We start from the raw sequence: 56,032 nt of genomic DNA, 5'->3' as shown, positions 1-56,032 counted from the left end.
ACAACGGCTCAGAAAAAGTTCGGGCGGTCATGGCGTCGGCATGCCATGCTCGAGACCATGGCGACACCGATACTTCTGGTCCCGGGTTTCTGGCTGGGCGCATGGGCATGGGACGAGGTCGCCACGGAGTTGCGGCGGCGCGGCGACGAACCGCGAGCGCTGACCCTGCCCGGACTCGACCCGGCCGATCCCGGACGCCTGGACGCCACGCTGAAAATGCAGGCCGAGGCGATCGTCGAGGCGGCGGCGGACGATCCGATGGTGCTGGTGTCGCATTCCGGTGGTGCGGCGCCAGCGTATCTGGCCACCGACCTTGCGCCGGAACGCTTCTCGCATGCGGTGTATGTCGACTCAGCACCGCTGCCCAGCGGCTTCGTCCTCATTCCGCAGCTGCCCGCCACCGCGCGGGAACTGCCGCTGGCGGATTGGCCGGAGCTCGAGGCGGCGGGTAACAGCCTGGCCGGTTTGGACGAGGCCGCGCTGAAGCGGTTTCGCCAACGCGCGGTCTCCGAACCCGCGAGCATCGCGACCGCCCCGCTCGAGCTCAGCGATTCCCCGGCCCGCCTGCGCATTCCGACCACGATCATCTGCACCAGCTTCAGCGCCGACCTGGTGCGACAGCTGCGCGACAAGGGATCCGAACCGCTGTTCGCCGAGCTGACCCGCATCGAGGCGGACTACATCGATCTGCCGACCGGACACTGGCCCATGTGGTCGCGGCCGGTGGAGCTCGCGGAACTGATTCACGCCGTCGCCGAGCGCTGATCACAACCCGAGCCGGGTCAGCCGCTCGGTGATGCGCGGGTCGGTGGTCACGATCGGGGCCTCGCGACCCACCCAGGGATCACCGCCGAAATATCTCCGGAAGATCTTCTCCGCCGTCCGGGTGGCCAGCGCCTGGGCGCTCAGGGTCGGATTGGGCCCGCCGAGGGAATTGGGCAGCGCCGAATTGTCGGCGATGAAAAGCCGTCCGACCCAGCGGGCCTCGCCGTCGGTGTCGAGCACCGAATTCGCCGCCGAGGCGCCCATCCGCATCGAGGAATGCACATGCAGCAGCAGCGGGGCCCAGTCCATCCGATACACCCGCCGCGCCCCGGCCGCCCGCATGATCTGCGCGGCCCGCGCCGCCACGAACTCCCGATTCGCCACCGTCTTCGCCGTGCGCCGCCGCCCCGAGACGTCGATCTTGGCGGGCGCGCCGTTCTCGTCGGCGGGAAACAGCGAGGGGGTGATCCGATTGCCGGCCTCGACGTGGTCGTCGGTGAGCACCAGGAAATTCAGCAGCCGGTCGATCCCATTGCCCAGCAGCTCCATCAGCTCGTCGCCGACCAATCGTCCCGCGCGCCCGTCCCAGGGTCCGACCGGTCCCCGCCCGTTGTCGTAGACGCCACGAATGCCGCTGTCGGACAGGCACATCGAGAACGCCTGGATCGCCGGGGTCAGGCCGACGTTCTCGATTCCGCCGTAGCCGGGGAACTCCACGCGCGCCGCGGAGTTCGCACCCTTGGAATTGCCGGTGTACTCGTCGAACACCCCGACCACCCAGTCCAGGAAGTGATCGGTGTGACCGCGTCCCACCCAGTCGTTGGGATTGGGCAGGCCGCTGGCGAACCACAACCGCGGGCTGCCGGACGCGCCCCCGGCCAGCACCACCACGCGGGCGTCCTCGGTGTGGCGCTCGCCGCTGCCGTTGTCGCGCCAGGTGACGCCGGTGGCCACCACCTCCCCGCCCCGCTGTTCGGAATTGATCGCGGTGACAAAGGAATCGGCGCGCAGTTCGACCGGCCGCCCACCCGGGCGCACGGCGTCGGCCGCCAGGCCCAGGGGAACATAGCTGTTATCCGTCGAGCGTTTGGCGAACAGATTGCGCGGCGCGCGCACCGGCTGATAGCAGCCCTGGAAGCAGTGGCCGCAGAAGGTGCACCCGGTCGCGGCCGGATGCGTCAGCAGGTCGGTCCGGTCGGTGCGCCCGGCATTGCCGCCCGGCTGCAGGATCGCGTTCTGCTGCGGCCGGAACGAGTCGCCGGTGGTCGTGCGCGTGGTCTGCACCGGCAGGCCCATCCGTTCGCAGCCGCGGAAGGTGAGGGCCTCCTTGGTGCCCATCGCGGCGGTCTGCACCGGCAGCGTCGCCTCGACCCACTCCAGGTAGGGCACGAATTCGTGGTAGCCGAACGGGAATTCGTGGGCGCGATCGTAGGCGGCCGCGTCCGGACCGGAATAGCCCTGGAACACACCCGGATACGGCCGGGGCGAATTGCCGAAGTAGTGGGCCGTCGTCCCGCCCACCCCCGACAGCTCCCAGACGAACATATTCGACGCCCACTCCCGGAACCAGGCGGGTTTGCGGCGATCCTGCGGACCGAAGCGCAGATAACCGTCGTTGGGATTGTTGGCGTCGTTCTCCGCATGCGACCACTGCGCGCGCGGGTCGTCGTGGCGCGGCCCGGCCTCCAGCAGCAGCACGTCCAGGCCCCGCCCGGCCAGTTCCGCCGCGACGACCGGACCCCCGCCGCCCGCTCCGATCACGATGACATCACGCATCGACCGGCACCTCCCTGCGCCCCTGGTAGTACCCGATCAGCTCCGGCTGGCCGTCGACCAGCCCGTCCGGGCGGTAGCCGGTGAGTCCCCACGACGGCGGCCGCACCGCCACGTCGCGGGTGCGCGGATCGAACAGTTCCAGCTCCGAATGCACCCCGAAGGCCGTGGCCTCCAACAGAATTCCACCCCCGAACCGCAGGAACCCGGTCCCCGAACCGCGCAGCGGCTGCGGCAGGCCGCGATCGACGATCGAGACCAGTTGCGGGAGCGGGCGTTCGATCAGCTCGAGCACCCGGCACTTGTCCCGCAGGCTCAGCCGCGCGAACGGCGAGCCCAGCGGCCCGGCCACCGCACCCGGCGCGATCAGCAGCGTGCAGAAGTTCAGCAGCAGTGCCATCAGCAGCGACAGCGGCAGCACCCGATCGGAGTACAGATAGCCCAGTGCCTCGTCGATCCGGCGACCCTGTTCGGGCGTCACCCCGAGCAGCGGTGCGACCGGCAGCCCCAGCTCGCCCAGGGCCTGCGCGACCGCCAGGGCCAGCGGCCGGGTCAGCTGATCGCCCATGGCCAGATAGTTGTCGAACAGGCCGACCATGAATTCCCCGCCGCCGAATTCGATCGGTCCCGGGCCCGCCCCTGATACGCCCTGCACCCGCGACCATTCGTCGGGGCCGGGAAAGACCATGACACAGACCGCGCGCATGGTGTCCAGCGCGAAACCGTCCGCCGCCGCGAGCGGCCCTGTCGCGCGCGCCACCGCGAGCGCGATCGCACCCGGCGCCAGCGCACCCGCCCCCGCACAGGCCGCGAGTCGGACCGCTCGGATCAGTAGATCGCGTCGAGCGACGCTGTCGAAACCCTCGTCCCACATCATGGCCCCTGCCGCCCGCGTCGGGAATCGTCATGTGCCCCAGGTATCGACGCGGCGGCGACGGCGCGGGCCGGTCCACAGCGGATCCGGGCGGCACACAGCGGGAGTACCCACCAGACACGAACCACACCAACGATTTTCGGTCGTTCGGACGGCGGGCGCGGCTGCGCGGATGCGCACGCCGGTGACGTGATATCGATCAAAACCCGCTCGATTCGCCACGCGCCGACCGGGCCCACTCCTACCATGCGAGGCACGGACGGTCAGGAGCGGCATGAACGCGAGAGCGGATCTGGAACGGGAGCTGGGCGGGTCACCGGGGGCCCTGGACGACCTCACCGAGCCCGAAATCGCCGATCTACTGGGGCTTTTCCGCGCGGCGCACCGGCACGAGGCGGCCACGCTGAATGCGGCGATCGACGCCATGGTGGGCGCGCTGCCCCGGCCGCTGCGCGGGATCACGAAGCGAATCATGTTCGGCGACCGGCTCGATCGATGAGCGATCCGATCACGCGCGCGCAGATCGTGCTGTTGGCCCGCACCCTGCACGTGCCGCCGGAACGGCTGGCCCACCTGAAACGACTCGGCGCGGAGCAGGTGCACGAGATCCAGCAGCGGATGGCCGCGGTCCTGTTCGATCGGCATGCCGAAACCTTCGGGCGGATCAGCAGATTGGTGCCGATCATTCCGCTCACGATCTCGATCCCGCTGGTACAGCGACTGGTGCCGCCGATGCTGACCGGGCGCGCGGCGGGCGCGGTTGGCGTCGAACATCCGAAGAAGGCGGCGGAAACCCTTGCGCTGCTCGATCCCTCGTATGCCGCCGACTGTGCGCCCTATCTGGATCCGCGCTCGGTGGGCGAGCTCGCCGATGTGGCGCCACCGGAGCCGGTGGTCGGCATCGTCAACGAGATCCTGCGCCGCGGCGACTATGTCACGGCGGGTCCGTTTCTCGCCTACGCCACCCCGCCGCTGATCGAGGCCGTCGAGCGGGGTGTGCACGACGATGCCGGACTGATCTTCTCGGCGGCCTACGCCTACTCCGCCGATGCGGTCAGCGCCATCGTGCGCCAGCTGCTCGTCGGTACGCAACACCGGGTTCCGGGGATGATCCGAACGGTGTTGATTGGTCCGCCGGAGTTGCAGACCGCGGCGCTGACGGTCTTCGCGCGCTGCGAGCCCGATGCGGTGGCCGCCGTCGGGGACATCCTGTTCACCGTCGGCTCGGCCGCGGAGCTGGGTGGACTCATCGAGACCGCCATCCGAGTGGGCGCGGTGCCGCAGCTGCTCGCGGTGGCCGGTCGCCTCGGTCCCGATGCGCTGGCCCGGTTGGCCGCGCTGCCGATCCTCGCCCACGAACCCGCGCTGCGCGCGCTGATCACCGCGTTGGACGGCGATGCCCGCCCCGACAGCTGGCGCGGCCTGTTCGCGGCGCTCGGCGCGGCCGATACCGAGCTGCGGCTGCGGGCGGCTCGGCTGCTGGCGGGGTTGTCCCCGGCCACGCTCGCCGACCTGCCCGCCCACGCCACCGAGGCCGACATCTGGGCGTCGATGCTGGACCTTCTCGCGACCGCCGATGCCGAGGTCCGCGCGCATATCGGCGCGGTATGGGCGACGCTGCCGCCGGAGCGGCGGGCCGGATTGCATTGGCATCTGGCCGATCACCGCGACGACCCGCGGTTGAACGTGCTCGTGCGGGCGATTCCCGCGGAATCGGTCGAGGAGGTGTTCTTCAAGCGGCGACGGCAGGGGCGGCGGCGCGGGTAGCGACCAGCGCGCTTGGGGGGCAGGCCAATTGGGGGCATGCCGGGCCGGTGGACCGATCGATAGCGTGAGCGCGTCGGGGAAATGACCTTGATTTCGAAGGAGTGCGAATGCGCATCACCAAGCTGGTTCACCGCGGTACCGTTGCCGCTCTGTTCGTTTCGGCGACCGTTCTCGGAGCCGCCGGGGCGTCCGCCGAACCGCTTCCCCTTTCCCCGGAGCCCACCGAGGCAACGCCGATCGACTGCTCGCCCATGAATTTCAGCCTGTCGGCCTGCATGTTCCCCGGCCTGGCGACGATGTCCTCCGCGATCTCCTAGTCGATGACCCCGCCCGCGTCCTTCCCGGCGGAGTCGCGGGCGCACCGGCCTAGCGAAGCGAGTCGATGCGATCCAAGAATTCGCGCGGACCGGTGGTCCTCGCCCTCAGCGCCGCGACCCGGTCGCGCAGCCCACGGTCGGCCGTGACCACGACGACCGATGCGACGCCCGCATCGACCGCGGCGGCCACCACGCCGACGATCGCATCGTCGCCCGATCCCTCGGCGGCGACCACCCGTATCCGCCCCGGTGCCGAATCATGCTCGTCGACAGCCTTTTTCGCCGCGCCCTCGAGTACGACGACGATATCGGCGGACAGGTGACCGCTCAGCACTCCCAACCGGTCCAGCAGTCGTCGCGCCGCACCCGCCCGATCGCGCCACCACCCGTCGGGACGCGAGCCGACTACATTCGCCGCGTCGACCACCAACAATTGCGTCTCGTCGTCGATCATCCGCCCAGTCTCCCCTATCGGTGGAATCGCCCGTCGATTGCATCGCCCGCCAATTCTGTCGGGCCCCCTCGACAAACTCTTGCCTTTACGCCGCGTGGTGATAAATTTTCTTCATGGCTGCCGGAAAGTTCGTCGCCGCAACGGTTTGCGGGGGAATTCTTGGTGCCGCCGCGTGCCTGTCCGGGGCGAGCACCGCACACGCCGCCGACACGGTCTATTTCGCCATGGGCGGGTGGAACTGCTCGATCCGCGGCGACGGCACGGTGGGCTGCGATCTGAATCCACCGGCCCCGGCCATGAATGTGTTGTATGCCGGCGCGCAGGTGTCGTTGCCGAATGTCCCCGCCATCATCATCGATTCGCCCGCGATGCCCGCTCATCCGCAGTGGAACTCCAACGGCAGCCATACCCTGCCCGGCGGAAATCCGGCGCTGGCGCGGATCGAGTCCGCCGACGCCCACGCGCCGCGGTACTCGATCAGCTATGCCGGGGCGACATGCGAAATCACCTATCGAGGCGTGGCGATGTGCACATCGATGGGGCACGGTTTCAGCCAATGGGGACCAGTGCCGCAGGGCTACTGATCCCCGAAATCGGCGGTTACCGATACCAGACGCCGTCGTCCCAGTCGCCGTAGTGCCAGACGTTGAAGTCGTAGCGGCTGTGCGCGCCCGCGAACAGGTAGCCGTACCACCCGGCCGAGGTGTCGCAGATCTGGTCGTCGTGGTTGCAGACCGTCAGCGTCGGGAAGGGGCCGAACCAGTCGTCCACCCCGGCCAGCGGATAGCCGATGAGGTGATTGCCCGGGGCCGACGACAGGCCGCCCCAACCGGGTCCGGGGGCACGCTTGGGATCGGCCAGCAGAATGGCATTGGCATTCCCGACGTACTGGTTCGCGGTGACCCAGGCGTGCAGAATGCCAGCGCCCTCGCTGTGCCCGATCATCCTGATGTGGTCGCCCGGGCATTCGCCGCGGTGCAGCCAGAACAGGCGATTGAGTTCGTTCAATCCCGACATCGGATCGAGCGAGTTGTAGCCGACGGGTTGATCGACGAAGGGGATGAACACCGAGGAGGTGTTGTCCCCGAGACCGCCGATACCGATTGCCCAGTTGCCGGTGCAGTTGGCGGCGTGGGCCTGCGGCGCGGTCGAGTGCGCGAAGGAAAACAGGATGGCCAACAGTAATGCGGCGAAGAGCGCCGTTGCTCTACGCATGATCGTACTTCTTCGTTTTCGTGCCTCCGGGTCCGGCCCGGCTTGCAGGTGTGTGTACCCAGAAATTGCCGACATGAATGTTTTTCGGTGAAACAGTTACACCAGATGCCGATATAGTGGCCGTACTGAAATATCATCCGGCCCGGATCCGTCGGCAGAGTGGGCGTGCCGGATGCCGATCCGGAGCCATATGACGCCGGATGTCGTTGCGGCCTAACAATATTCAGGAATGGTTTCACCGGCGGCCACGCAATGGACGGCCACCGGCCACCCGGCCGAGGCTGGAGACGCCGGATGGGTTGCTGCGGCGTGCCACGGCCCGGATCGCGGCAGGGAAAATTGGGGCATCAAGCGTCCGGGCCGGGCGGATACACTTCGGATGCTCGAATCGACCACCGGCGCAACGGGTTCCGGGGCAATACTGGAGGGATTGCACATCATGGCTCGAATCATCAACTCGCCCACCTCGATTCGATTCGCCACCGGAGCCGCCGCACTCGGTGTCGCCGCCACCGTCACCGCGTTGGCCGCACCGCAGGCCGCGGCGACGGTCACCGCGCTCGAGGTCGCGCCCGGGTTGAGCCTCGGCTCGCACAAGTACGGGACGGGTTGCTCCTACACCGTGACCGCCCGGGTCGACGACAACACCAAGACGGTCTACTTCTTCGAGCAGGGCCAGGGCCCCAGCGGTTTCGCCGACGCCAAGCCGTCCAACGGCGTGGCGACCGCGACGTGGACTCCGTCGTCGACGAAGATCACCTACATCTACGCCCTCCAGCCGGGCGCGACGACCGTGGTGTCGGCGGCCGTCGACGTCGGCACCGGCATCAATCTCGGGTCCGCCTGCGTCGCCAACTGATTCGCGGCACGCCCGCTCACCCGCGCAGCAACGCCCGGGCGTGCCGGACCTCCGGTATGCCGATGATCTTGGCCGCGAGCAGGAAGGTCGCCGCACCGATCGCCGCACCGACCGACACGGTGAGCACGCGTCCGAGCGTCGGGTCGGCGACGGCGTGCCGGGCCAGCGCCATGGCGACCAGGCAGCCCCAGCCCGCGATCGCGGCCGCCCAGATCACCCGCGCGAATGTGGTTGCGACGGTGGCGAAGCCGAGCAGGCCGTAACGGCGGCGCAGCAGCAGGTGTCCCGTCAGCGCGCCGACGACGTAGGCGGCCGAACCCGCGACGCCGAGCATCACCACGACGCCGGGATCGGGCAGGACCGTGACCGACAGCGCCAGAACGCCGATCTTGGTGAGCACCATGGCGATATTGATCAACGTCGGGGTGCGGGTGTCGTTGTCGGCGTAGAACACTCGCAGCTGCAGCATCACCAGCGCGAACGGGGCCAGGCCGAAGGCCGCGGACGCCACGGCCGCACCGATCAGCCGGGCCGCGGCCGCGTCGACGCGACCGGTGAACACCACCGTGGCCAGGACCGGTCCGAGCAAAGCCATCGCCACCGTCACCGGCACCATGGCGACGACCAAATACCGCGCGCCGCGGCCGAGATCGGCGATCACGGCGGGCCGGTCACCGCGGGCCGCGGCGCGAGAGATGCGCGGCATCAGCACCGTGAGCAGCGATGCGGCGAGAATGCCGTAGGGGACCTGGAACAGCGGGTCGGCATAGGTGTAGACGGACATGCCGCCGTGGTCGGAGGCGACGCGCAGCGTCACCACCACACCGACCTGGCTGATACCCGCGTACGCCAGCACCCAGCCCAGCAGCGGGACCGCGGCGCGCACCGGCCGCCAGGTGTGCGGGATCGGACGCACCCGCCAGCTCCATCGGAAACCGTTGCGCCGCAGCGCCACCGCCACCCAGGCGGCCTGTCCGGCGATGCCCGCGGTGGTTCCGAGGCCGAGGGTGAGCACCTGCGCGGCCGTCATCGACGCGGGCGTCAGGGTGACCGGGCCGGGCAGCAGCACGAATATCCCCAGTGTCGCCAGCACGATCACGTTGTTGACCACCGGAGCCCAGGCCGCCGCGGCGAAGCTGTCGCGGACGTTGAGCACGGCGGTCAGCAGCATCGTCAGGGCGTAACAAAAGATCTGCGGTAGCAGCAGGTAGGCGAATATCGTGGTGAGCCGCCGCTGTTCGGGATGGGCGACGAGGATGCGCACCAGCAGCGGCGCGCACAGCACGGTAACCACCGTGACCGCCGCGGCGACGATCACCGCCGCGACCAGCAGGCGCTGGGTGAATTCCCGGGAGCCACGGCGACCCAGCCGACGGGCCCGGATCAGCAGCGGCACGATCGCACTGGCGAATACGCTGCCGAGCATCAGTTCGTACACCATATTCGGCATGTTGTTGGCCAGATTGTAGGAGTCGGCGACCGCGGCGGCCCCGATCGCGGCGGCCAGCGCGAGGGTTCTCGCGAAACCGGTCACCTTGCTCGCCACATTGGCCAGGGCGACGTGACCGCCCGCGCGGGCCAGGGTCCGGGTGCGCCTCGGCCGCACCGACTCCGGATGCGGACCCGGTAACACCGGCAGCGGCTGGGTGGGCAGATTGCCGTAGTCCAAGAATCCCTCCCCGATCGGATATCGCCGTTCCGAGGGTACTTTCCGGTTCGAATCGCGCGGACGATGAGTTTCCGGCCGCCGTCCGGTCAGCACTTGTAGCCGACGCTGGAGGACGCCATGCAGATCGAGACAACCAATCTGGACATCTACGGTAACGACCCCCTGCCGTGGTCGCGGGCGCACGCGGCCCTGCACGATTTCATCGCCGATCCGGACGGGCGGGCCTATCTGAGCACCTGCGGCCCCGACGGCCGCCCGCACACCACCGGCATCGGAGCCCTGTGGCTGGACGACGGGGTCTATCTGGTCAGCGGCCCCGGCACCCGCAAATCCCGCAATCTCGCCGCCAACCCGGCCTGCGCCCTCGCCTTCCCCTTCGACGATCTCGATCTCGTGGTGGAGGGCACCGCGGCGATCGTCACCGATCCGAACACCTTGGAGCGCATCGCCGCTCGCTATCGCGCGGCGGGCTGGCCGGTCGAGGTGCGGGGGCACGCCTTCACCGCCCAGTACAGTGCCCCCAGCGCCGGTCGCCCGCCGTGGCATCTCTACTACGTCACCCCGCATACCGTCGTGGGCGTGGCGACCGCCGAACCCCATGGGGCCACCCGCTGGCGGCTGTCCTGACGTACGCTCCGACAGACGCCGGAGGATGGCCGCGGAATAACCTGAGGTATGGCTCTGGCTCGTCGGCAGTTGTTGAGGTTGGGCGCGGCGGGGGCAGGGGCGGTGCTGGTAGGGATTTCCGGGGCGGGGAGCGGGCGGTTTCGGGCCCCGCGGTGGCTGGGGGATCCGTTCTCGCTCGGGGTGGGTTCGGGAGATCCGCGGCCGGACGGGGTAGTGCTGTGGACCCGGCTGGCTCCCGATCCGTTGGCTCCCGACGGGCTCGGCGGGATGGGGCGGGCGCCGGTCGGCGTCGAGTACGAGGTGGCGCACGACGAGGGCTTCCGGCGGGTGGTGCGGCGCGGGACGGCCGTGGCCACCCGGGAGCTCGGGCACAGCGTGCATCCGGAGGTGGACGGGCTGGAGCCGGATCGGTGGTATTTCTACCGGTTTCGGGCGGGTGCGGCGATCTCGCCGGTCGGGCGCACGCGCACCGCGCCGCTGCCGGGGGCGCCGACGGCGCGGCTGCGGTTCGCCTTCGCCTCCTGTCAGTCCTGGAGCTCGGGCTACTTCACCGCCTACGACCATATGAGCGCCGAGGACCTCGATCTCGTCGTCCATCTGGGCGACTACATCTACGAGCGCGGCTGGCGACGGGGCCGCGTCGGGATGTCGGTGGAGCCGTATCTGACCGCCGAGGCCGTGGATCTGGCCGGATATCGGCTGCGCTACGCCCAGGCCAAGGCCGAACCTCCGCTGCGGGCGGCGCATGCGGCCTTCCCGTGGTTGGTCACCATGGACGATCACGAGGTCGACAACAACTGGGCGAGCGACTCCCCCGGGCTCGGCATCGATATCTCGTTGCTACCCGCGCTGTTTCGCCGCCGCCGCGCGGCCGCCTTCCAGGCCATGTACGAACATCAGCCGCTGCGCGTCGAGAGCCTGCCCGCCGGGCCATCGATGCTGCTGCACAGGCGGTTCGGCTTCGGCGACCTCGCGGAGATCACCATGATCGACACGCGCCAGTACCGCACCCGGCAGGCCTGCGGCGGCAACGTCTCCGCGGACTGCCCGGTCCGGTTCGATCCCGAGCGGACGATTCTCGGAGCCCGACAACGGGATTGGCTGCTCGACGGCCTCACCCGCTCCGCGGCGCGCTGGCAGGTGATCGGCAACCAGGTGGGCCTGGGGCAGCTCGACAGCGATCCGGGCCCGGGGGTGGCGGTGTCCACCGACGCCTGGGATGGATATGTCGCCGACCGCGGCGCGGTGCTCGGCGCGGCCGCCGACCGGAAGGTCCGCAACCTGGTCGTGATCACCGGCGACCGTCATCAGAACCAGGTCAGCGACCTGCGCCGCGACTACACCGACCCCGAATCCCCGATCGTGGCGGCGGAATTCACCGGCACCTCGATCTCGAGCGCGGGCGACGGCGCCGACCTCGACCCCACCGGCCGCCGCCTGCTCGCCGCCAATCCGGACCTGAAGTTCTTCAACGCCCAGCGCGGTTACGTCCGGGTCGAGGTCGATCACCGCCTGTGGCGCGGCGATTTCCGGGTGGTTCCCTATGTCCGCAGGCCGGGTGCGCCGGTGCGGACGCGGGCGAGTTACGGAGTGCGGGACGGCGCGCCCGGCGTCGTCGAGTTGTAGGCCTGCGGGTGGGCGGGATGGTTCGGCGTCGAGCCGATTCCTCGAAAGGTCTGGCAGGCAACATCATCGCGACCGCTGCCGCGGTGGGGCGGCGGCTGCCATTGCGTCATGGCTCCCGGCTCCGGGAGTCCCGGCCGGGTCCGCCCCATCGGCACCGCGACGCGTGCGGGTCGTATGCGGACAGGGCGCGAGCGACGCGTTCGATCAGTTCGACCGGCGGCAGTTCGAACGGCTCGGCCGATATCGGCAGCGTGGCGCCGGGAACGCGTTGCGGCAGGGCACTACTCACGTCATTCCTCTCGAAATCCCGTTGTAGCCATGCGATCGGCGCTCGCCGTCGGAGACGTCCATTACCGTTGTCGGCGCGACGAATTCGGGGCTGAAACTGCGTCATCGACCGAGCGGCGAGGCTTCGTCAACCATCCCGCAACTTTGCTGTCGCGCCGAGTACCGCAGATGTACTGGATGTATACACTTCGCAAACTCGATCGGCGGTCGGACGACGACCCGGCCCACGTGCACGACCCGATGAGCGCCGAGTTGTGCATCCGCACGGGGTCGCGCCGCGGCACGCGGCGGGCCGTCACGGTCGTGTCCGGCAATCGGCTCGTCGCTCAGCGGACAGTCTGCGGCACAGACTGTTTCGGCTGAATGAACACCGGCACCGTCATTCGCCGGTGCTCGTTGCGACACTCACGGCGACGATCGTCGCCACCGCGGCGCCCTGGACCTCCTGAACGGCCTTGCGCACCGCCGGTCCGCCCCATTCACCCGCGCTGATCTCCTTGCCGCGGCGACGGACCGTTCGTTTGTCGATATCGGATACGACCTTGGGCAGCAGGCCCACCGCGTACAGGATCGAGATCAATGCGGCGGTGCGGTCATCGGGCGAACGACCCTCGACGGCCGCTCGCACGCGCGCCACGATCTCCACCGCAGGCGCGGGATCGACCGGTTGCCACACCGTGGTCGGGAACAGGCCGAGGGCTCGGCCCCGAGCCACGCGGAGGTAGCCGCGGTCGACCAGATCGCCCAGCAGCGCCTCGCGCAGATCCTTGGCTCGACGGTGCCAGCCGCCGAATCCGGCGACCTTGCCGATCGCATCCTTGGGCTTGCGGCCCTGCGCGACTCCCACCAGATCGGCCAGCCGCGCGTCGCTGGGCGGTCGCTCGGTCGCGGCCAGTCGCCCGGGTTTGTGCGCCGGATCGCCGCGCTCGGTGACGCGCAGCGCGCCGTCCAGGGTCAGCTCGACCAGCGCGGCACCGGCCAGCGCGGCTCCCAGCACGGCGTCGGCCACCCGCTGCTTGCCGCTGTCGTCGAGCGCGAGCAGCAGGAATTCCTCCGCCACGGTCAGCATGCCCCCGCCTCCTGGTAGGTCGTCGCCACAGTGGTGCGGCGAATCGACCCTAGCCTGAATACCGTTGCGGGAGAAGGCGGCCCATCCCTCGCGCGTTCACCCGATCCGGTCACGGCGTGTTCCCGATCGGCTGGGACGATCGGGAACATTCGCCGCGCCCTCAGCTCACCGCGACCTTGCTCCTGGTCGCGGACTTCTTGGCCCTGGTCGTCTTCTTGGCCGGTTTCGGATCGGTGGCGGGCTTGGCCGCCAGGACCTCGCGCAGGAACTGTCCGGTGTAGCTCTCGGCAACGGCCGCAACATCTTCCGGAGTGCCCTGGGCAACGACCGTGCCGCCGCCGGAACCACCCTCCGGGCCCATATCGATCACCCAGTCGGAGGTCTTGATGACGTCCAGGTTGTGTTCGATGACGATGACCGTATTGCCCTTGTCGACCAGACCGTTGATGACGCCGAGGAGTTTGCGGATGTCCTCGAAGTGCAGGCCGGTGGTCGGCTCGTCGAGAATGTAGACCGTGCGGCCGGTGGAGCGCTTCTGCAGTTCGGCCGCCAGCTTCACGCGCTGCGCCTCACCGCCGGACAGTGTCGGCGCGCTCTGGCCCAGCCGGACATAGCCCAGCCCGACGTCCACCAGCGTCTTGAGGTAGCGGTGGATCGAGGTGACCGGCTCGAAGAATTCGGCCGCCTCCTCGATGGGCATGTCCAGCACCTCGGCGATGGTCTTGCCCTTGTAGTGCACCTCCAGCGTCTCCCGGTTGTAGCGGGCGCCGTGGCAGACCTCGCACGGCACGTACACATCGGGCAGGAAGTTCATCTCGATCTTCAGCGTGCCGTCACCCGAACACGCCTCGCAGCGGCCGCCCTTTACATTGAAGGAGAATCGGCCGGGCTGATAGCCGCGCACCTTCGCCTCGGTGGTCGCCGCGAACAGGGTGCGGATCTTGTCGAAGACGCCGGTGTAGGTCGCCGGATTCGAGCGCGGGGTGCGACCGATCGGTGACTGGTCCACCTGCACCAGCTTGTCCAGATGGTCCAGGCCGTTGACGCGGGTGTGGCGGCCGGGCACCTGACGGGCGCCGTTGAGCTTGTTCGCCAGCACCGTGGCGAGAATGTCGTTCACCAGCGTCGACTTGCCCGAACCGGACACCCCCGTCACCGAGGTGAGCACGCCCAGCGGAAAGCTCACGTCGATGCCGCGCAGGTTGTGCTCGTTCGCGCCGACCACGGTCAGCTGCTTCTTCTTGTTCACCGGCCGCCGCACCAGCGGGACCTCGATGCGCTCGCGGCCCGAGAGGTACGCGCCGGTCAGCGAATTGCGGTCTTCCAGCAGGCCCTTGTAAGGGCCGCTGTAGACCACCTGGCCACCGTGCTCGCCCGCGAGCGGGCCGATGTCGACCACCCAGTCCGAGGAGTGGATGGTGTCCTCGTCGTGCTCGACCACGATCAGCGTATTGCCCAGATCCCGCAGCCGCGTGAGAGTTTCGATGAGGCGGCGGTTGTCGCGCTGGTGCAGGCCGATGGACGGCTCGTCCAGCACGTACAGCACGCCGACCAGGCCCGATCCGATCTGCGTGGCCAGCCGGATACGCTGCGCCTCACCGCCGGACAGCGTCGCCGCGGCGCGCGAGAGCGTCAGATATTCCAGACCCACGTCGAGCAGGAAGCCCAGCCGCGCCTGAATCTCCTTGAGCACCTGGCCCGCGATGGCCGCCTCCCGCTCCCCCAGCTCGAGGGAGTTGAGGAACTTCGAGCAGTCGCGGATGGAGAAGTCACAGACCTCGGCGATGGATTTGCGGCCGGCCTCGGAGTTCAGCGTGACGGCCAGGATCTCCGGGCGCAGCCGGGCGCCGTTGCAGACCGGGCACGGGATGTCGCGCATGTACCCGTCGTAGTACTCCTTGGCCGAATCGGATTCGGTGTTCTCCATGCGCCGCTGCAGGAAGGGCATGACGCCCTCGAAATCGGCGTAGTAGGAACGCTTGCGGCCGTAGCGGTTGGTGTAGGAGACGTGCACCTGCTCGGAACTGCCCTCGAGCACCGCCTTGCGGGCCTTGAGCGGCAACTTGTTCCACGGGGTGTCCATCGAGAAGCCCAGCGCGTCGGCCAGGCCCTGCAGTAACCGGTTGAAGTATTCGGCCGTCTGCCCGCGCGACCAGGGCGCGATCGCACCCTCGTTCAGGCTCAGCTCCGGATCGGGCACCACCAGATCCGGGTCGACCTCCTTGCGGTTGCCCAGGCCGGTGCAGTCGGGGCAGGCGCCGTAGGGCGAGTTGAACGAGAACGAGCGGGGCTCGAGATCCTCGATGTCGAGCGGATGGCCATTGGGGCAGGCCAGCTTCTCGGAGAAGCGGCGCTCGCGGTCGTGCGCGTGCTCGTCGCGGTCGACGAAGTCCAGCACCACGATGCCGTCGGCCAGCCGCAGCGCGGTCTCGATCGAATCGGTCAGGCGCTGCTTGGAACTCGGCTTCACCGCGAGGCGGTCGACCACCACCTCGATATCGTGCTTCTCCTGCTTCTTCAGCTTCGGCGGATCGGTGAGCGGATACACCACGCCGTCGACCCGGACACGCGAATAGCCCTGGGTGTTCAGTTGGTCGAACAGGTCCACGAATTCGCCCTTGCGCGTGCGCACCACGGGCGCGAGGACCTGGAACCGGATGCCCTCCGCCATCGCCAGCACCTGGTCGACGATCTGCTGCGGGCTCTGCTTGGCGATGAGCTCACCGCAGACCGGGCAGTGCGGCGTGCCCGCGCGGGCGTACAGCAGGCGCAGATAGTCGTAGACCTCGGTGATGGTGCCCACCGTCGAGCGCGGATTGCGGTTGGTGGACTTCTGATCGATCGACACCGCCGGGGACAGGCCCTCGATGAAATCCACATCGGGCTTGTCCATTTGACCGAGGAACTGGCGCGCGTACGCCGACAGCGACTCGACGTAGCGGCGCTGTCCCTCGGCGAAAATGGTGTCGAACGCGAGGCTCGACTTACCGGAACCGGACAGCCCGGTGAACACGATGAGGCTGTCGCGGGGCAGGTCGAGATCCACCCCCTTGAGGTTGTGCTCCCGCGCTCCGCGCACCGTCAGGCGATCCGCCACAGGCCGTCCCTTCTTCCTCGTGTTCGGCATCCAGATTCATCCCCGCCGCCATGCTAGGACCACCCACCGACAAGTTTCGGCGGACGGCTGCCGACCAGGCACGGAACAGGATTTCGGCTGTCGCCGACGGATTGCGGGCCGCCCGACGGCGACCGCCCATCCAGCGTACGTTCTTCCGGGGCGCGGCGGACCGATGTGGCCGACTACCCGGCCGGTGCGCACCCCGCTTGTAATGATCACCGCACGAGCGCCGATCAAACGCGCGCGGTGTGACCGATCCGACAATGTCGGCGCTGTGGTCTTGTAACGCCGACCCCGGCATGATCCTGTGGCCATTGACGAAAGTCACCGACGATCAGGGGGTACACGAGGTGGAGTGGGGTGACGAAGCCGACGGCGCGGTCGATGCCGAGCAGCTTGCCCAGCGGTACCGAACCCTGGTCGAGCACAGCCCCGACGGGGTGGTGGTGCACGAGCGCGGCGTGGTCGTCTATGCCAATCCCGCGATGATGCGGTTGCTGGCCGCGGACAGCGTCGATCGGATCATCGGCCGCCCCGTGACGTGGTTCGTGCATCCCAGTTCGGTACCGGACATGCTGGAGCGACTCGACCACCTCCAGGCCACCGGTGACGCGTCGGATCCCACCGAGATGATCCTGCGCCGCTGCGACGGCGCGCTGGTCGAGGTGGAGACCGTCTCGGCGCTGACCGTCTGGCGCGGCCGAATGGCGTATCAGGTGGTCGTGCACGATCTCACCGCGCAACGCCGCGCCGAGGCGGCGCAGCGGCGTGCCGAGCAGCATTTCGCCACGGTCGTCGCCCAGCTCGAGGAGGGTGTGGTGGTGACCGATCGGTACGGACGCATCGAATCGATCAATCCGGCGGCCAAGCGGATCTTCGGCCGCGACGACGAGGATCTGGTCGGACTGTCGATCGAGACGCTCGCGGTGGCGCTGCTGGACGCCAACGCCCAACCGCTGCCGCCCGCGCGGCATCCGATCACGCGCACGCTGGCCACCGGCGAGACGATCACGCGTTTCGTCTTCGGCATCGATCGGCCCGACGGGCAGCGCCGCTGGCTGTCGGCGTCGAGCCGGTTGCTCAATCCGGACGATCCGACCTCCTCGGCGGTGTCGTCGTTCAACGACATCACCGAATCTCGCGCCAGCCGAAGGCAATTGGAGTACCAGGCCACCCACGATCCGCTGACCGGACTGGCCAACCGCTCGCTCGTGCTGTCACGGCTGGCGGCCGCGCTGGGCAGTGAGGAACAACCGGTCTCGACCGTGCTGTTCATCGATCTGGACGGCTTCAAGAGCATCAACGACACGCTCGGGCATGCGGTCGGCGATACGGTGCTGCAGATCGTGGCGCAGCGGCTGCAGCGCGGCCTGCGCCCCGACGACGTGGTGGGCCGCATCGGCGGCGACGAATTCCTGATGCTGCTGTCCGGGCGCGTCCTGCCGGTCGATCTGGACGGCCTCGTGAACGGGCTGCGCGCCGCGATGGCCGAACCGATCATCGCGCGCGGCCACCGCATCCAGGTCGAGGCCTCGATCGGCGTCACCCGGCTGCGCCCCGGCGACACCCGCAGTCCGGAGGCCGTCCTGCACGACGCGGATCTGGCGATGTACCGTGCGAAACCGGCCCCCCACCGCGAGGGTGGCGCCCTGGGGCGGCGGCCGAACAGCACCCACGCATCCTGAAAGACAGGCCGATGATCCTGGAGCACGCGCTGCTTCCCGCCCTGCCCGAACGCACCGCCGAATTCGAGGTCGCCTTCGCGCGGGCGCGCGAGATCATCGCGAGCGCGCCCGGCTTCCGCTCGCTCACGCTGTCGCGATCGATGGGGACGCCGAACACCTACCTGCTGGTCGAGTGGGATCGCCTGGCGGATCACACCGAGCGCTTCCCCGGCTCGGCGGGGTATCAGCGCTGGAAGCAACTGCCGCACCACTGCTACGAGCCGTTCCCGGTCGTCGAACACCTCACCGCCGTGAAGGCGGCGACACCGCCGGATTCACCTGCGGTTACGGCGAGCGCGCCGAACCCGAACTAGACTCGACAACTCTGTTTTCTGCTCGCGCGCGGCCCTTGCCCGGCCGGCTGTGGTGACAAGGAGTTCCGCTTTGCCCGACCGCCTCACCGAGGACAGCCAGGCGACCGACCGCGCGGCCGAATTCGAGCGCGAGCAGGCCTACCTCACGCAGCTGTACCAGCGGCTCGACGAGATGCGCGCCTATGCCCAGCGGCGGCTGCGGGAGGTGCTGCTGGAGACCGGGGGCACCCCGCAGGCGCGCAGCGAGCGCGAGTCGTTCACCCAGCTCTACTCCGAGGACCTGAGCAAATACGATGCCGCCGAGCACGGTCTGTGCTTCGGCCGCATCGACCTGTCCGACAGCGAGGCCGAGGAGCACCGCTACATCGGCCGTCTCGGCATCCTCGACGAGGACAACGACTACGCCACCCTGCTGCTGGACTGGCGGGCCCCGCTGGCGCGGCCGTTCTATCTGGCCACCACCGCCCAGCCCGACGGCGTGCTCCGGCGTCGCCACATTCGCTCGCGCAACCGCACGCTCACCGCGATCAACGACGAATACCTGGATCTGGAGGCCGCGCGCCGGGCCGGGGCGATCGAGGCCGACGAGGGCGGGGTGGGCAGCGAGAGCGCGCTGCTGGCCGCGCTGAACGCCGCTCGCACCGGGCATATGAGCGACATCGTCGAGACGATTCAGAGCGAGCAGGACGCGATCATCCGCTCCGAGCACAAGAGCGTGCTGGTGGTCCAGGGCGGGCCGGGCACGGGCAAGACGGCCGTGGCGCTGCACCGGGCGGCGTATCTGCTCTACACCTATCGCCAGCAGCTGGACAAGGCCGGGGTGCTCATCGTCGGGCCCAACTCCACCTTCCTGGATTACATCGGCCAGGTGCTGCCCTCACTCGGTGAGACCGGGGTGCTGCTGTCGACGATCGGCAATCTGTATCCGGGAGTGCGGGCGACGCTGGAGGATTCGCTGCGCGCGGGCGAGCTGAAGGGCTCGCTGGACATGATCGAGGTCCTGAAGAAGGGCGTGCGCGACTGGCAGCAGGTGCCCAGCGAGCCGATCCGGCTGCGCTTCGACGGCTACGACCTCACCCTGGACCGCAAGATCGCCACCAAGGCCCGCGGCCGGGCCCGCTCCTCGCGCCGGGCGCACAATCTGGCGCGGCCCATCTTCGCCGCCTCGGTGGTCGACGCGCTGACCGATCAGCTGGCCGCGACCATGGGTAAGGACCTCACCGGCGGCAGGAACCTGTTGAGCCAGGCCGATCTCACCGAGATCCGCGACGAGATGCGCGCCGACGCCGACATCCAGCGCGCGATCGCCGGGCTGTGGCCGATCCTCACCCCGCAGGAGGTGCTGGCCGGGCTGTGGGCCGATCCGCAGCGGCTGGCCCGCGCGGCCGATCAGCTTCCCGAGGAGGATCGCAAGGAGCTGTACCGGCCCGACAACGGGCATTTCAGCGCCGCGGACACGCCGCTGCTGGACGAGCTGGCCGAACTGCTGGGCGTCGACGACACCAAGGAGCGCGAGCGATCCCGGCGGCGCTGGCGCGCCCAATTGGCCGAGGCGCAGGACGCGCTCGACATCCTCACCGGCTCGGCGCCTCAGGACCTCGAGGACGAGCTGGACCCGGAGATCCTCATGGCCTACGACCTGATCGACGCCAGCCAGCTGGCCGAGCGCCAGCAGGTGCGCGCCCGCCAGACCACGGCCGAACGCGCCGCCGGGGATCGCACCTGGACCTACGGCCACGTGATCGTCGACGAGGCGCAGGAACTCTCGGAGATGGCGTGGCGAATGGTCATGCGCCGCATCCCGAACCGCTGGGTGACGGTGGTCGGCGACGTGGCGCAGACCGGCGATCCGGCCGGGGCCTCGTCCTGGCAGCGCATGCTGGAACCGTATGTGGCCAAGCGCTGGAAGCTCACCGAGCTCACCGTCAACTACCGCACCCCCGCGGAGATCATGACCGTGGCCGCGGACGTCCTCGCGGCCATCGATCCCGACGCCACCGCCCCCCGCTCGGTCCGCGAATCGGGCCATCCCCCACAGGCACTGCGCGTCGACCCCGCCGACCGCCCCGAACAGGTAGCCAAGCTGGTGGCCGAGGAGGCCGACCGCCCCGGCATCAGCGCCATCCTGGCCCCCCACGCCCTGGTGAACGAATTCGCCGAGGTAGCAAGCGATTCCGTGCGCGTACTCACGGTTTCCGAAGCCAAGGGCCTCGAATTCGACGCGGTGATCCTGGTCGAACCACAAACCATCCTGAACGAGTCCCCGCGAGGCCTGAACGACCTGTACGTCGCCCTCACCCGCGCCACCCAGCGGCTGTCGGTGGTGCACAGCGAGGAGCTGCCCGAGGTACTGGGAGCGCTGCGGCGGGAGTGAGAGGCCGGGCGTCGGCAGGACTGGAGGCAGGCAGGATCGCCGCACCCTTTCCCGCGCTCCGCACCCGTTGTGGCGGGCCATAAGGGGTGCGAGAGGCGAGAAAGGGTGCGAAGGGCCGGGACGGCGGGGGTGGGCCGCCGTTGGGGGTCAGCGGACGGTGTGGACGATCAGGACGTCGGTGCGGGATTTGCGGGCCACGTCGGAGGGGACCGAGCCGAGGAGGCGGCCGGTGAGGGTGTTGAGGCCGCGGTTGCCTACCACCAGGAGGTCGGCGCCTACCTCCTTGACGAGGGCGAGCAGGGATTCGACCGGCTCGCCTACCACGGCGCGCTCGACGATATTGACGGCGCCGGCGGCGGTCGCGCGGTCGCGGCCGGTACGCAGGATTTCGTGCGTGGGGGCCGAGCCGCGGACCTGATATGCCTCGTCCTTGAGTACATCGGCCGCGGCGGCGACATCCCGGTCATCGGTCGGGTAGTACGCGCAGGCGATGTACAGGGTGGCGCCCGAAGCGCCGGCCAGTGCCGCGGCCTTCTCGACGGCGACGTACGACGAGTCCGAGCCATCGGTACCGACGACAATGGTCCGATAGGCGGTCATCTGTCCTCCAAACGTCCAAGGGGTCGGATGCGGCGCGATTTGCCCGTGACGACGGGTACCGCGCGGCAACTGCGCTAGACGATAACCTTTACCGGGCCGGAAATATCCCGAATCGCAACACATCACACCTGGCGGTCGAGTAACGCCCGGCACACGTTCGCGGACCATATGCCATAACTGGCCCGCGCTACCTGCGCCGATTCTCCAGGCCGGGTGAAGAGCGAGATTCCCGACACGAACCGAACGGTCTTGTGGCACTGGGATTTCCATCACATACCGGCCGCCCGCACGGGCCTACGGGCCGCGCCGGACACCCGCGGCGACGGGGTGACGTGGGTAAACAGCCCGACGGTGACACTTCACAATTGCACGGCCCACGTCCTGCTGGTAGTTCGCGAGGCGGATTTCAATGGGCGGCGCGAAATGCCTCAGTCGAGGTGGAAAAGCGGTCCCGTGAGGGTCAGCCCGAGGTCGCGGTTGTGGGCGAAGAACGCGAACAGCATCAGGGCCGCGCCGCCCAGGGCCACATTCTTGTTGAAATTCACCATCTCGCCCTGCCTGACCTGCGGATCGCTCTCCTTCCAGAACGCGTGCATGAGGAATGCGGCGGGCAGGACGAAGACCAGCAGGATGAGGCAGCCCAGATCGGCCCAGACCCCGAGCAGCACGCTCAGGCCGCCGAGGAGCAGCATCACGCCGGAGAAGAGCACATTGACCTTGGCGGCGGGCACACCCTTGCTCGCCGTGTAGGCGGCCATGGCATCGGTCTGGGTGAAATGACCGAACGCCGAACCGAGGAACAACAGGGCGAACAAAATCCGCCCGATCAGCACCAGAACATCCATCGCCCACTCCTGTCAGTAGTCCGCAGGCCCGCCGTCGGGCCGGTAGTACCGGATTCAACCGGACAGCAGCGCGCTACGGGCGTATTCCAGCGGCGACATTCCGACTTCCCGGGCGAACTCACGGGAGAAATGGGCCTGATCGAAGTAGCCGAGTTCCAGTGCGAGCGCGGCCAGGTCGCCGGTACGGCCCTCGGCCAGCAGATGTGCGCCGTCCTGCAGCCGATAGCGCCGCAGCACCCATTTCGGTCCCGCGCCCACATAGCGGCGGAACAGCCGCTGCAGCGTGCGGATCGGGATGTCGAACCGCTCGGTGACCTGCTCGACCTTGGTCAGATCGCGATCGGACTCCATCGCCGCGATGATGCGCAGCACCAGCCGGTAGGACTCGTCGGGCGGGATGCGGCGCGCGGCGTCGGTGAAGAACTCCTCGACGATGTCGCGGCGCTCCTCGTCGGTGGCGGCCGACAGCACCTTCTCCGACAGGCCCACGGCCTCGGGCAGCACCGCGGTGAGCTCGGCCGCCGAATCGCGGAGCGCGCCGACGTCCAGCCCGGTGAACGCGCCGAAGCCGCCGGGACGGAACTTCACGCCGAAGGTCTCCCCCTGACCGGACAGCTCGCGAATGTATTTGACCGTGCTCACCCCGTTGACCCAGCCGCCGCCGCGGGTGTGCGTCCGCTCGAAGGTGAGGTTGACGCACGGGTAGGGCAGGACCTCGGCCCGATAGTCCGGGCGGCCGCGCAGATCCCAGCTCACCGACCAGTACCACTCGATGAATCGGGCAGTCTCGCCGCGGGCGGGCAACCGGCCCAGGGTGCGGTGCCGCTCCTGCTCACGCGGATACAGGATACCCTTGGCGACCTCCGGGGGTGGCACCGGAATCAGCTCGGGCGCAGGACTTTTCGCGTGCTCAGGCACGACCCGTTGCTCCTCCGCGACGGAGCTGTCGCGTTCTTACAAGATTCGCGAGTGGCCGGCGGCGAGAGTGATAGCCATGACGAACACAGTGCATCCGATCCCCGAGGGCTACCACTCCATCACCTGTTTCCTGGCGGTCGCCGACGCCGACAAGGCCATCGAGTTCTATGCCGCGGTCTTCGGCGCGGAGGTGTTGAGCCGCAACGACCTTCCCGACGGCCAAGCCGCCCACGCGGAACTGAAGATCGGCGATTCCACCCTCCAGGTGGGCATGCCGGTCGCCGAACACGGCCTGCGCGCCCCCGCCGACGACTGGGTCCACACCAGCGTCATGCACTACGCCCCCGACGTCGACGCGGTGATCGAGCGCGCCCGCGCACACGGCGCCCGCCGGGTCGAGGATCCGTCGACCTTCGTCACCGGCGACCGCTTCGGCGCGGTGATGGACCCCTTCGGCCACCGCTGGGTCGTGATGACCCGCGTCGAGGACGTTCCGCGCGCGGAGGCCGAGCGTCGGGTGAACGAATGGCTGGCCCAGCAGGGGTGAGCCGACGCGGCCGCGGCGGGGCCGTGCCGACCGATCAGGCATCGCGGCGGCGGTCCGGCGAGGTGGTATCGCGGCGGTGGGCCCGGATATCCACGGGACGCCCGTCGGGATCACGTACCGTCACCGTCCATTGCGTCGGCAGGGTTTCCAGTGGCCCGGCGGGCCAACCGGCCGCCAGGATTCGTTCGCGGACCTCGCACAGCTGCTCGTAGGTTCTCAGGCGTAGTCCCCATCCGGCCCGGCCCAAGGGATCGAGATCCGTGGCCGGGTCGGTCGTCATCTCGACGATCATCAGGTGATCGGCGTTGCCGACATCGACGACCGCGATGCGCGGATCCGCGGACGTTGCCGCACGCTCGAACGCCAGCCGTGCTCCGAGCAAATCGGTGTAGTACCTCACGAGCCGGTCGAGGTCGGGCGTGGACAGCGTCAGATGGTTGATTCCGAGCAGATCGGGCATGGGATGTCCGCGCCGACGGGTCATTTCAGGCCCGCGGCGTCCATGCCGCGCAGTTCCTTCTTCAGGTCGGCGATCTCGTCGCGCAGGCGGCCCGCCAGCTCGAACTGGAGTTCGCGGGCGGCGTTCATCATCTGGGCGGTGAGCTCCTTGACGAGGTCGGCCAGTTCGGCGCGCGGCATGGACTTGATGTCGCGCCCCTCGTAAACGCCCGCGCTGACGGCCCGGCCGGGCTCGCCCTGGGCGCGGCGGCCGCGGCTGGCATTGCGGCCGGAGCCGCCGACCTCCACCACCTCGGTCTCGTCGGCCTCGCGGTAGACCTGGTCGAGGATGTCGGCGATCTTCTTGCGCAACGGTTTCGGGTCGATGCCGTGGGCCTCGTTGTAGGCGATCTGCTTGGCGCGGCGGCGCTCGGTCTCATCGATGGCCTGGCGCATCGAGTCGGTGATCTTGTCGGCGTACATGTGCACCTCGCCGGACACGTTGCGCGCCGCGCGGCCGATGGTCTGGATCAGACTCGTGGTGCTGCGCAGGAATCCCTCCTTGTCGGCGTCGAGGATCGCGACCAGCGACACCTCGGGCAGGTCCAGACCCTCGCGCAGCAGGTTGATGCCGACCAGCACGTCGTAGTCGCCCAGGCGCAACTGCCGCAGCAGTTCCACCCGGCGCAGCGTGTCGATCTCCGAATGCAGATACCGCACCCGCACGCCCAGGCCGAGTAGATAGTCGGTGAGATCCTCGGCCATCTTCTTGGTCAGGGTGGTGACCAGCACGCGCTCGTCGCGCTCGGTGCGCAGCCGGATCTCGTGCAGCAGATCGTCGATCTGGCCCTTGGTCGGCTTCACCACGACATGCGGGTCGACCAGGCCGGTCGGGCGGATGACCTGCTCGACGAATTCGCCACCGGTCTGGCCCAATTCATACGGGCCCGGCGTGGCCGACATGTACACCGTCTGCCCGATCCGGTCGGCGAACTCCTCCCAGGTGAGCGGGCGGTTGTCCACCGCGGACGGCAGCCGGAAGCCGTATTCGACCAGATTGCGCTTGCGCGACATATCGCCCTCGTACATGCCGCCGATCTGCGGGACGGTCACATGCGACTCGTCGATGATCAGCAGGAAGTCGTCGGGGAAATAGTCGAGCAGCGTCGCCGGCGCCGATCCGGCCGGGCGGCCGTCGATGTGACGCGAGTAGTTTTCGATGCCGGAACAGAAGCCGACCTGGCGGATCATCTCCAGGTCGTATTGGGTGCGCATGCGCAGCCGCTGCGCCTCGAGCAGTTTGCCCTGCCGCTCCAGCTCGGCCAGCCGCTGCTCCAGCTCGGCCTCGATGTCGCGCACCGCGCGCTCCATCCGATCCGGCCCGGCGACGTAGTGGGTCGCGGGGAAGATCCGCAGCTTGTCGACCTGCCGGACGATATCGCCGGTGAGCGGGTGCAGGTAGTACAGCGCCTCGATCTCGTCGCCGAAGAATTCGATGCGGACCGCGAGCTCCTCGTAGGACGGAATGATCTCCACGGTGTCGCCGCGCACCCGGAAGGTGCCGCGGGTGAAGGACATGTCGTTGCGGGTGTACTGCACGTCGACCAGCAGCCGCAGGAAGCGGTCGCGATCGACCTCGGCGCCCACCTCCAGCGGAACCGATCGATCCAGATACGACTGCGGCGTACCCAGGCCGTAGATGCACGACACCGACGCGACCACCACGACGTCGCGGCGCGACAGCAGGTTCTGCGTCGCCGAATGCCGCAGCCGCTCGACGTCGTCGTTGATCGAGCTGTCCTTCTCGATATAGGTGTCGGTCTGGGCGATGTACGCCTCGGGTTGGTAGTAGTCGTAGTAGGAGACGAAGTATTCGACCGCGTTGTGGGGCAGCATCTCCCGCAGTTCGTTGGCCAGCTGGGCGGCCAGTGTCTTGTTCGGCGCCATGACCAACGTGGGCCGCTGCACGCGCTCGATCAGCCAGGCCGCGGTGGCCGACTTGCCGGTACCGGTGGCGCCCAGCAGCACCACATCGCGCTCCCCCGCACGCAGGCGGCGCTCCAGCTCGTCGATGGCGGTCGGCTGATCACCGGCCGGTCGGTGCTCACTGACCACCTGGAAGCGGCCGTCGGCCCGCTCGATCTCGCCGATGGGCCGGAACTCCGAATGCGCCAGCGGCGTATTTCCCTCGGCGGGAACCTCGGTTGCGAAAGCCATGTGACCAGCCTAGGACGACCCACCGACAACAAACAGGCGCTCGCGTCCACGCGGGTGACGCACGCCATATCCCTCACCCGACCACGCTGTCGCCGGCCGCGGTCGGGCGCCGATCCTCCTCGGTCTCGACCGCGGCCGATCGCAGCGAGGTCGACGCCACGACGGCGAGCACGGCCGTGATCGCCGCGCAGGCGAGAGCGGTGGCGTTGAGGCCGTTCGTGAACGCCTCGCGAGCGGCGCCGAGCAGCGCTCGCCGAGAGGTGCGGGCAGATCCGCGGCGGCGGCATCGGCGGTGCCGAGCGAATCCTTCGCTGCCTGTCGCGCCTGCGCGGGCACCCCCGGCAGCGAGGCGTCCACGACATCCGCCCGATAGGCCGCGGCGCCGAGCACGCCGAGCACGGCGATGCCGATAGCTATCCCGAACTCCATGCTGGTTTCCGACATCGCCGCCGCCGAACCCGCCTGCGCGGGCGGCGTCACCCCGATCACCAGATCGGTACCGAGCACCATGAGCGGACTGATCCCGACATGGACCAGCACGAATCCGGACACCAGCACCGGAACCCCGCTGACGGCCTCGACGAAGGCCAGCGTCAGATAGCCGACGGTCGCGACGGCCAGCGCGGCGGCGACGATGAACCTCGGCTCGCGCTTGCGCGCGAGGATCGGCGTCAGCATCGAGGCGAGGATCAGCGCCCCCGCCGGAGGGAGCAGCCACAGCCCGGCCGCCAGCGGCGTCAGGCCGCGTACCAGTTGCAGGTATTGCGTGACGAACAGATAGATGCCACCGACCGTGCCCAGGCCGAACAGCAGAATCAGCAGCGCCGCGCGGAAACTCGGCGTGCCGAACAGCCGCAGATCCAGCAGCGGATCGGCGAGTGCCCCCTGCCTGCGGACGAACAGCAGACCGTGCTGAACATCCGCAGCCTGCTCGCCGCGGGCCTGTCCACCACCACCATCGCCGATCTACTGCCCTGCCTGTCCACCGGCGACGGACGACTCATCGCCGACTGCCCCGAACTCCTGGTCGACCTGTACCGCGAACGCGAGCGCATCGACGCGGGCATCCGCGACCTCGAGGCCGCCCGCCGCGCCCTGGACACCGTCATCGCGACCGCCCCGCCCGAGGTGGTGCACGCTGTTGCCGATCTGGTGCACAGCGACTGAGGCACGGGATTCCGGGCTCGGCCCGCACTCTTCTGGCCGGTCGAGCCGGACGGCGTGATCGCGGGGGCGACGCGCCGATGCGGGATCGTGACTCATATCACTTCAGGTGGCCCGAGACCGGCGTGCGGCATCCGTCCACCGGGTGGGCACAGCACGCGCCGAGCGAGCCGTCCAACGCCCCAACACCCACTTCAGCTATCTTTTGGCAACAGGCCGGGTGGATACCGATACACCCCGTCGGCACACTCCGAGCCCACCGCCGCCGACGCGTCCCACGCACCCGTCTCGCACCGAAACCCGCTGCGTCGGCGGCATTTTCACGACGGCCGAAGATCGCCGCATACCCGGGTGCCACGCCGCCCGCATTCGAATCCCTCGGCAACGCCACTGGCGCACAGGCGAAATCGTGAGTTCGATCATTCGCCGAAATTGTTTCGAAGTCATATTTCACATCCGGCGACACGCGGACCGACCGCCCGAATTCGGACAACAACCGCTCCCAGGCGGCAGCATTCGAGCAATACCGAGTCGGGCGTCCGAATCAGGGTTGCCGAGGCCGCCGAGCACAGCGGCGGCTACGCCGAACAGCACCGTGTAGATCAAGCGTCCAATGTCCGAATTGTCCGGTGCCGCAAACGACCTCGGTCACGATAGCGATTCTGCGACAGGAGAATTCCGGTCTGTTCACGTTCACACGACTCGGGTTGCTGAGGTGTACTCTGACACGGTCCGAGATTCGGCAGAATCAAGAAGGGCAGTGTCATGGCCGGTTTTCACATATCGCTTCTGGCGGTACCCGCGCTCGCCGGACTCGTGGAACGCGCCCGAGCCTCGCGGAGCACCGCGTCCGATGGAGTACTTCCCATGTTTGCCAAGCGTCCCAGCACTACCGGTGCCAACTCCGCCGCCACCCAGCCAGCGCGAATTCCGCACCGGCCGCATGTCGAATACTTCGACATCTCGGAACTGAGCAAGACCGACGCCCGCGGCTTCGTCCACCCGGTGGACAGCTGCCACGTCGAACCGTTCGGTCTGTATTTGGTGTGCTGCGCGGACGCACCGCCGAACCGCTACAGCGAGACCTGGGTGCTGCCCGAACTGTCCATCCAGGTCACGATGCATCACGCCAATGCGGGCCACGATCGCGATCCGGTCTATCACATCTACGTCGGGGAGTTCGCCCGGATCGAGCCGAAGCGGTGGCGGGGCACCTACCACTACATCGACATCGTGGCCCGCAACGGACGCGTGCCCGAACTGCGCGGGGTCGACGAGCTCTTCGCCGCCCACGCCGCCGGACACATCGATGCGGCAACCGCACAGCAAGCCTTCGAGCGCGCGACGGCCGTGGTCGACGGGATCGCCTCGCACGACCACAACTTCGAGCGCTGGCTGGCCTCGCGGGGCATCCGGCTCACCTGGCTCTAGTCCGGCCGACGGGGTCCCGCCCCGCGCGCACGGGTAGCCGCCGCATGGCGATGGCGCATAATCTCCCCAGGCGACGACCGATCTCGTTCGCCCCAGGAAGAAACCTGTGACCAGGCCATGCGGCGGAACCCGGGTGGCCTGCACACACGAGAGGCGGCGCGGATGACGCGGGCACAGACGGACCGGGCTCAGACGGTGCATCTGCATCGACCCAAGGTCGAGTACTTCGATGTCGCCGATCTGACGAATATCGATCCCAAGGGCTTCGTGCGCGCGGTCGAGCGCTACCACGTCGAACCCTGGGGGCTGTACATGGCCAGGCCCGCCGACCACGTCGAATTCCACTATCTGGAGTCCTGGCTGCTGCCCGCGCTGGGCCTGCGCGCGACGGTCTTCCACTACAACCCCGGCTACACCCGCAGGCAGGACTACTACCTCGACATCGGGGAGTTCGGCGAGGTGGAGCCGGGCCGGTGGCGCTCGATCGACCACTACCTCGACATCGTGGTGCGCAACGACCACGACGCGCGGCTGCTCGACATCGACGAGCTGCTCGCCGCGCACGCCGCCGGATACCTCGACCTCGCCGCGGCCCAGCAGGCGGTCACCGTCGCGACCGCCACCATCGACGGCCTCGCCCGGCACGGCCACAATTTCGACCGCTGGCTGACATCGCTGGATATCGAGCTGACCTGGGTCAGGAGCTGAGCCCGGCCCACGCCGCGACACGCGGATAGATCTGTTCGAACCAGGGCGTCTTGACATCGAGATACGCCTGGATCGCCGCCTCGCCCGACAGTTCGGCCGCCGCGGCCGCACCCGTGCGCTTCACCGCCAGATATTCCTCGCGCGCATCCGGTTCGGCGCGCAGCCAGTCCCGGAACGCGAGCGCGAAGCGCTGATTGGGCCAGCCGTCCACGCGCACATGAATATTGGCCGAGCGACCCGGGTCGGCGCTGACGTGCACCCGTTTACCCCATTGCGCGGGATCGGCGCCCGGCTTCGGATCGTCGTGGTCGTATTCGACGATGCGGGGGAATCCCGCCTGCTCCAAGGGTTCCCGCAGTTGGTCGGCGACCTCGAGATCGGCGACGGTGATCTGGATGTCGATGACGTCCTTGGCGGGCAGGCCCGGTACCGCGGTGGAGCCGATATGGTCGATGCGCCGCGCCGACGCGCCGCACACGACGGCCAGGCGGCCGATCAAGCGCTGCGCCGCGGCCGACCATTCCGGATCCGGCCCGACCAGCCGAACCTCGCCGCGCGCGGGCCGGGTGCGGGTGCGCGCATTGCGCTCGAAGGGCACCAGCCGCTCCTCCCACAGCGCCCGCACTCGAGGTTCGAGATCCTCGGCCGAACCGTTGTTGTCCAGCAGCACATCCGCGGCCGCGCGGCGCTGCTCATCGGTCGCCTGCGCCTTGATCCGGGCCAGGGCGTCTTCGCGGGAAACCCCGCGGAATTCCTCGAGTCGCCGCACCCGGGTCTCGACGTCGGCGGTCACCACGACCACCAGATTCATCAGCGCTCCGAGCCCGTTTTCCACGAGCAATGGAATATCCTGCACCACAATCGAATCCGCCGGGGCGGCGGCGATCAGCTCGGCGGTGCGCTTACCCACCAGCGGATGCGTGATGGAATTCAGCTGCGCGCGGGATTCGTCGTCGGCAAATGCCCTGGCCGCCAATGCGGGCCGGTCCAGACTGCCGTCGGCGGCCAGGATCTCGGGGCCGAACGCCTCGACCAGCGCGGCCAGCCCCGCGGTGCCGGGCGCCACCACCTCGCGGGCGATCACGTCGCTGTCCACCAGCACCGCGCCCCGCTCGACCAGCAGCCGCGCCACGGTCGACTTGCCCGCTCCCATGCCTCCGGTGAGACCGATTCGCAACATTCGATCAGTCTCGCATCCCCGGCCAGGAGCCGCGCGCCGCACCCCACTCCGGCCAATCGGGCTGATTACCCACCCACGCAACGACTCTCACCCCATTTTCAGCAAATTGCCCGTTCCGTGACTGGTGCGATATCAATTCGAAACCTTGCTTCCCTATCCGGACCGTAGGTCCGCAACTTTCCGACACGCCGGGGCCGAAGTTTCGCAAAATACGGCACTTCACACTTTTGTTCCGCTAATGTTTCGCCGCAGGCGATCCAGGCCGTCTCGAGCTAGCAAAGGAACACCATTGGGCACCAAAAACATCCAGACGGGTCGCCACCGACTGGGTATGCCGGGCACGGTGCACTGCATCCATCTCCCCGCCGTCGCGGCGGCCTTGGCCGAATACCGCCGCCCCTGGCTCACCGCACTGCTCAGCCCCGCCCGGCACAGCTTCGCCGCCATGCGCAGGCGCACCCTCTCCTCCGCCCGCTGGATCCCGGCCACCGCCAGCTGAATTCGCTCGATCGAATCCGGCGCGGCCGGGTATGCCGAAAGCGCTGGGGGTCAGACGATTCCGCTCGGGCGGCGGCGCGCGCCCGGCTCCTGCACCGGCATGTTGTTCGGCGGCACCGGATACGGGACGCCCTGGACGGCGGTGCCGAGGGCGATATTCGGGCCGCATTGAGCCAGCGCGGCGGCGGTGCGGGTATTGGGGTCGGTGATGCGGGGCCGGGCGGCGTCGGGGGTGGCGGCGAAGTCGAAGGCCGAGGTCATATCGCCGGTGACGCCGCGCCGCCAGGCGGTCAGATTGGGGACCTCGACACCGAAACGGCGTTCCAGCAGGCGCAATTGGGAGGTGTGATCGAAGGTCTCCGAGGCCACCAGACCGCCGCGCGAATACGGCGAGATGACCAGGCACGGGACGCGGTAACCCAATCCGATCGGCCCGGCGATGCCCTCGGACTTCGACACCCGGTTCAGGTCGACGGTCAGGAACTCCCCCGGCGTGCCCGGCGGCGGGGTGGGCGGGGTGACGTGGTCGAAGAAGCCACCGTTCTCGTCGTAGCTCACGATCAGCGCGGTCTTCTCCCACACCCGCGGATTCGAGGTGAGGATGTCGAGAACCTGCATGATGCCGACGGCGCCGAGCGCGGGCGGCAGGGCCGGATGTTCGCAGTTGAACAGCGGCGGGATCACCCACGACACCGACGGCAGCCGGTCGGCGGCCACATCGGCGGCGAAATCGTTCGGATAGACCGGGGCCTTACCCCGTTTGGCCAATTCGGAATTCGGATCGGCGGCCTGTTTGAAGCAGCCCATCATGCCGTCCAGAATTACCGACGAGATCGGGCCGACATCGCGGTTGTTGTAGATCTTCCAGCTGACCCCGGCCTCGGACAGATTCTCCGGATAGGTGCGCCAGCTGTAGGCGTTCTGCGGAATGAGGGTGGGCGTCTCGACCAGTGGGCCACCGGCCAGCCCGTCGGGATCGATGGTCGCCGAGACCCAGTACAGCCGATTCGGGTCGGTCGGCCCGAGCACCGAGCAGTGGTAGTGGTCGCAGATGGTGAACGCGTCGGCCAGATCGTGGTGGACCGGAATGTCCTCGCGGGTGTAGTAACCCATTGCGGCCGGGCCGTTCCCGGGACCCACGCTCGCGATCGACATCGGCATCCAGCGGTCGTTGCGCCCGTCGTTCCACGCCTCGTGCATACCCTTCCAGCTGTGGTCCGGGTCGTTGATGCACTCACCGTCCAGGGTCGCGCCCTTGGTGGTGTCGAGACGGAACGGCTCGAGGTAGCCGTCGGGGGTCGGGCCGACACCGGGCGCGTAGCCGTACTGCCGCCACGCCGCCGAGGGATCGCCGAAGCCTCGCACGCCCGAGAGGGTGCCGAAGTAGTGGTCGAACGACCGGTTCTCCTGCATCAGCAGGACGAAGTGCTCGATATCCCCGAGCCCGCCCATTCCGGCCGGATCGGCCGCATGCGCCCGCTCGATGATCGGATTCGCCCAGGACGCCAGGGTCGCGACGCCACCGGCGGCCATCGCCTTCGCCAGAAAATCACGCCGGTTGATGCCGTCGAACAGCCCCATACGCCGAACCTTCTCAGGATTGTGAAATAGAACAGTTTCGAGAACTTCGCTGAGGCTACCCGAGAGAGATCAACTCGACCAACCGGGACGTGTGCGCGTCACGCGGCGCGGTCGTAGGCAGCGGCCAGCCAGGCGCGCACCTCGTCGTCCACTTCGCCGGGCGCACGAAGTTCGAGATGGTGCATCCAGGTGGTGGCGGCCGGATGCGCGATCTCCTTGAAGCGGGCCGAGGTCAGCTCGTGGGGTAACGCGATCGACAGGACGGCCGGAACATCGCTGTGGACGTACCGCTCGGGCCGCCAGAGATAGGCGAAGCCGCGGCGTCGGCGAAACGCGATCTGGCTCTTGGTGATCCGCATCCGCGCCGGGCCGATCGCATCGATCGCCCGCACCACGGCGTCGGCGATGGCCGCGCCGGTGGGCGAATCGGCGAAGAACTCCTCCGGCGTACGCGCACCTTCGGTCACGCCACCACGCTATCGCGGCGCGCACCGCGATGTCGGGCGGATACGCCATCGATGGGCGAAGGCCCCGGTCCGATGGACCGGGGCCTTCAGTGACTTGCTTCGCGAATTACGCGTTGCCGGAGAGCTTCTCCCGCAGCGCGGCCAGCTGCGCGTCGCTGGCCAGCGAACCACCGGCCGGCTCCGACTGCGAGGCCGACTGCGAGCCGCTCTCGGAGGAGTAGTTGGACGGGGCGCCGTTCGCGGCCTCGGCGGCGGCGTCGGCGGCCATCTTCTCCATCTGGGCGGTGTGCATCTTGTGGCGACGCTCCGCCTCGGCGTAGCGGGACTCCCACTCCTCGCGCTGCTTCTCGTAACCCTCGAGCCACTCGTTGGTGTCGGGGTCGAAGCCCTCGGGGAAGATGTAGTTGCCCTGGTCGTCGTAGCTGTCGGCCATGCCGTACTTCGACGGATCGAACTCGGCGTGGTAGTCCTCGTTGGCCTGCTTCAGCGACAGCGAGATCCGGCGACGCTCCAGGTCGATGTCGATGACCTTGACCATCGCGTCGTCGCCGACCTGCACAACCTGATCCGGCACCTCGACGTGGCGCTCGGCCAGCTCGGAGATGTGCACCAGGCCCTCGATGCCCTCCTCGACGCGCACGAACGCACCGAACGGAACCAGCTTGGTGACCTTGCCGGGCACGATCTGGCCGATGGCGTGGGTGCGGGCGAACTGACGCCACGGATCTTCCTGAGTCGCCTTGAGCGACAGCGAGACCCGCTCGCGGTCCAGGTCGACGTCGAGCACCTCGACGGTGACCTCCATGCCCACCTCGACGACCTCGGACGGGTGGTCGATGTGCTTCCAGGACAGCTCGGAGACGTGCACCAGACCGTCGACGCCGCCGAGATCGACGAACGCGCCGAAGTTGACGATCGAGGACACGACGCCCTTGCGGACCTGGCCCTTCTGCAGCTGGTGCAGGAACTCGCTGCGGACCTCGGACTGGGTCTGCTCGAGCCACGCGCGCCGCGACAGGACCACGTTGTTGCGGTTCTTGTCCAGCTCGATGATCTTGGCCTCGATCTCCTTGCCGACGTACGGCTGCAGATCGCGGACGCGGCGCATCTCCACCAGCGAAGCGGGGAGGAAGCCGCGCAGGCCGATGTCCAGGATCAGACCACCCTTGACGACCTCGATGACGGTGCCCTTGACGGCCTCGTCCTTCTCCTTGAGCTCCTCGATCGTGCCCCACGCCCGCTCGTACTGCGCGCGCTTCTTCGACAGGATCAGGCGGCCTTCCTTGTCCTCCTTGGTGAGGACCAGGGCCTCGACCTCATCGCCCACGGAAACGACCTCGGCCGGGTCGACATCGTGCTTGATCGAGAGCTCGCGGGAAGGGATGACACCTTCGGTCTTGTAGCCGATGTCGAGCAGGACCTCGTCCCTATCGACCTTGACGATGGTGCCTTCGACGATATCGCCGTCGTTGAAGTACTTGATCGTCTTGTCGATTGCGGCGAGGAAGTCCTCGGCGGTGCCGATGTCGTTGACGGCAACCTGCGGCGAGGTGGTCGTGGTGGGCATATGTTGGGGTGCTCCGGACGGATTGTGGTCGGTAGTGGACATTGGTACTTTCGGTTTTGCCGTGGGATCACAGCCAGGGGACTACGTTGAACATGCTCAGCACATCGCTGCCGCACTACACAACGCTGCACTAGGCGCATGAATCACACAGCACGCGCGACTTCGGTACGCAAGTACTGAAGACACTCGCGGGACACAGCGTACGCGACGCCGGTTGCGACAAGCAAACACGGGTCCCCCTGGGCAAAGTGGATACCCTTACATGATGCCCGATGATCATCCCGTTGCGCTGGACGAAGATCGACACGCTCAGGCCAATGCGCTACTCGGCACCACCGGGGTGACCCGCGCGAAGATCGACTCGACGGCCAGCCGACGCGCCAGCCGACGCTGGTGGGATGCCGACGCCGCGCAGTATCACGACACGCACGCCGACTTCCTCGGTGTCGACTCCCCCACCGGCGAGTTCATCTGGTGTCCCGAGGGCCTGCACGAGGGCGATTGGCAACTGCTCGGCGACGTCACCGGCAAGACGATCCTGGAGATCGGCTGCGGGTCGGCGCCCTGTTCGCGCTGGCTGGCCGGGCGCGGCGCGCATCCGGTGGGCCTGGATCTGTCGCGGGCGATGCTCGATCGCGGCGTGGCGGCCATGGACCGGGGCGGTCCGCGGGTGCCGCTGGTCCAGGCCGATGCCGAGGCCCTGCCCTTCGCCGACGAGTCGTTCGATCTGGCCTGTTCGGCATTCGGCGCGGTGCCCTTCGTCGCCGATTCGGCTCGGGTGATGCGCGAGGTGGCCCGCGTGCTGCGCCCCGGCGGTCGCTGGGTGTTCTCGGTGAATCACCCGATGCGCTGGATCTTCCCCGACGATCCGGGTCCGGACGGGCTGCGCGCGACGATCCCCTATTTCGATCGCACCCCCTATGTGGAGCTCGACGTGACGGGCGAGCCGACCTATGTCGAACACCACCGCACCATCGGCGACCGGGTCCGCGAGATCGTCGCGGCCGGTCTGACCCTGCTCGACATCGTGGAGCCGGACTGGCCCGAGTGGTTGGACCGCGAATGGGGGCAGTGGAGCCCGCTGCGCGGCGAGATCTTCCCGGGCACAGCCATTTTCGTCACCGAGAAGCGGGCTGCTCCCGCCTGATCGGCACGGTCTCCGCGCGCACGGAGCTGGTCGGAATGGCCGTGGTCTGCGCATGCGCCCCACTCGTCGGGATGGCCGCGTGCTCCGCACCCGTCGTGGCGGTCCCGGCCTGTGCGGATCCCCCGCCCGGCGCGGTGGCCGCGGCCCGCGCGCGCACCGCACCGCTCGAAATCGCGACGGTTTCCGCCGCGCTCGGCTTGGCCGCGGCCGGACCGGTGAACGGCGGCAGCGCGACGAAGCGCGGATCGATGCGGGCGGTGCGGCTGACGTAGGTGACCCAGGCCCGCGCCCGCGTCAGCGGATGATCGGGGAACTGCGGATCCCAGCGCGCGTCGTCGGCGGCGTTGTAGGGCAGCTTGCCCTTGATCTCCGGAGCGTAGGGATGCGGGGGGAACATGTTTTGGAAGCCGACCCGCGGCACGACGGCCGCCTCGCGCACGCCAGACCGACCGGTCTCCACGCACTGGATCTTCAGGATCGCGCTACAGCTCGCCTTGGGCACCACGATCCCCGCGGTGAAGCCGAGGCCGGACCGCTCGGTGAGCGGGAACTTCTCCAGTCGCAGCAGGGCGGGCTGGCCGTCGACGGTGATGGCGTGCGCCTCGATGAGGCAGCCGAATTCGGCCTGCAGTTCGGTGAGCTTCCGCCGCAGCGTGTCGGGGTCGTCCAGCGACGCGGGCAGATCGGGCACCAGATCGAGATACGTCAGGGTGACGACATCACCGGTGACGGGATTGCCCCACCTGTTCTGATCGAGCTGCTGTAGTCCTCGGGTATCGAACGCGATCGGCACGCGACCACGCTACCGACTCGTGACGTATTCGCACGTCTATACATATTTTGTGCCCAACACGTGACTTACCGGTAATAATTACCGGACATAGCGGGTGTGGAGTCTTTTTCTAACCCCGGCTCTTGGGGGATCGCCCCGCCTGCTCCAGCGCCTGGCGCAGGGCGTACTCGATTTGACCATTGATGCTGCGCAAGTCGTCGGCCGCCCACTTGGCGATGGCCTCGTGGACGGCCGGGTCGAGCCGCAGCAGCACCTTCTTCGGCTCGCGCTTGGTCATCAGGCGTAGAGGGTGCCGGTGTTCACGACGGGCTGGGTCGGGCGGTCACCGCAGAGCACGACCAGCAGGTTGGACACCATGGCCGCCTTACGCTCCTCGTCCAGTTCGACCATGCCCTCCGCGGTGAGCCGTTCCAGGGCCAGGCCGACCATACCCACCGCGCCCTCCACGATGCGGGTGCGCGCGGCCACCACCTGCGCGGCCTGCTGGCGGACCAGCATGGCCTGGGCGATCTCCGGCGCGTAGGCGAGGTGGGTGATGCGGGCCTCGAGGATTTCGATGCCCGCGGTCGAGGTGCGTTCGCGCAGTTCGATGGTCAGCTCCTCGGCCACCTCGGCGCCGTCGCGCAGGCTGGTGCGGTCCGGATCGTGGGCGTCGTACGGATGGGTGGTGGCCAGATGCCGCACCGCCGCCTCGGACTGCGTCTCCACATACTCCTCGTAATCGTCGACGGCGAAGGCGGCCTTGAAACTGTCGACGACGCGGTAGACGACCACCGCGGCGATCTCGACCGGGCTGCCGTCGGCGTCGTTGACCTTCAGGCGCTGGGTCTCGAAGTTGCGCACGCGCAGCGAGATCGGCCGCCGATCGGTCAGCGGCGCTACGGAGAAGAAGCCGGGCTCGCTGACCGAGCCGATGTAGCGGCCGAAGAACTGGACCACCTGCGCCTCGTTGGGATTGACCACCGTCAACCCGGTCGCCGAGGCGAGCAGCAGCAGCGCGATGACCGTCGCGACGATCGCCCCGGCCAGCGGTCCCATTCCACCGCCGTCGGCCGCCTGGACGAAACCGACGACCGCCCCCGCCACCGCCGCGATGAACAGCACGAGCAGGACCGCCGCCACGGCGAACCCATTCACCCGGCTGGCCGGACGAAGCTCCATGACATCCTCCCAATATCGAAGTGATATCACGAAGATAGCATGGCCGCCGCGCCGCTGGCATCCCTCACTTCCCCTGGATATTGCGATTCGCCCGGAACAGGTTGGCGGGGTCGTACTTCGACTTCAGCGCCGCCAGCCGCGCATAGGTGTGCTGGGTATAGCCCGCCCGGGTCTGGTCCTCGTCGGCCCACTCGCCCGCGCCGTAGAGGAAATTGAGGTTGTGCCCGACGGTCCAGGGGGACAACGTCTTCGCGATCAGCTCGTGCTGCGCGCGCACCGCGCCTTCGCCGGGTTCGGTGATGAACCGGGCGATGTACTCCGCGTCCCGGTGATCGATGGTCGCGGCTCCGGCCCGGCGCAGCGCGCCGCCGAGGTGCCGGAATCCGGCCACCACCGCGACCGGCACGTCCGGCCCGGTGACATCCAGAAAGGCCCGGGCCGCATCGGCATTCAGCTCCGAGAGCAGCACGTTGGTCGCGGTGTAGGCATGCGGGAAATCGGGATCGCGGTAGATGGCGTGGCTTTCGGCATACGGCATCTCCCGCAGTTCGTCGGCCAGGGGCTCGCCGATCCGGCGCAGCGGCTCGACCAGGCGCTCACCCTCCTCGGCCGGGCCGGTATGGGCGATGTTGATGGTGGCGATGTAGCGGCCGCGCAACGGTTCCGGGATCACCGGCACATCGGGCATGGTCATGAGCGTGATGGCCGAGGTCATCTCCTCGGGCACGGTGCGGGTCCACCGCCGCCACACCTCGAGCGCCGACTCGGCGAGCGCGGTGTCGAAGACCAGCCGACCGCCGTAGACGGTGGTGAGCGGGATCAGTTCCAGTTCCAGCGCGGTGACCACGCCGAAATTGCCGCCGCTGCCGAGCACCGCGCCGAACAGCTCGTCCCCTGGGACCAGGCGGCGCAGGCGGCCGTCGGCGGTGACCAGTTCGATCGCGCGGACGTGATCGGCGGCGTAACCGAAGGTCCGGGCGAGAATGCCCAGGCCGCCGCCCAGGTGGTAACCGATCACGCCGACCGACGGCGACGAGCCGCTGCGCGGCGCGAGCCCGTGCGCCGCGGCCGCCTCGACCAGCGCCCCGGATCGAACGCCGGCCGCGACCCTCGCGGTACGGGCCGCCGGGTCCACGCCGATGTCGGTCATGCGGCGGGTGCTGATCAGCACCCCGCCGTCGAGGGCCACCGACAGTCCGTGGCCGGTCGCCTGCACGCCGATCGGAAGTCCGTGACGCGCGGCGTATTCCACGGCCGCGCGCACATCCTCGGCGTGCGCCGCGCCGACCACGACGGCCGGACGATGGGTGTAGGCGGTCTGGAAGCCCGCGATCTCGGCGTCGTAGCCGTCCTCGCCGGCGCGGAGGACCGGGCCGGTGAAGGTGGGGAAGTCGGTGTTCGTCATGCCATCGACGATTCCGCAGGCTTGCCTAGAAGTGAAACAGATAGATTTTCTGAAAACTAGAATCGATAGTTATGGAGCTTCGCCAGCTGCGCTATTTCGTCACCGTGGTCGAGGAGGCCAACTTCACCCGGGCCGCCGCGCGGCTGCATCTGGCCCAGCCGGGGCTGTCGGCGCAGATCCGGCAGCTCGAGCGCGAGCTCGGGCAGCCGCTGCTGGACCGTTCGGGCCGCACGGTCACCCCGACGGCGGCCGGGGCGGCGGTGCTGCCGCATGCCCGGGCGGCGCTGGCGGCGGCCGAACGCGTCCGCGAGACCGTCGACGAATTCACCGGCCTGCTGCGCGGACATATCCGCCTGGGCACGATTTCCGGCGTGGCCATGGGCGAATTCGATATCGCCGACGTGCTGGCAGGATTCCACGCCGACCATCCGCAGGTCGAAATCACCCTCACCGAAACGAGTTCCGACGCCATGCTCGCCGATCTCGAGCGCGGCGCCCTCGACATCGCCCTGGTCGGGCTGACCGGACAGGAGCTCGATCCCCGACTAAGCCTGGACATCGTGCTCGACGTCGCCATCGTGGCCGCGGTCGCGGCCGAGGATCCGGATCGACGCGACCGCATCGCGCTGACGGAGCTGCGCGATCGCCCGCTGATCTGCCTGACGCGCGGGACCGGCGTGCGGGGTGTGCTGGAACGCCGTTGCGCCGCAGCCGGTTTCGAGCCCGACGTCGCCTACGAGGCGGCCGCTCCCCCGCTGCTGCTGCGACTGGCCGCGCGCGGCCTGGGTCTCGCGGTGGTTCCCGAGCTCACCCCCGCGGAGGCCGCGGCCGTGGGAGTGCGGACGATGGCGATCGTCGAGCCGGAACTGCGCGGGCGGCTCGCCCTGGCCTGGCGGACGGATCGACTCACCTCACCCGCGGCGAAAGTTCTGCTGGGACAGCTGCGTATCGCCCTGGCCCGCCGAAAGCCTATGTCTCGGTGATCTTCCGATGCTCCTCCGCCTCGGCCGCCGTCAAACGGGCGGTCTGCTCGCGCAGCACACTGACGGCATTCGACACGAAATCGGCGATAAGTGTCTGCTCCCGCTCGTCGTAGCGGCTCATCACCTGCCCCATCCGCCGCCCGAATTCGCCGAAGGCGGCATCCAATTCGGCACTGCGGGCGCCGGTGGCCGTGATCAGGGTGCGACGGCGGTCGGCGCCGTCCTCGGTGCGTCCGGCGAATCCGGCCTCGATCAGCCGGTCCACCAGCCCGGTCACCGCACCCGGCGTGAGCCCGGTCAGCCGGGCCAGCTCCCCCGCCGTCAGCGGGCCGTGCTCCTCGATCAGCAGCAGCGCGCGATGATCGGCCGCGCGCAGCCCGACGCGCCTGCCCACGGCCTCGTGGAACAGCACGATCGCGGTACTGAGCCTGCGGCCCAGGGCATTTCGGTCCTCCGCCACCGGCCCTCCATTCATTTCAGTGCACTAAAATATTTGGTACACTGAAATATGTTACGCCACCAGCTCACCACCGCGGTCGAGGTGCCACGCCAGGCGCTCGCCCTCTACGTCCGCCATCTGGTCCCGATCGTCGCCATCTCGTCGATTCCGGCCGCGCAACGGCTCGTCTCCGTGCTCACCCGGCCGCCCGATCCGCTGCCCGTACTGCTGGAACTGCTCACTGTGGCCGCGCGCGTGGGCTTGGTCGGCCTGATCGTGTACTGGGCCTTCGTGCGCACCCCGCACGAGGGCGAGGGGCAGCCCGGGCGGTTCCTTCGCGGGCACTGGCCCAGCCTGCTGATCCAGCTCGCCCTGCTGGCGGCGGCGGTCGCGGTGTTCGACCTGCTCCCGGAACAGGTACTCGTGCACTGGATTCCGGAGCGGTCACACGACCTCTACCTGGGACTGCTGCTGGCGATCAAGAACCCCACCGTGATCGCGGTGACACTGATCTGGACGGTGCTGGCCGCCCGTCAAATCCTCTGGTACACCGGCGAATCCGCCGCGGCACGGCACTGAGGGCCGTACCGCGGCGGAGCCGTCACAGAATGCGCGACAGGAACGTCTTGGTGCGCTCGTGCTGCGGATTGGCCAGCAACTCACGGGGATTGCCCGACTCGACGACCACACCGCCGTCCATGAACACCAGCTGGTCGGCCACCTCCCGGGCGAAGCCCATCTCGTGGGTGACCACGACCATGGTCATACCCGAGGAGGCCAGCTCGCGCATGACGCCGAGCACCTCGCCGACCAGTTCGGGGTCCAGCGCGGAGGTGGGCTCGTCGAACAGCATGAGCTTGGGATCCATGGCCAGCGCCCGCGCGATCGCGACGCGCTGCTGCTGGCCGCCGGACAGCTGGGCGGGATAGGCCTGCGCCTTGTCCGCCAGCCCGACCCGGTCCAGCAGCTCCTTGGCCCGGGTGATCGCGTCCTGCTTGCGCAGCTTCTTCACCTGGGTGGGGGCCTCGATGATGTTCTCGAGCGCGGTGCGATGCGGGAACAGGTTGAAGTGCTGGAACACCATGCCGATGTCGCGGCGCTGGGCCGCGGCCTGCTTGGGGCTCAATTCGTAGAGCTTGTCGCCCTTTTCGCGATAGCCGATCAGCTCGCCGTCGACGTACAGCCGCCCGGCGTTGACCTGCTCCAGGTGATTGATACAGCGCAGGAAGGTCGACTTGCCCGAGCCGGACGGGCCGACCAGGCACATCACCTCGCCGCGCGGCACCTCCAGCGAGATGCCCTTGAGCACCTGCAGCGCGCCGAAGTTCTTGCACACCTGCTCGGCGCGGATCATCGGCACGGTGCTGTCCATCGGCGTGTCCTGCGCCGAAGTGCTTGTCGCGGTTTTCATACGACGTTCGCCTCCGACCGCTGCATCTTGGCCAGCGCCTCCAATTGCTTCGTATTCAGCTGTCGGCTCTGCCCGCGTGCGTAGTACCGCTCCAGGTAGTACTGGCCCACCATCAGAATGCTGGTGACCGCCAGATACCAGGTGGCCGCGACCAGCAGCAGCGGCACCGGCTGGAAGTTGACGCTGGAAATGTCACGCGCCCGCCCGTACAGCTCGGTGGTGAGCGGAATGGCCGTCACCAGCGCGGTGGTCTTCAGCATGCTGATCAGCTCGTTACCGGTCGGCGGGATGATCACCCGCATCGCCTGCGGCAGCACCGTGCGGCGCATCGTCTGGCCCCACGACATGCCCAGCGCGACCGACGCCTCGCGCTGGCCCTCACCAACGGAAGTGATTCCGGCACGGACGATTTCGGCCATATAGGCGGCCTCGTTCAGACCCAGGCCGAGCATGGCGAAGAAGAACGGCGCCCGCCAGTCCAGGACGTTCAGTTCCAGGAAATGCGGTCCTCCGAACGGAATTCCGAGATGGATGACCTGATACAGCCCCGGGAACAGGCCCCAGAAGACCAGCTGCACGTACACCGGGGTGCCGCGGAACACCCACAGATACACCCACGCCACCGACCGCAGCACCGGATTCGGCGACAGCCGCATGATCGCCAGGATCACACCCAGCACGACGCCGATGAGCATCGCGAGCACGGTCAGCTCGAGGGTGACCACCGCGCCCGAGGCGATTCTGGTGTCCAGCAAGTACTTTCGATATGTGTCCCAGTGATAGGCCGGGTTGGTCGCCGCGCCGTAGGCGAACAGTCCCAGCAGCGCGAGTACGACCGCCGCCGCCACCCAGCGGCCCGGATGCCGCAGCGGCACCGCCTTGATCGGGGCCGGTTCGGCGGTCGGCGCCGCCACCGCGCCGGTCGGCTCGGTGGCGTTGTCGGGATCCTGCGAACTCACCTGCTATCAGCCCTTGGCCCCGTTGATGGTCGACTTGGTGATCGCGCCCTCCTGGACGCCCCAGTTCTCGCAGATCTTGCGGTAGTCACCGGAATCCATGAGATGCTGCACGGCCTCCTGCAGCACCGCGGCCAGCGGATCACCCTTGCGCACGGGCCAGCCGTAGGGCAGCGCCTTGTACATCGGGCCCGCGGCCTCGAGCTTGTCCTTGTTCTGCTTGATCGCGTACTGGGTCACCGGGGAGTCGGCCGACAGCGCGTCGACCTGGCCCAGTACCAGGGCCGTGGCCGCGGCGCTCTGCTCGTCGAAGGCCACCGCCTGCACCGGGGGCTTACCGGCCTCGACGCACGCCTTGCTCTTGGCCGGTAGGTCCTCGGTCTCCTCGACGGTCGTGCGCTGCACGGCCACCCGCAGACCGCAGGCGTTGTCCGGATCGACCGTCTTGCCCTTCTGCCGGGCCCACTGGATTCCGGCGGAGAAGTAATCGACGAAATCGATGGTCCGCTGCCGCTCCGGGGTGTCGTAGAACGACGACGCGCCCAGATCGAGAGTGCCCGTCTCGACGGAGGGGATGATCTTCTCGAAGTCGGACTCCTGGTACTCGGCCCGCACCCCGAGCACCGAGGCCACCGCGTCCATCAGGTCGATGTCGAAACCGACGATCTTGCCGGTCGCCGGATCCTTGTACTCGTTCGGGGCGTAGGGGATGTTCACCCCTACCATGAGCTTTCCGGCTTGTTTGATTTTGTCCGGCAGCTTCGCGGCGATCGAATCGACCTTCTCGACCTTCACCTTCTCCACCGCCGGCGCGTCGCCCTCGGTGTTGGTGGTACAACCCGCCAACACCAGCGCTCCACCGACGACGGCACACGCGGCCCGCAGGACATACCTGCGGGCGCCGGATCGAACAGACACAGCAGCCCTCCATGTTTGGGTGGGCGACAACCGGGCGCCGCCCGCCGTTCGAAATCTAGGCGATTCGGACCGACCGTGCCTGCCGGTTACCGAAGGTTGTTCCGCGCCGGGTCGGCGGGTGCCCTACACGCCGAATTCGGCACCCTACCATCCGCAACGGAGGGCGACGCGAACCCACTCGGTGTATCCGCTGGTCGGCATCGGTCCGCCCAGGTCGGCAAGGGGTCAGGCCGGAGAACCGGCAAACTCTCCGCGTCCGATATAGTCGCATCCGCCCGTCAGGGTCAGCTCGCCGGTACCGGAGACGGAGACGTCGAGTGAGCCGCCGGGCATGTCGACCCGCACGGCGGATTCGGTCAGGCCGTGGTGGACCGCGGCGAGGGCCGCCGCGCAGGCGCTGCTTCCGGATGCCAGCGTATAGCCCGCTCCCCGCTCCCAGATTTCGATCCCGATCCGCTCTCGCGAGATCGCCTGCACCATTTGGACATTGGTGCGATGCGGGAATTGGGACGTGTCCTGGGACAGTTCCCTGCCGAGGGTCTGCGCGTCGGCGGGGACGACCCGGTCGAGGAACAGCACCGCATGTGGGTTGCCGACATCGATGACGGTCGCCCGGAGGGCGCGATTTCCCACGGTGACGGCCCGATTCGGATCGATCACGGTGCCGCGGCCCAGGGCCACCGAGATGCGATTGGTGCGCTCGTCCTCGAAAGTGACGGCGCAGGTCTCGTCGCGCAGCGCGATGGACAGCCCCGACCCGACCGAATACCGATGGCGCAGATAGAGCGCGAACATGCGCAGGCCGTTTCCGCTCTTCTCGCATTCGCTGCCGTCGGAGTTGTAGATGCGCAGGCCGTAGTCGGCACGGGCCGCGTCGACCGTGGTCGGCCCGTACAGGACGCCGTCTGCCCCGATGCCGTAGTGGCGATCGCAGATCGCACGCACCTGATCACTCGTCAGGCCCCCGGTCGGCCCGTCGGCGGGATCGACGACGAGATAGTCGTTGCCCAATGCCTGATATTTCGAGAACTTCACCCGCCCGCGCCCATCATCCGAATACGAGTTTTCCGGCCAGCACCGAGAACACCACGCCGCAGGTGATATTGAGCCCGCGGACCACTCGCTTGTTACTGGCCATCAGTTTGCGGCCCATCGATCCGGCGGCGACCCCGATGGGGCCGTCGATCATGAAATCGACCACGACCAGGGTCACGCCCAGGATGGCCAGCTGGGCGCCGACGCTGGTGTCCAGGTCGGAGTTGACGAACTGCGGCAGAAACGCCACGTTGAAGATGATGACCTTGGGATTGAGCACGTTGGTGATGACGGCCCGGCTGAAGCACTGCCATTTGGACGCCTCGGTCGGGGTGATCTCCGACCAGTCCCCACGATCACGGAACGCGCCGATCGCCAGGTAGATCAGATACAGCGCGCCGGCCCATTTCAACGCCTGAAACACCACGGGGAAATGCGTGAACACCGCCGACAACCCGCAGACGGCGGCCACGGTGTGCACGCCGAGGCCGACCGCGACGCCCGCGGCCGCCATCAGACCGCCGATCGGCCCGTTGCGCATCCCCAGCGCGACGATCATCAGCATGTCCGGCCCGGGGACCAGGACCAGCAGGACCGATGCGACGAGGAAGGCCGCGTACAGGGACGGATCGATCATGAATCGGATTCTCCTCGATCTTTCTCGGGCTGTGTGGTGATGTCCGGATTCACCTCCGGCGCGTCGGGGATCGCACATACCTGCACGCGGTTGTCGTGGAAGACCGCGCCACCGCCCATATCGGCGTCGCGCTCGTCGACGGTGGCGTTGACCGTCGAATCCCCGGCCAGCTTCCGCCACTGCCCCTTGGTCGTGCCCACGACCCCGGCCCGAACCGCCGTTGTCACGGTGACGACGGCATCGAAACCGCCGCGGTCGTTGAAGACCCGCACGCGGCTGCCGCCCACGAGTCCGCGGGCCTCGGCGTCGTCGGGGTGCATCGACAGGGTCTGCGCGCCCTGCCGGGTCGACAGCGTCGCGTTGTTGGCGAAGGTCGAGTTGAGCAGATAGTGCGGCGCGGCCGCGATCAGGCTCAGCGGGTAGCGGCGGGCCCGGTCGGCGTCGGTGACCTCGCGGGCGCCCACATATCCAGGCAGCGGATCGTGTCCGTCGCGGCGGGCGCGCTCGGAATGGAACTCGAATCGTCCGGAGGGCGTGGGAAATCCGTGGGCGAAGGGCACGAATTCCTCCGGATAACTCAGCCGGGCCCAGCCCGTCGCGCGCAGGCTTTCGGGTGTGATGCCCGCGAGCGAGGGATGGTCGGTGGCGAACATCTGCTCGATCATCGCCTCGTCGCTGTCGTACAGACACGGATCGGACAGGTTCAGATGTTCGGCCAGTCGCCGGAAGATCTCGGAGTTGGGCAGGCATTCCCCGCGCGGCGGTACGGCCGGTTCGTTCCACGCCACGTACATCTGGCCGTATCCGTCGTGCACATCGAGATGTTCGGGCTGCATGGTCGCGGGGAGGATGTAGTCGGCCAGGTCCGCGGTGTCGGTCCGGAAGTGATCGATCACGACGGTGAGCAGATCCGCGCGCGACAGCGCCGCGCGCACGTTCTCCTGATCGGGGGCGCTCACGACGGGGTTCGCGCCATAGACGATCAATGCCCGCACGGGCGGGTCCTGGACGTGGAGCAGGGTGTCGGCAAGCCGGGTCATGGCCAGGCTGCGAACCGGCCGGGGCCGTAGGTCGGTGCGCGCCAGCACTTCTCGATCGACCCCGAGGTAGCCATCGGTCGAATACGCAAGGCCGCCGCCGTGGTGCTGCCAGTCGCCGGTGACGGCGGGGATGCACGCCAGCAGGCGCAGGACGCTGCCGCCTCCGGCGTGGCGCTGCAGGCCGATTCCGGCGCGGATGGCGGTCGGCCGGGTGTCGGCGATCCGCTCGCCGAGCGCGATGATCGCCGCCGCTGGGACACCCGAGATCCGGGCCGCGTCCGCGACGGTGAAATCGAGGATTCGTCGCCGGAACGCGGGCCAGCCGACGGTGTGTCGGTCGAGGTAGTCCCGGTCGTGCCGGTCGCCGGCGACCACGACATGCAGCAGGCCCATCGCCAGCGCGCCGTCCGAGCCGGGGATCGGGGCGATGTGTTCATCGGCCAGCCGCGCGGTCCGCGTCGCGACCGGATCGATCGCGACGACCCGCGCGCCGTGGTTGCGCGCCCGGGTGATCGAGCGCCACAGATGGTGGCTCGAGGTAAGGGTGTTGACGCCCCACAGGATTATCAGCCGCGAGGCCCGCAGCGATTCCGGATCGATTCCGGCCGAGGTCCCGGTGGCGTAGTCGATGCCGACCTGTCCGGCGATCGAGCAGATCGTCATCGCGTGTTCCGAGGCCCCGAGCGCGTTCCACAGCCGCGAGCCCGCCTTGCCCTGCAGCCCTTGGATATAGCCGAGATTGCCGGTCCCCTGATAGGGCCAGATGGCCTCACCGCCGTAGTCGTCGCGGATCGCGGTCAGGCGTTCGGCGATTTCGGACAGCGCCCGGTCCCAGGTGACGCGTTCGAAGCGGCCGGATCCCTTCGGCCCCAGCCTCCTCAGCGGATACAGCAGCCGGTCTTCGGCATACACCTGATCCAGATAATGGTTGACCTTCGCGCACAGCACGCCGCGCGTGTAGGGGTGGTCCTTCCGACCGGCCAGGGCGACGGCCCGGTCGCCGTCGACGGTGACCTCCCAGCTGCAGCCGTCCGGGCAGTCCAGCGGGCACGCGCCGTGCACCTGGTGCCGCGTGCCCGTCTCGACCAGCGGGAGATGCCGTTCGATCACCTTGCCGCCTCGGACAACACGGCTTGATCGTGCTCGTCGCCGTACCATTTCTCGTCCCAGCGCGAGAACGACACGATGAGGATGTCGCGGGACCCGGTGTCCCCCTCCGGGCCCGGCACGATATCGGTGACGTCGTGGTAGACCGCGCGGTCGTCCAGCAGCGCGGCATCACCCGGTTGCAGGGTGCCTTCCCAGAGCGGTTGCGTATCCTGCGGATCACGCCACAGCCGCATCTGACCGCCAACGACATTGGTCCGGTTCAGTACCGAGATCATGACGAATTCGTGCCCGTCCTGGTGTTTGCCCTCGGGCGTCAGCGGAGCGGGTTTCTCGTGGGTGGTGACGCTTCGGTTCTGGTGGACGTTGATCTGCCAGTCGACCGACGGATCCAAGAAGTCGTGCTCGTCGAGCACGGCCTTGACGAGCGGGCGGAAGTCGACCGAAATCGGCTGGTATTCGCGCAGCATGCCACCGGCCACGGGATTGAATTTCTTGAATGCCGTATAGGCGCGATGCGGAAGGAGTTCGAACTCCCAGCCATGGTCGCTCGTATGCGTGAGCCGGTATTGGGAGAAGCGCTTGTATCGCGTTCCGCTGGCAATGTAGGGATCCAGTTCGACCTCGTGATAGCTGCGCAGGATATCCTCTCCCACGGGCGGCAGGTCGACGAGCTTGAAACCTTCGGGTCCGAAATTTGGCATTGAAATTCACCTCGGCTGAATTGTCAGGCCACGACGGCTCGGTCGAGCCGCTCGTCCAGATGTCGGGCGGAGGAATTGAGCCGCCACAGTGCGCCCCGCGCGATGGCGCGTCGCATGGCGGCATCGGAGGCGGCGGGGAGCACCACATTGTGGAACCAGCCCGCGGCATGGCGGGAGTCCACGGTGATATGCAGGCGGTGATAGGTGATGCCCACGTCCGGCAGACCCAGGCGCTCCCACGCCGAGACGACATTGGTGAACCGATCGGGCACCAGCCATTCGGTCATGCCCAGGAATCCGACCGCCTCGCCGTAGAGATGCCGATAGCGGGACACCAGGACCGCGAGGTTGCCCGACAGCAGATCCATGGCCGTCAACTCGGCCTCGGCCTCGGCGTCGGTGATGTCGAGCGCCTCGTAGATCAGATTGAACAGGTGGGTGTGCACCTCGTGCTCGTTCCCGTTGCCCATCTCGTCCCAGTAGTTGCCCGCGATCTCCATTTTCGCCGCACCGGAGGTGCCCACCTGCATCATCGCGAGCAGATCATCGAATCGGCCGTCGACCACCGATTCCTGAATGGCGTAGCGCCGCAGATCTTTCGCGGTCGCGGAGTTGCGGATGAAATCGACGTAGTACGGATGCTTGTACACCCGATGGTCCTTGGCGAGCCCCTTCAGCCACGACAGATATTTCCGCGGTTCCACCGGGGCCTCGGCGTAGATCCGGTCGGGGATCATGCGGTCCTCCGACGCGATGATCTGCGCCTCCAGGCGGCGGGTGATCTCGGCGATCAGGATCGATCCCTCGGCGACGGGGCCGTCGGGGAGCTGGGTCAGGATCCGGTAAATCCTCGACAGGAGCAGTTGCTGCCAGTAGGCGGCCTCGGGCTCGCCCGCGGCCGCCTTCGCATTCAGCAGATAGATGGCCCGCAGGACCGCCTCGCGCTCGGACGCGGGTAATTGATCGACTTCGCGTTCGGGGCGGTGCAGCCATTGGCTGATCGTTTCCGCCACCGCTTCGGAAGAATTGACATCGACAGCAAAGCGCACGGGTCGCGACATAAGTACCCCCAGATAGTCACAGACTTACATTGGAATCACGACCAGATGAGTCCCCCCCGACGCGTGCGAGAAACCACGCTGATCATTCCTACACGAGATTAACACGGGGTGGTTTGATGTCAAGGACTTTCCGCCCGTCGATATCATGATCAACATTCGGATAACATCGAGCAGACCCGGCCGATCACCCGCTTTACCTGCACAGAGGTTATTTTCAACTGGTACGAAATGAGTGACAATCAGCGGTCGCAAACTCAGGGAAATCGAGGGGCGCAAACTCAACCCTGCCCACCTGTACAATCGAGTCGGAAAATCAAGATCGAACTGGCTCGATGGTTCACAATACGGTCCGCCGCCCCGAGAGTTCGGGGCAGCGGCGGGCGCCCGCCGCTGGAATCAGCGCCTGGCGTAGAGCCGTCCCGAATACGGTTTTCCGATTCGGCACGGACTCGCAGAATTCCGCTTCGATCGATGGCGGGGCGCTGATAAAGCGCTGCCGCTTCACCAGCGGTGCACCCGGGCGCACACCTGCTCGGTGAATTCGGCCGTCGACGCGATTCCACCCAGATCGGCGGTGGCGATCCCGGCCGCGAGGGTGGCGGCGACCGCGCGCTCGATGCGATCGGCGGCCCGGGTCAGCGCGCCGTCGGCGCGGCGGGATCCCAACCAGCGCAGCAGCATTGCCGTCGACAGTTGCAGCGCGGCCGGATTGGCGCGGTTGTGTCCGGCCAGTGCGGGCGCGGCCCCGTGAACGGCCTGGGCCATGGCCTGGGTGGCCGAGCAGTTGAGCGAGGCGGCCAGCCCCAGCGAACCACTCAGCTCACCCGCCAGATCCGACAGGATGTCGCCGAAGAGGTTCTCGGTGACCAGTACGTCGTAATCGCCCGGCGCGCGGATCAGATGCGCGGCGGCGGCATCGACGTGTTCGTCGTCGACCGTCAGGCCCGAGTAGCCGCGCGCCACCTCGTAACACACGTCCCGGAACAGGCCCATGGTCATTGGCAGCACATTGGCCTTGTGCACGATGGTCAGCCGCTTGCGCCGGGCGACCGCCAAGCGGCAGGCCTCGTGCGCGATCCGCTCGCACGCCGCGCGGGTGACCAGGCCCACCGCCAGCGCCACGTCCGGGGTCGGGCGGAACTCCCCCGATCCGGCGGCCATATTGCGGTCGGCGTAGAAGCCCTCGCTGTTCTCCCGCACGATCACCAGGTCCATCGCGGCCGCCGTGGCGCGCACGCCCGAAAACGTCCGGGCCGGACGGATATTCGCGTACAGGCCGAACCGCTTGCGGATCGCCCCGCCCGGCGGGGTGCCGGTGCGGTGCTCGGGGGCGTAGGAGGCGTTGTCGTGCGGGCCGAGGATCCAGGCGTCGAGATCGGCCAGCGCGTCGAGGGTGGATTGCGGCAGCGGAGAACCGAATTCGTCGATGGCGGCGTGGCCCATGGGCAGCGCCACCCATTCGACGGCGGCGCCGAGCACCTCGTCGACCACCACGCGGGTCGCCCGGACCACCTCCGGCCCGATGCCATCGCCCTCGATCAACCCCAGTCGTATCGAAGTCCGCTCGCTCACCCGTCCATCCTGGACGGTCCGCTTCGGCGGGCGGACACCGGATGCCCCGAACCGCCCCGGCCGGGCCGATGACCGGCGTATCTTGCCAAGATCATGGTGCAGTCGGTGGAATTATTGCTGGACGACTCGGCCGATGCGGAAATCCGCCGACAGTGGCAACTCTTGACGGAGGCGGGGGTGCACAGTCCCGCGGCCGAGCACCGGCCGCACATCACCCTGGCGGTGGCCCGCCAGATCTGGCCGCGTCTCGAGCAGGCGCTGGGCGCGCAGGAGTTCCGGCCACTGCCGATCCGGCTCGGCGGCCTGCTGGTGTTCGGGGCGCGCAATCCGATCCTGGTCCGGCTGGTGGTGCCCACCGAGGCGCTGCTCGAGTTGCAACGACGGGTCTTCGCCGTCGTCGCGCAGTGCCCGGGCGTCCCGGCGAACGTGCGGCCCGATGCCTGGACCCCGCATGTGACGCTGGCGCGGCGGCTGCGACCCCAGCATTTGGGGGAGGCGATCCACGCGGTGGCCAGTGATCGCGATTTTCCGGCTACGGTGATGGGTATCCGACGATGGGACGGCGATCTACGGCGCGAATGGCCTGTCGCCCGTGGAACCGCCAGCGGAAGATAACCGGGTCGCGCACCGTTGCACTCGGTACAACCAACGAGAGGATCTCATGGCCACCCAGACTCTGACCGAGCAGAACTTCGACGAGATCGTGACCGGGAACGACATCGTGCTGGTCGATTTCTGGGCCGACTGGTGCGGGCCGTGCAAGTCGTTCGCCCCGACCTTCGAGAAGTCCTCGGAGCAGCACCCCGACGTCGTGTACGGCAAGGTCGACACCGAGGCCCAGCAGGGCCTGGCCGCGGCGGCGAACATCCGCTCCATCCCGACGATCATGGCCTTCAAGGAGGGCGTGCTCGTCTTCGCCCAGCCCGGCGCCCTGCCCCCCGCCGCCCTGGAAGACCTGGTCACCCAGGTGAAGGCCCTCGACATGGACGAGGTCCGCAAGCAACTCGCCGAACAGCAGCAGTCCTGACCTTCGGCGAATCTCCGGCCGCACGCGAGCGCCGCATCACCGCTCGGTGATGCGGCGCTTCCCGTCCCTCAGCGGCCGAGCTGGTTGATGCCCGCGATCATCGCGCGCACCGTGGACTCGGCGCCGTCGTCGGCGAGGGCGGCGCCCCAGCCCCGGCGGCCGTTGGACTCGCACTGCACGAAGGTGGCCGTGCCGGATGCGGTCCGCCGCTGGTGGAACTGCAGGATCTCGACCGGGTAGCCCTCCTCGTAGAGGGCCGAGGTCAGCGCGGCGACCGGGCTACCGGCCGAGACCACGGTCCGCAGGTGACCGGCGAATTCCAGCGTCGCGGAATAGGTCGCCGACGGCTGGGTACGTCCGATGCGGGTCCAGTCGCTGAGCCTGACCGGGCCGGTCGGGCCGCAGTAGCGGTCGTAGAACTGGGCGGGTGTCAAACCGGCGCATTCGGCCCGCAGGCCCTTGGGTGCGGCGGCGATGAAGTCGTGTGTGTCAATCGTGATCGTCATTGGACTAGGTCTTCCCGAAGCCTTGTCGTGTCTGGTGACAGAAGGGGACCAGCGCAAGCAATCTGGGTGTACGGCCGCAGCGAGGGGGCCGGTCCGAATCAGACCCCGCTACGGCGGCGTACTACGAGAATTCGACCAGCAGCCACAATCGCGGTCAGCGAAAGGAGCGCTGCGCGGTCGCGGTCGGCGACGTTCGGCGCGGCGCTGTGACTGGCGGCGGGATTCGGCACGGGGACGAGAATATGGCCTCGTATCTGCGATGGCAACCACATTCCCCCGGAACCCACGAGTAACTTCGTCACAATCGTCCGTAAACGGAATACCAACGGCGGATGACCTGCTAAGCAAATCTCCAGTTGACGTCATTACGACTGGTTGGAATGATTGCGACACGCCCTAGCAAACTTGTGGATAACTGAGCAAACTGTCCGTTTCGTGCCAATCTGAGCGTTGTCCGCGACCCGCCGAGCGACGCGCCGAGGAGACCCGCGATGACCGATCCGATCCGGCAGAACGCGATCAATCACCTACTCGGCGCGCACCGGCGCAGTGAACACCAGATCCGGGAATCGCTGGATCTCGGCGGCGAACACGCCACCGCCCATCACATCCAGACCCTCACCGACTGCTCGGATCTGTGTCGGGTCACCGGCGATCTGCTCGACCGACATTCCGAATGGGCGCTGCAGCTGTGCGAGCTGACCGCCCGGGTCTGCACCGACACCGCCGAACGCTGTGACCGCCTGGGCGAATCGGTCTGCGCCGCGGTCTGCCGCGCCGCCGCCGACGCCTGCACCGTCTACACCGAACAGGTTCGCACCGCCGCGGAGGCGGAGCTGCTGCGCGACGACGAGTGGCTGCACAACGGCTCAGAGCGGCTTGCGCCAGGTCAGTAGGTAACGCCAGAACACCAGCCGCCGCACCCGCGCGCCCGGCAGCAGTTCCCGGGCCAGCCCGCGCACCTGCCGGGTGGTCAGCTCGGGATCGAGCAGCAGGGGCATGTCGCGGTCGAATTCCTTGGCGTACCAAGGTCGATCGGTCCGGCTCCGCAGCCCGCGAAACGCCGCCCCCAGCACCCGATGCCCCACCGCCGCCGCGAGTTCGATCGGCAGTTCCCGGGGCAGATCCGTACGCGGGAGCGCCACCGCCGCCAGCACCCCGCCCGGCCGCAGGGCGCCCGCCAGCGCGGGCAGGGCACGCTCCAGCGGCATGTGGTGCAGCGCGGTCACCGAGACGATGGCATCGTATTCCCGCTGCGGCAGTGACATTTCCAGTACATCGCCGAGCGTGCAGATGACGTTCGGGGGCGCGATCCGCCGGGCCGCCGCGATCATCTGCGGCGATCGGTCGATCGCGTCCACCCGCTCCGCCGTCCTTGCCAGTTCGGCAGCGAACGCCCCTGCGCCGCAACCGACATCGAGCACGCGGGCGGGCCGCGGCGGCAGCCGGGACCGCAGCGTCCGGCGGTAGAAGGCGTTGTGGTCCCAGTCGAGCGCGCCCATCACGCCGCGACCGGACGCGCCTTGTCGGTGGCGAGCCGGACGGCGACGAGGCCGAGCAGGGTGCCGGTGACCCAGCGCTGCGCGCGCAGCCACAGCGGGCGGCCCGCGAGGAAGGCGGCGATGGCGCCCGCGGCGAGCACGATCAGCCCGTTCACGCTCAGCGCGACGACGATCTGAATCACCCCCAGACACAGGCTCTGCAGCCAGATCCGGCCGTGCGCGGGATCGACGAACTGCGGGATCAGCGCCATGTACATGATCGCGATCTTGGGATTGAGCAGATTGGTGACCAGCCCCATGGCGAACAACCTACGCGCGGGGTCGACCGGCAACTCGGCCGCCTCGAATACCGAAACCCCACCCCGCAACGCCTTCCACGCCAGATAGGCCAAATACCCCGCCCCCGCCAACTTCAGGGTCAGATACAACCCCGGCACCACCGCGAACACCGCCGTGATTCCCACGGTAGCCGCCCCCAAATAGACCAGAAACCCCACCGCCACCCCCGACAGCGACACCATCCCCGCCCGCCGCCCCTGCGATACGGTCCGCGACACCAGATACATCATGTTCGGCCCCGGCGTCAGCACCATCCCCAACGCCGCCACACATACCCCGAGCACCGCGGTCATCTCGATCATGTCCCCATGCTGGCGCAGTACGACCCGCCCTGTCGCGAGCCAGTTCCGACGCGCTGGACCCCGAGCGCGAACCCTGCCCGGACCGCGTTCCAGGGCGGCGACGAGATCACCGACATATTCGGTTGCCGAGCTCGATGGGAGACATGACGATTCGACAGGTGTGCGACGAGATTGTCATCAGGGCCCTGGCTTCGACGGACCCGGAGCCGATCGCCGCGGCATTCGGGGCCCTGGGGTGGGACAAGCCGGTGAAGTTGTATCGGCGCTATCTGGATGAGCAGCGCGCGGGGGTCCGGGTCGGGTGGGTTGCCGAGTGGGGCGGAGAGTTCGCCGGGTACTGCACCTTGCTGTGGGAGTCGTCGTATGAGCCGTTTCGGGCGGCGGGGATTCCGGAGATCTCCGATCTGAATGTGCTGCCGCGGTTTCGCGGGCGCGGGATCGGTGGGCGGTTGCTGGATGCGGTCGAGCAGATGGCGCTGAATCGGTGCGGGGCCGTCGGGCTGGGGGTGGGGTTGTCCGCCGATTACGGTGCGGCGCAGCGGATCTATGTGCGGCGAGGGTATCTGCCGGATGGTCGAGGAATCGTGTACGGGGATCGGCCCGTGCCGGTGGGGGCGGCGATCACCGTCGACGACGACGCGGTGCTCATGATGGTTCGTGACTGCGCGAACCATGGTTCCATGGCAGATTGAGAGTCGTCGTACCAACGGATCGAAGAGGCATCATGAAGACCAGACTCAGCTGCCCGTGCGGCGAATACATCACCGGCGCCGACGAGGACGACCTCGTCGAGAAGACCCAAGCCCACCTCGCCGAAAAGCATCCGGGCCACGACTATTCGCGCGACGAGATCCTGTTCATCGCCTACTAGGGCGTGTCCTGTAAGTCATCGCAGCCAGAGGATGATGGCGGCGATGGTGAGTTCGGCCTGGTAGTAGGCGGCGCGTTTGGCGTAGCGGGTGGCCAGCTCCCGGAATTGTTTGAGCCGGTTGA

At 68.2% G+C, this 56,032-nt stretch carries 59 protein-coding genes; 25 read left to right on the top strand and 34 right to left on the bottom strand.

The annotated features are described in order from the left end of the window. The first annotated feature begins 57 nt into the window (after positions 1-57). The gene (locus NDR87_RS35675) at positions 58-765 is read left to right on the top strand and encodes an alpha/beta fold hydrolase (RefSeq protein WP_251918479.1); all 708 of its coding nucleotides are present in this window, start codon (positions 58-60) and stop codon (positions 763-765) included. On the opposite strand, the gene NDR87_RS35670 is transcribed toward NDR87_RS35675, so the two are convergent. Both NDR87_RS35670 and NDR87_RS35665 read right to left on the bottom strand, forming a co-directional pair. Next, positions 766-2,541 (bottom strand): GMC family oxidoreductase N-terminal domain-containing protein, encoded by a 1,776-nt coding sequence (locus NDR87_RS35670; RefSeq protein WP_251918477.1) that lies wholly within the window; start codon positions 2,539-2,541, stop codon positions 766-768. Then, positions 2,534-3,415: a hypothetical protein gene (locus NDR87_RS35665; protein WP_251918475.1), complete on the bottom strand. Its 882-nt coding sequence runs from the start codon at positions 3,413-3,415 to the stop codon at positions 2,534-2,536. Before NDR87_RS35665 ends, NDR87_RS35670 begins: the two co-directional genes overlap by 8 nt. Positions 3,416-3,686: 271 nt before the next feature. Between NDR87_RS35665 and NDR87_RS35660 the strand changes: the two genes are divergently transcribed. The 3 genes from NDR87_RS35660 (at position 3,687) to NDR87_RS35650 (ending at position 5,496) form a co-directional block, all read left to right on the top strand. Further along, entirely contained in the window at positions 3,687-3,911 is a 225-nt protein-coding gene (locus tag NDR87_RS35660; protein WP_251918473.1) for a hypothetical protein, read from the top strand. Then, a complete protein-coding gene (locus tag NDR87_RS35655) occupies positions 3,908-5,179 on the top strand; it encodes a hypothetical protein (RefSeq protein WP_251918471.1) in 1,272 nt (423 codons plus the stop codon). Before NDR87_RS35660 ends, NDR87_RS35655 begins: the two co-directional genes overlap by 4 nt. A 107-nt stretch (positions 5,180-5,286) precedes the next feature. Then, on the top strand, positions 5,287-5,496 hold the full coding sequence (locus tag NDR87_RS35650; protein WP_251918469.1) for a hypothetical protein: 210 nt from the start codon (positions 5,287-5,289) through the stop codon (positions 5,494-5,496). A gap of 49 nt (positions 5,497-5,545) precedes the next feature. Here the strand turns inward: NDR87_RS35650 and NDR87_RS35645 are convergent, their stop codons facing one another. Beyond that, on the bottom strand, positions 5,546-5,950 hold the full coding sequence (locus tag NDR87_RS35645; RefSeq protein ID WP_251918467.1) for an NYN domain-containing protein: 405 nt from the start codon (positions 5,948-5,950) through the stop codon (positions 5,546-5,548). Between the two features lie 113 nt (positions 5,951-6,063). Between NDR87_RS35645 and NDR87_RS35640 the strand changes: the two genes are divergently transcribed. Next, complete coding sequence (locus NDR87_RS35640; protein ID WP_251918466.1) at positions 6,064-6,534, top strand: hypothetical protein; 471 nt, start codon at positions 6,064-6,066, stop codon at positions 6,532-6,534. Between the two features lie 16 nt (positions 6,535-6,550). Here the strand turns inward: NDR87_RS35640 and NDR87_RS35635 are convergent, their stop codons facing one another. After that, a complete protein-coding gene (locus NDR87_RS35635) occupies positions 6,551-7,165 on the bottom strand; it encodes a hypothetical protein (protein ID WP_251918464.1) in 615 nt (204 codons plus the stop codon). 439 nt (positions 7,166-7,604) lie between these two features. On the opposite strand from NDR87_RS35635, the gene NDR87_RS35630 reads away from it, so the two are divergent. After that, positions 7,605-8,024: a hypothetical protein gene (locus NDR87_RS35630; protein WP_251918462.1), complete on the top strand. Its 420-nt coding sequence runs from the start codon at positions 7,605-7,607 to the stop codon at positions 8,022-8,024. A gap of 16 nt (positions 8,025-8,040) precedes the next feature. Here the strand turns inward: NDR87_RS35630 and murJ are convergent, their stop codons facing one another. Next, the gene (gene murJ / locus NDR87_RS35625; protein ID WP_251918460.1) at positions 8,041-9,693 is read right to left on the bottom strand and encodes a murein biosynthesis integral membrane protein MurJ; all 1,653 of its coding nucleotides are present in this window, start codon (positions 9,691-9,693) and stop codon (positions 8,041-8,043) included. Positions 9,694-9,810: 117 nt separating this feature from the next. Here murJ and NDR87_RS35620 point away from each other — a divergent pair, with 117 nt between their 5' ends. From NDR87_RS35620 to NDR87_RS35610, 3 genes are all read left to right on the top strand, one after another. Beyond that, a complete protein-coding gene (locus NDR87_RS35620) occupies positions 9,811-10,320 on the top strand; it encodes a pyridoxamine 5'-phosphate oxidase family protein (RefSeq protein WP_251918458.1) in 510 nt (169 codons plus the stop codon). 48 nt (positions 10,321-10,368) lie between these two features. Beyond that, complete coding sequence (locus NDR87_RS35615; protein ID WP_251918456.1) at positions 10,369-11,946, top strand: alkaline phosphatase; 1,578 nt, start codon at positions 10,369-10,371, stop codon at positions 11,944-11,946. A gap of 318 nt (positions 11,947-12,264) precedes the next feature. Next, positions 12,265-12,597 (top strand): hypothetical protein, encoded by a 333-nt coding sequence (locus NDR87_RS35610; RefSeq protein ID WP_251918454.1) that lies wholly within the window; start codon positions 12,265-12,267, stop codon positions 12,595-12,597. Between the two features lie 16 nt (positions 12,598-12,613). Here the strand turns inward: NDR87_RS35610 and NDR87_RS35605 are convergent, their stop codons facing one another. Together NDR87_RS35605 and uvrA are read right to left on the bottom strand one after the other, a co-directional pair. Further along, positions 12,614-13,303 carry a GPP34 family phosphoprotein gene (locus tag NDR87_RS35605; protein WP_251918452.1) on the bottom strand — a complete coding sequence of 230 codons (690 nt, stop codon included), beginning with the start codon at positions 13,301-13,303 and terminating at the stop codon, positions 12,614-12,616. 160 nt (positions 13,304-13,463) lie between these two features. Then, positions 13,464-16,400 carry an excinuclease ABC subunit UvrA gene (gene uvrA / locus NDR87_RS35600; RefSeq protein WP_251918450.1) on the bottom strand — a complete coding sequence of 979 codons (2,937 nt, stop codon included), beginning with the start codon at positions 16,398-16,400 and terminating at the stop codon, positions 13,464-13,466. A 269-nt stretch (positions 16,401-16,669) separates the two neighbouring features. Here uvrA and NDR87_RS35595 point away from each other — a divergent pair, with 269 nt between their 5' ends. The 3 genes from NDR87_RS35595 to NDR87_RS35585 all read left to right on the top strand — a co-directional run bounded on the left by NDR87_RS35595 (position 16,670) and on the right by NDR87_RS35585 (position 20,833). Continuing rightward, a complete protein-coding gene (locus NDR87_RS35595; protein ID WP_251918448.1) occupies positions 16,670-18,106 on the top strand; it encodes a diguanylate cyclase domain-containing protein in 1,437 nt (478 codons plus the stop codon). Between the two features lie 11 nt (positions 18,107-18,117). Further along, positions 18,118-18,459 carry an antibiotic biosynthesis monooxygenase gene (locus NDR87_RS35590; RefSeq protein ID WP_251918446.1) on the top strand — a complete coding sequence of 114 codons (342 nt, stop codon included), beginning with the start codon at positions 18,118-18,120 and terminating at the stop codon, positions 18,457-18,459. Positions 18,460-18,529: 70 nt separating this feature from the next. After that, entirely contained in the window at positions 18,530-20,833 is a 2,304-nt protein-coding gene (locus NDR87_RS35585; protein WP_251918445.1) for a 3'-5' exonuclease, read from the top strand. A 147-nt stretch (positions 20,834-20,980) separates the two neighbouring features. Here NDR87_RS35585 and NDR87_RS35580 read toward each other — a convergent pair whose 3' ends face one another. The 3 genes from NDR87_RS35580 to NDR87_RS35570 all read right to left on the bottom strand — a co-directional run bounded on the left by NDR87_RS35580 (position 20,981) and on the right by NDR87_RS35570 (position 23,196). Beyond that, positions 20,981-21,433: a universal stress protein gene (locus NDR87_RS35580; RefSeq protein WP_251918442.1), complete on the bottom strand. Its 453-nt coding sequence runs from the start codon at positions 21,431-21,433 to the stop codon at positions 20,981-20,983. A gap of 428 nt (positions 21,434-21,861) precedes the next feature. Further along, complete coding sequence (locus NDR87_RS35575; RefSeq protein WP_251918440.1) at positions 21,862-22,278, bottom strand: DoxX family protein; 417 nt, start codon at positions 22,276-22,278, stop codon at positions 21,862-21,864. A gap of 54 nt (positions 22,279-22,332) precedes the next feature. Further along, entirely contained in the window at positions 22,333-23,196 is an 864-nt protein-coding gene (locus tag NDR87_RS35570; RefSeq protein WP_251918438.1) for an AraC family transcriptional regulator, read from the bottom strand. Positions 23,197-23,272: 76 nt separating this feature from the next. Between NDR87_RS35570 and NDR87_RS35565 the strand changes: the two genes are divergently transcribed. Beyond that, entirely contained in the window at positions 23,273-23,743 is a 471-nt protein-coding gene (locus NDR87_RS35565; protein WP_251918436.1) for a glyoxalase/bleomycin resistance/extradiol dioxygenase family protein, read from the top strand. 34 nt (positions 23,744-23,777) lie between these two features. Here the strand turns inward: NDR87_RS35565 and NDR87_RS35560 are convergent, their stop codons facing one another. From NDR87_RS35560 to NDR87_RS35550, 3 genes are read right to left on the bottom strand one after another with little or no spacing between them, the layout of a single operon-like run. Continuing rightward, the gene (locus NDR87_RS35560; protein ID WP_251918435.1) at positions 23,778-24,203 is read right to left on the bottom strand and encodes a VOC family protein; all 426 of its coding nucleotides are present in this window, start codon (positions 24,201-24,203) and stop codon (positions 23,778-23,780) included. A 20-nt stretch (positions 24,204-24,223) separates the two neighbouring features. Then, positions 24,224-26,398: an excinuclease ABC subunit UvrB gene (gene uvrB, locus NDR87_RS35555; protein WP_251918433.1), complete on the bottom strand. Its 2,175-nt coding sequence runs from the start codon at positions 26,396-26,398 to the stop codon at positions 24,224-24,226. Between the two features lie 9 nt (positions 26,399-26,407). Continuing rightward, positions 26,408-27,199 (bottom strand): hypothetical protein, encoded by a 792-nt coding sequence (locus NDR87_RS35550; protein ID WP_372494395.1) that lies wholly within the window; start codon positions 27,197-27,199, stop codon positions 26,408-26,410. On the opposite strand from NDR87_RS35550, the gene NDR87_RS35545 reads away from it, so the two are divergent. The 3 genes from NDR87_RS35545 (at position 27,161) to NDR87_RS35535 (ending at position 29,701) form a co-directional block, all read left to right on the top strand. Then, a complete protein-coding gene (locus NDR87_RS35545; protein ID WP_251918431.1) occupies positions 27,161-27,565 on the top strand; it encodes a hypothetical protein in 405 nt (134 codons plus the stop codon). The two genes, NDR87_RS35550 and NDR87_RS35545, sit on opposite strands and share 39 nt — an antisense overlap. 864 nt (positions 27,566-28,429) lie before the next feature. Continuing rightward, a complete protein-coding gene (locus tag NDR87_RS35540; RefSeq protein ID WP_251918429.1) occupies positions 28,430-28,993 on the top strand; it encodes a hypothetical protein in 564 nt (187 codons plus the stop codon). Between the two features lie 162 nt (positions 28,994-29,155). Further along, a complete protein-coding gene (locus tag NDR87_RS35535; protein ID WP_251918427.1) occupies positions 29,156-29,701 on the top strand; it encodes a DUF402 domain-containing protein in 546 nt (181 codons plus the stop codon). Here NDR87_RS35535 and coaE read toward each other — a convergent pair. Continuing rightward, on the bottom strand, positions 29,691-30,881 hold the full coding sequence (coaE, locus tag NDR87_RS35530) for a dephospho-CoA kinase (RefSeq protein ID WP_251918425.1): 1,191 nt from the start codon (positions 30,879-30,881) through the stop codon (positions 29,691-29,693). The genes NDR87_RS35535 and coaE overlap by 11 nt on opposite strands. Positions 30,882-31,170: 289 nt before the next feature. Between coaE and NDR87_RS35525 the strand changes: the two genes are divergently transcribed. Then, positions 31,171-31,380 (top strand): hypothetical protein, encoded by a 210-nt coding sequence (locus NDR87_RS35525; protein WP_251918517.1) that lies wholly within the window; start codon positions 31,171-31,173, stop codon positions 31,378-31,380. A gap of 50 nt (positions 31,381-31,430) precedes the next feature. Here NDR87_RS35525 and NDR87_RS35520 read toward each other — a convergent pair whose 3' ends face one another. From NDR87_RS35520 to rpsA, 3 genes are all read right to left on the bottom strand, one after another. Further along, positions 31,431-32,960 (bottom strand): phospholipase C, encoded by a 1,530-nt coding sequence (locus NDR87_RS35520; protein WP_251918423.1) that lies wholly within the window; start codon positions 32,958-32,960, stop codon positions 31,431-31,433. A gap of 98 nt (positions 32,961-33,058) precedes the next feature. Continuing rightward, entirely contained in the window at positions 33,059-33,427 is a 369-nt protein-coding gene (locus NDR87_RS35515; protein ID WP_251918421.1) for a DUF5655 domain-containing protein, read from the bottom strand. 106 nt (positions 33,428-33,533) lie between these two features. Next, on the bottom strand, positions 33,534-34,994 hold the full coding sequence (gene rpsA, locus NDR87_RS35510; RefSeq protein WP_251918419.1) for a 30S ribosomal protein S1: 1,461 nt from the start codon (positions 34,992-34,994) through the stop codon (positions 33,534-33,536). Positions 34,995-35,259: 265 nt separating this feature from the next. On the opposite strand from rpsA, the gene NDR87_RS35505 reads away from it, so the two are divergent. Next, positions 35,260-36,141, top strand: coding sequence for a class I SAM-dependent methyltransferase (locus NDR87_RS35505; RefSeq protein WP_251918417.1), 882 nt, complete (start codon positions 35,260-35,262; stop codon positions 36,139-36,141). Here the strand turns inward: NDR87_RS35505 and NDR87_RS35500 are convergent. The 4 genes from NDR87_RS35500 to NDR87_RS35485 form a co-directional block, all read right to left on the bottom strand. Beyond that, entirely contained in the window at positions 36,113-36,934 is an 822-nt protein-coding gene (locus NDR87_RS35500) for a hypothetical protein (RefSeq protein ID WP_251918415.1), read from the bottom strand. The two genes, NDR87_RS35505 and NDR87_RS35500, sit on opposite strands and share 29 nt — an antisense overlap. A gap of 109 nt (positions 36,935-37,043) precedes the next feature. Then, positions 37,044-37,211 carry a hypothetical protein gene (locus tag NDR87_RS35495; protein ID WP_251918413.1) on the bottom strand — a complete coding sequence of 56 codons (168 nt, stop codon included), beginning with the start codon at positions 37,209-37,211 and terminating at the stop codon, positions 37,044-37,046. Continuing rightward, positions 37,211-38,095, bottom strand: a complete 885-nt coding sequence (locus NDR87_RS35490; RefSeq protein ID WP_251918411.1) for an SPFH domain-containing protein — start codon at positions 38,093-38,095, stop codon at positions 37,211-37,213. The genes NDR87_RS35495 and NDR87_RS35490 overlap by 1 nt, the downstream gene beginning before the upstream one ends. Before the next feature lie 64 nt (positions 38,096-38,159). Continuing rightward, positions 38,160-39,500, bottom strand: coding sequence for an FAD-binding oxidoreductase (locus tag NDR87_RS35485; RefSeq protein WP_251918409.1), 1,341 nt, complete (start codon positions 39,498-39,500; stop codon positions 38,160-38,162). A 71-nt stretch (positions 39,501-39,571) separates the two neighbouring features. Between NDR87_RS35485 and NDR87_RS35480 the strand changes: the two genes are divergently transcribed. Next, on the top strand, positions 39,572-40,483 hold the full coding sequence (locus tag NDR87_RS35480; RefSeq protein ID WP_251918407.1) for a LysR family transcriptional regulator: 912 nt from the start codon (positions 39,572-39,574) through the stop codon (positions 40,481-40,483). Here the strand turns inward: NDR87_RS35480 and NDR87_RS35475 are convergent. Next, the gene (locus NDR87_RS35475) at positions 40,470-40,943 is read right to left on the bottom strand and encodes a MarR family transcriptional regulator (protein ID WP_251918405.1); all 474 of its coding nucleotides are present in this window, start codon (positions 40,941-40,943) and stop codon (positions 40,470-40,472) included. The two genes, NDR87_RS35480 and NDR87_RS35475, sit on opposite strands and share 14 nt — an antisense overlap. A 48-nt stretch (positions 40,944-40,991) precedes the next feature. On the opposite strand from NDR87_RS35475, the gene NDR87_RS35470 reads away from it, so the two are divergent. Continuing rightward, positions 40,992-41,501: a hypothetical protein gene (locus NDR87_RS35470; protein WP_251918403.1), complete on the top strand. Its 510-nt coding sequence runs from the start codon at positions 40,992-40,994 to the stop codon at positions 41,499-41,501. 22 nt (positions 41,502-41,523) lie between these two features. Here the strand turns inward: NDR87_RS35470 and NDR87_RS35465 are convergent, their stop codons facing one another. From NDR87_RS35465 to NDR87_RS35425, 9 genes are all read right to left on the bottom strand, one after another. Continuing rightward, complete coding sequence (locus NDR87_RS35465; protein WP_372494393.1) at positions 41,524-42,333, bottom strand: amino acid ABC transporter ATP-binding protein; 810 nt, start codon at positions 42,331-42,333, stop codon at positions 41,524-41,526. Then, complete coding sequence (locus tag NDR87_RS35460) at positions 42,330-43,247, bottom strand: amino acid ABC transporter permease (protein ID WP_251918509.1); 918 nt, start codon at positions 43,245-43,247, stop codon at positions 42,330-42,332. The genes NDR87_RS35465 and NDR87_RS35460 overlap by 4 nt, the downstream gene beginning before the upstream one ends. A 51-nt stretch (positions 43,248-43,298) precedes the next feature. Further along, on the bottom strand, positions 43,299-44,207 hold the full coding sequence (locus NDR87_RS35455; RefSeq protein WP_251918401.1) for an ABC transporter substrate-binding protein: 909 nt from the start codon (positions 44,205-44,207) through the stop codon (positions 43,299-43,301). 225 nt (positions 44,208-44,432) lie between these two features. Further along, complete coding sequence (dapF, locus tag NDR87_RS35450) at positions 44,433-45,242, bottom strand: diaminopimelate epimerase (protein WP_251918399.1); 810 nt, start codon at positions 45,240-45,242, stop codon at positions 44,433-44,435. A gap of 13 nt (positions 45,243-45,255) precedes the next feature. Next, a complete protein-coding gene (locus tag NDR87_RS35445) occupies positions 45,256-45,879 on the bottom strand; it encodes a LysE family translocator (protein WP_251918397.1) in 624 nt (207 codons plus the stop codon). After that, a complete protein-coding gene (locus tag NDR87_RS35440) occupies positions 45,876-48,029 on the bottom strand; it encodes a molybdopterin-dependent oxidoreductase (protein WP_251918394.1) in 2,154 nt (717 codons plus the stop codon). Before NDR87_RS35440 ends, NDR87_RS35445 begins: the two co-directional genes overlap by 4 nt. Beyond that, a complete protein-coding gene (locus NDR87_RS35435) occupies positions 48,026-48,730 on the bottom strand; it encodes a 2OG-Fe dioxygenase family protein (protein ID WP_251918393.1) in 705 nt (234 codons plus the stop codon). Before NDR87_RS35435 ends, NDR87_RS35440 begins: the two co-directional genes overlap by 4 nt. A gap of 23 nt (positions 48,731-48,753) precedes the next feature. Next, positions 48,754-49,743 (bottom strand): iron-containing redox enzyme family protein, encoded by a 990-nt coding sequence (locus NDR87_RS35430; RefSeq protein WP_251918391.1) that lies wholly within the window; start codon positions 49,741-49,743, stop codon positions 48,754-48,756. 549 nt (positions 49,744-50,292) lie between these two features. Next, positions 50,293-51,363, bottom strand: coding sequence for an isocitrate/isopropylmalate family dehydrogenase (locus NDR87_RS35425; protein ID WP_251918389.1), 1,071 nt, complete (start codon positions 51,361-51,363; stop codon positions 50,293-50,295). Between the two features lie 105 nt (positions 51,364-51,468). Here NDR87_RS35425 and NDR87_RS35420 point away from each other — a divergent pair, with 105 nt between their 5' ends. Both NDR87_RS35420 and trxA read left to right on the top strand, forming a co-directional pair. Further along, positions 51,469-51,978 carry a 2'-5' RNA ligase family protein gene (locus tag NDR87_RS35420; protein ID WP_308212193.1) on the top strand — a complete coding sequence of 170 codons (510 nt, stop codon included), beginning with the start codon at positions 51,469-51,471 and terminating at the stop codon, positions 51,976-51,978. Between the two features lie 46 nt (positions 51,979-52,024). Further along, positions 52,025-52,390: a thioredoxin gene (gene trxA, locus NDR87_RS35415; protein ID WP_251918385.1), complete on the top strand. Its 366-nt coding sequence runs from the start codon at positions 52,025-52,027 to the stop codon at positions 52,388-52,390. 68 nt (positions 52,391-52,458) lie between these two features. On the opposite strand, the gene NDR87_RS35410 is transcribed toward trxA, so the two are convergent. After that, positions 52,459-52,896 (bottom strand): alpha-isopropylmalate synthase regulatory domain-containing protein, encoded by a 438-nt coding sequence (locus NDR87_RS35410; RefSeq protein ID WP_251918383.1) that lies wholly within the window; start codon positions 52,894-52,896, stop codon positions 52,459-52,461. Positions 52,897-53,387: 491 nt separating this feature from the next. On the opposite strand from NDR87_RS35410, the gene NDR87_RS35405 reads away from it, so the two are divergent. Next, positions 53,388-53,792 (top strand): hypothetical protein, encoded by a 405-nt coding sequence (locus NDR87_RS35405; protein WP_251918381.1) that lies wholly within the window; start codon positions 53,388-53,390, stop codon positions 53,790-53,792. Here the strand turns inward: NDR87_RS35405 and NDR87_RS35400 are convergent. Together NDR87_RS35400 and NDR87_RS35395 are read right to left on the bottom strand one after the other, a co-directional pair. Next, entirely contained in the window at positions 53,766-54,398 is a 633-nt protein-coding gene (locus NDR87_RS35400) for a class I SAM-dependent methyltransferase (protein ID WP_251918507.1), read from the bottom strand. The two genes, NDR87_RS35405 and NDR87_RS35400, sit on opposite strands and share 27 nt — an antisense overlap. Then, the gene (locus NDR87_RS35395) at positions 54,398-55,039 is read right to left on the bottom strand and encodes a LysE family translocator (protein ID WP_251918379.1); all 642 of its coding nucleotides are present in this window, start codon (positions 55,037-55,039) and stop codon (positions 54,398-54,400) included. The genes NDR87_RS35400 and NDR87_RS35395 overlap by 1 nt, the downstream gene beginning before the upstream one ends. Before the next feature lie 143 nt (positions 55,040-55,182). On the opposite strand from NDR87_RS35395, the gene NDR87_RS35390 reads away from it, so the two are divergent. Then, complete coding sequence (locus tag NDR87_RS35390) at positions 55,183-55,731, top strand: GNAT family N-acetyltransferase (RefSeq protein ID WP_251918377.1); 549 nt, start codon at positions 55,183-55,185, stop codon at positions 55,729-55,731. A gap of 32 nt (positions 55,732-55,763) precedes the next feature. Beyond that, complete coding sequence (locus NDR87_RS35385; protein WP_251918375.1) at positions 55,764-55,910, top strand: DUF1059 domain-containing protein; 147 nt, start codon at positions 55,764-55,766, stop codon at positions 55,908-55,910. Positions 55,911-56,032 lie beyond the last annotated feature (122 nt).

This window comes from Nocardia sp. CDC159, from assembly GCF_023740735.1.
GTDB lineage: Bacteria > Actinomycetota > Actinomycetes > Mycobacteriales > Mycobacteriaceae > Nocardia > Nocardia pulmonis.
This window is presented reverse-complemented; position numbering and strand designations above follow the sequence as displayed.

Excerpts from the sequence above, each read along its gene's own strand:
- NDR87_RS35675 (WP_251918479.1), top strand. The coding sequence starts at position 58 with ATGGCGACACCGATACTTCTGGTCCCGGGTTTCTGGCTGGGCGCATGG.
- NDR87_RS35670 (WP_251918477.1), bottom strand. The coding sequence starts at position 2,541 with ATGCGTGATGTCATCGTGATCGGAGCGGGCGGCGGGGGTCCGGTCGTC.
- NDR87_RS35665 (WP_251918475.1), bottom strand. The coding sequence starts at position 3,415 with ATGATGTGGGACGAGGGTTTCGACAGCGTCGCTCGACGCGATCTACTG.
- NDR87_RS35660 (WP_251918473.1), top strand. The coding sequence starts at position 3,687 with ATGAACGCGAGAGCGGATCTGGAACGGGAGCTGGGCGGGTCACCGGGG.
- NDR87_RS35655 (WP_251918471.1), top strand. The coding sequence starts at position 3,908 with ATGAGCGATCCGATCACGCGCGCGCAGATCGTGCTGTTGGCCCGCACC.
- NDR87_RS35650 (WP_251918469.1), top strand. The coding sequence starts at position 5,287 with ATGCGCATCACCAAGCTGGTTCACCGCGGTACCGTTGCCGCTCTGTTC.
- NDR87_RS35645 (WP_251918467.1), bottom strand. The coding sequence starts at position 5,950 with ATGATCGACGACGAGACGCAATTGTTGGTGGTCGACGCGGCGAATGTA.
- NDR87_RS35640 (WP_251918466.1), top strand. The coding sequence starts at position 6,064 with ATGGCTGCCGGAAAGTTCGTCGCCGCAACGGTTTGCGGGGGAATTCTT.
- NDR87_RS35635 (WP_251918464.1), bottom strand. The coding sequence starts at position 7,165 with ATGCGTAGAGCAACGGCGCTCTTCGCCGCATTACTGTTGGCCATCCTG.
- NDR87_RS35630 (WP_251918462.1), top strand. The coding sequence starts at position 7,605 with ATGGCTCGAATCATCAACTCGCCCACCTCGATTCGATTCGCCACCGGA.
- NDR87_RS35620 (WP_251918458.1), top strand. The coding sequence starts at position 9,811 with ATGCAGATCGAGACAACCAATCTGGACATCTACGGTAACGACCCCCTG.
- NDR87_RS35615 (WP_251918456.1), top strand. The coding sequence starts at position 10,369 with ATGGCTCTGGCTCGTCGGCAGTTGTTGAGGTTGGGCGCGGCGGGGGCA.
- NDR87_RS35610 (WP_251918454.1), top strand. The coding sequence starts at position 12,265 with ATGCGATCGGCGCTCGCCGTCGGAGACGTCCATTACCGTTGTCGGCGC.
- NDR87_RS35605 (WP_251918452.1), bottom strand. The coding sequence starts at position 13,303 with ATGCTGACCGTGGCGGAGGAATTCCTGCTGCTCGCGCTCGACGACAGC.
- NDR87_RS35590 (WP_251918446.1), top strand. The coding sequence starts at position 18,118 with ATGATCCTGGAGCACGCGCTGCTTCCCGCCCTGCCCGAACGCACCGCC.
- NDR87_RS35580 (WP_251918442.1), bottom strand. The coding sequence starts at position 21,433 with ATGACCGCCTATCGGACCATTGTCGTCGGTACCGATGGCTCGGACTCG.
- NDR87_RS35575 (WP_251918440.1), bottom strand. The coding sequence starts at position 22,278 with ATGGATGTTCTGGTGCTGATCGGGCGGATTTTGTTCGCCCTGTTGTTC.
- NDR87_RS35565 (WP_251918436.1), top strand. The coding sequence starts at position 23,273 with ATGACGAACACAGTGCATCCGATCCCCGAGGGCTACCACTCCATCACC.
- NDR87_RS35560 (WP_251918435.1), bottom strand. The coding sequence starts at position 24,203 with ATGCCCGATCTGCTCGGAATCAACCATCTGACGCTGTCCACGCCCGAC.
- uvrB (WP_251918433.1), bottom strand. The coding sequence starts at position 26,398 with ATGGCTTTCGCAACCGAGGTTCCCGCCGAGGGAAATACGCCGCTGGCG.
- NDR87_RS35540 (WP_251918429.1), top strand. The coding sequence starts at position 28,430 with ATGTTTGCCAAGCGTCCCAGCACTACCGGTGCCAACTCCGCCGCCACC.
- NDR87_RS35535 (WP_251918427.1), top strand. The coding sequence starts at position 29,156 with ATGACGCGGGCACAGACGGACCGGGCTCAGACGGTGCATCTGCATCGA.
- coaE (WP_251918425.1), bottom strand. The coding sequence starts at position 30,881 with ATGTTGCGAATCGGTCTCACCGGAGGCATGGGAGCGGGCAAGTCGACC.
- NDR87_RS35520 (WP_251918423.1), bottom strand. The coding sequence starts at position 32,960 with ATGGGGCTGTTCGACGGCATCAACCGGCGTGATTTTCTGGCGAAGGCG.
- rpsA (WP_251918419.1), bottom strand. The coding sequence starts at position 34,994 with ATGCCCACCACGACCACCTCGCCGCAGGTTGCCGTCAACGACATCGGC.
- NDR87_RS35505 (WP_251918417.1), top strand. The coding sequence starts at position 35,260 with ATGCCCGATGATCATCCCGTTGCGCTGGACGAAGATCGACACGCTCAG.
- NDR87_RS35495 (WP_251918413.1), bottom strand. The coding sequence starts at position 37,211 with ATGACCAAGCGCGAGCCGAAGAAGGTGCTGCTGCGGCTCGACCCGGCC.
- NDR87_RS35490 (WP_251918411.1), bottom strand. The coding sequence starts at position 38,095 with ATGGAGCTTCGTCCGGCCAGCCGGGTGAATGGGTTCGCCGTGGCGGCG.
- NDR87_RS35485 (WP_251918409.1), bottom strand. The coding sequence starts at position 39,500 with ATGACGAACACCGACTTCCCCACCTTCACCGGCCCGGTCCTCCGCGCC.
- NDR87_RS35480 (WP_251918407.1), top strand. The coding sequence starts at position 39,572 with ATGGAGCTTCGCCAGCTGCGCTATTTCGTCACCGTGGTCGAGGAGGCC.
- NDR87_RS35470 (WP_251918403.1), top strand. The coding sequence starts at position 40,992 with ATGTTACGCCACCAGCTCACCACCGCGGTCGAGGTGCCACGCCAGGCG.
- NDR87_RS35465 (WP_372494393.1), bottom strand. The coding sequence starts at position 42,333 with ATGAAAACCGCGACAAGCACTTCGGCGCAGGACACGCCGATGGACAGC.
- NDR87_RS35445 (WP_251918397.1), bottom strand. The coding sequence starts at position 45,879 with ATGATCGATCCGTCCCTGTACGCGGCCTTCCTCGTCGCATCGGTCCTG.
- NDR87_RS35435 (WP_251918393.1), bottom strand. The coding sequence starts at position 48,730 with ATGCCAAATTTCGGACCCGAAGGTTTCAAGCTCGTCGACCTGCCGCCC.
- trxA (WP_251918385.1), top strand. The coding sequence starts at position 52,025 with ATGGCCACCCAGACTCTGACCGAGCAGAACTTCGACGAGATCGTGACC.
- NDR87_RS35410 (WP_251918383.1), bottom strand. The coding sequence starts at position 52,896 with ATGACGATCACGATTGACACACACGACTTCATCGCCGCCGCACCCAAG.
- NDR87_RS35405 (WP_251918381.1), top strand. The coding sequence starts at position 53,388 with ATGACCGATCCGATCCGGCAGAACGCGATCAATCACCTACTCGGCGCG.
- NDR87_RS35400 (WP_251918507.1), bottom strand. The coding sequence starts at position 54,398 with ATGGGCGCGCTCGACTGGGACCACAACGCCTTCTACCGCCGGACGCTG.
- NDR87_RS35395 (WP_251918379.1), bottom strand. The coding sequence starts at position 55,039 with ATGATCGAGATGACCGCGGTGCTCGGGGTATGTGTGGCGGCGTTGGGG.
- NDR87_RS35390 (WP_251918377.1), top strand. The coding sequence starts at position 55,183 with ATGACGATTCGACAGGTGTGCGACGAGATTGTCATCAGGGCCCTGGCT.
- NDR87_RS35385 (WP_251918375.1), top strand. The coding sequence starts at position 55,764 with ATGAAGACCAGACTCAGCTGCCCGTGCGGCGAATACATCACCGGCGCC.